A 57,671-nucleotide genomic window follows, 5' to 3' on the forward strand; every position below is an offset into this window, starting at 1 on the left:
AATGGCCGTTGATGGCACAACAACTGTATGTGCTTTTGCTGCTCGCTCGATTTCTATTGAGGCAAACATCCCTGGGACAAAAGCAAATTTTTCTACTTTATTACGGGTATTGGCCGTAGTATCACAAGAGACAATTTGTTTACTCCCATTTGCTTCCTGACGCGTTTTGACCAGTGGTGAGTTTGCCGGATTTTTAATCGCGCTTGCAGGACAGTTCGCTAAAACACCTTGCACTAGAACGTTATGAGTATTGAGATCTACTTTAGAGTTAATCGCTGAAACTTTTGCTTCAAAAAGAAGAGCTGGGAATTGTTCTAGAGAAAAGGTAATGGTTTGATTGGGATGTACCTTTTTATAAAGTTGCTCTGGAAGGTAAAAGTCTATGTATAAAGGATCTAATGATTGCAATGAAACAATTGTCGTTTGTCCGGGATTAACAAATTGGCCCACATTGACTTGACGGATGCCTAAACGACCTGCAAATGGAGCGGTAATGTGTTTTTGATTAATTTGCGCTTGTGTTTGATCAACCTTCGCTTGTGCTTGATCAAGCATTGCCTTGGCTTCATCCACACTAGAAATAGACGTAGCTCCGCGTTTAAACAAATCTGATTGACGTTTGTAGCTGAGTGCTTTCAGTGCTAGATCAGACTGGTTAAACTTTAGAACGGCCTGATCAATTGAATCATCCAAAGTAACTAAGGGTGTGCCTTTCTCGACATACTGGCCTGATTCAAAATTAATTTTAATCACGTTTCCTGATGCTTGAGAGCCAACATCCACGCCATTTAACGCAACGAAATTACCTACGGCATTCAGTGTGGGAATCCAATTGATTTCTTTGGCAACAGCAGAAGCAACGGCAACCGCAGGGGGTTGGTAGCTGGCAAAAAACCGTTTAATCATAAATGCTTTAATGAAATTAAAAGCAATAATTCCACCGAAAACAACCAATAGGGCGATGCCCATGATAATCAAACGTTTTTTCATTAGGTGCCTCTACAAATTTAAAACGGGGCTAAATATACCATGAAAGGGGGACTGAATTCTCGCAATTATATTAATTTTATTTAATGTGTTGACAATAGATTGCCTTGGCCATGATACTTTGTTTTTTCTTTGTGACAAAGAATGTTCTTTGCTTCAGTGGTCAAAGTTTAAGGTATCTTTACTTAAGTTTGCACAATGTTGGTGAGCCTGAACATGGTTACAAAAAAAACCTATTGACTAAATACAATACTTTGCTACTATGCGGCTTTCATAACGAAAAAGGGGAAAACCATGAAGTTGAAGTCCTTGTTGTTTGTAATTTGTTTAGGCTTATTTAGCAATCTTTTTGCAGTGACTGCGCACGTGCATCCTAAGGCAGATGCAGCGGATAAAAAGTCTATCGCTAAAGAAACTATGTTTCCAGGCTATTGCCAAATCGAAATTATAAACGACAGTTTCACTGACGTTTATGTGTATGGTACTTTTGATGATGGCAGCACAATTGATTTTAGTATCTATCGTTACGAAGCGCCTCATTACATTAACTTATTCTACTATTTCTATTGCCATAGCGGTATGTACCTGACAATTCAATCTCCATATGGAGTTGTTTATTCTGGTTGGACTAACGTAGACAGTACTATTCACGTTGTTCCTTTCCTGAAAAAAGGCGTTAAAGCTGAAATATCGCACAGATAATTTTTAATTAAGAATCAAATTGATAGGGAAGTTGCATTTAAATGTAACTTCCTTTTTTTTTGTGTATGTGGAGTCATCTAATGAAACGTTTAATACCTTGTATGTTGTTATTACCTTTGCTGTCTTCCTGTGTTCCTGAAGCAGGATATTACGAGCCAGGTTATTATGCGCCACCACCGCCTCCACCGTATGTTGAAATACATCGTTATGAAGAGCATAGACATTACGATCATGGCCCTCGTCATCATCGCCATGGCTACCGCCCAGCTCCTCAAGCCCGGGTACATCAAGCTCCAGCCAATGTTCATGGTAATGGCAACGCTCATGCCCATGGTTCTACCCGCGGCGGACAAGCTGTGGTCATTAATCCACGTCAGCCACAAGTACGTCCTCAACCTCAGATTAATGCACATACACACCCTCAGGTTCAGGTACGCCCACAACCTCAGGTACGTCCCCAAACTCCGCCTCAGGTGCGTCCACAAGGACAAATAAATAACCCACGTCCTGCAAATCATCCCTCCGGCGCTAAAGTAATGGTTCATCCAAGTACTGAGGAACATCAAAATTAAAAAACGTAGCCCGTATTAGCGCAGCGTAATACGGGCATACTATGCCACAATATCCCGTATTACGACTTAGCCTAATATGGGTTGCGAAAACTACATCGTCTTTTAAGCATAAAGCATTGCATTCGTATCCGATTAAATTTTGTGGTAGTCTTAGCTGCGTTTTTTTATTTGAGGAATTCCAGTGATGCGTAACCTATTTAAAATCCTCCATCTGGGGTTTTTATCTTTAATTTTGGCTGCTTGTGTTGCTTCTCCCGGTAGTGAAAGTACAGGGGAATTTTTAGATAGCTCCACGACAACCACTAAAGTAAAAGCCACCTTAGTGAATGATTTAGGAACGACTGGACTTTCAATACAAGTTAAAACTTTTAAAGATCAGGTACAACTAAGTGGTTTCGTTCCTACCGAGCGCTTAAAACAAAGAGCAGGCGCTATTGCTGCAGGTGTAGATGGTGTAAGCAGCGTTATTAACGATATCGTTGTTAAACCTTGATGTAATTATTTCCAGGCTAAGGAACTTACTTATGTTTGATGGAAGCTATACCATAGAAAATTTTGATAAAGAGATCTTTCAGGCAATTGTCGAGGAAGAACGTCGACAAGAAGATCATATTGAGCTTATTGCCTCTGAAAATTATGTGAGCCCACGTGTGCTAGAGGCTCAGGGTTCAGTGCTGACGAACAAATATGCTGAAGGCTATCCCGGTAAACGTTATTATGGCGGTTGCGAGTATGTCGATGTGGCAGAAGCTCTAGCAATTGAACGTGCGAAAAAGCTGTTCGGAGCTGATTATGCCAATGTACAACCACACTCTGGGTCCCAGGCTAATGCTGAAGTGATGATGGCTTTATTATCTCCGGGGGATGTTATTTTAGGTATGGCATTACCCCATGGTGGTCATTTAACACACGGTTCTAAAGTTAATTTTTCTGGAAAATTGTATCAGGCAGTGCCTTATGGTGTGGATGAAACTACGGGATTAATTGACTACGATGAATTAGAGCGTTTAGCTCTGGAGCATAAGCCTAAGTTAATCATTGCAGGTTTTTCAGCATATTCACGTGTTCTTGATTGGCCCCGTTTTCGAGAGATTGCAGATAAAGTAGGTGCCTACTTGATGGCGGATGTGGCCCACGTTGCTGGCTTGATCGCAGTCGGTCTATATCCTTCACCTGTACCTTACGCTGATGTAGTAACCACAACGACACATAAGACCTTAAGAGGCCCACGTGGTGGTTTGATTTTATGCCGTGCAAATGAGGAAATTGAGAAAAAATTAAATTCGGCCGTATTTCCAGGCATGCAAGGCGGACCGTTAATGCATGTTATTGCAGCGAAGGCAGTTGCCTTTGCGGAAGCCTTATTACCTGAATTTAAAACTTATCAAGAACAAGTTTTGTTGAATGCTAAAACGATGAGCTCTGTTTTAATCAGTCGGGGATATAATATTGTTTCCGGTGGTACTGATAATCATTTACTGTTAGTTGATTTAATTAATAAGGATATTACTGGTAAAGATGCTGATGCCGCTTTAGGCCGCGCCAATATTACAGTAAACAAAAATTCAGTACCTAATGATCCACGCTCCCCATTTGTTACCAGTGGTTTAAGATTGGGGACTCCTGCGGTTACGACCCGAGGATTTAGGGAAAAAGAAATTACTCTTCTATCAAATTGGGTAGCAGATATTCTTGATGATATTAACAATGAAGCGACTATAGCGCGGGTTAAAGAAGATGTATTGCGTTTGTGTCGTGAGTTTCCGGTTTATAGGTAATCATGTATTGTCCATTTTGTCATGCAGAAGAAACCAAGGTTGTCGATTCGCGTTTAGTGGCTGATGGTGCTCAAGTACGTAGAAGGCGCGAATGCCTTGAATGTCATGAACGTTTTACCACGTTTGAAACGGCAGAATTGATTATGCCTTTGATTATTAAACGCGATGGCCGACGTGAGGCGTTTAGTATCGATAATTTGCGTTCGGGAATGTTACGAGCATTGGAAAAAAGACCGGTAAGCGTTGATTCTTTAGAGGAGGCGATCATCGCCATTACTCAAGAAATTCGCCGTAAAGGAGAACGTGAAATTGATTCCCAATTCGTGGGTGAATTAGTTATGAAGGCTTTGTATAGCCTGGATCATGTTGCCTATGTGCGTTTTGCTTCAGTGTATAAGCGCTTTAAAGATGTGAGTGATTTTAGACAAACGATTGATCAGATGAAAAAAGATTAGAGTGCGTATACTGCAAATGTAAACAAACTCAGGTAAAAAAGGATTTTGATGGGGACTAGCCTAAAAGAATTAAACTTTTAAGGTTTTAAGCAAACACAAAGTATGTGTTCACGGGATAGGTAATGTGCCGTCATTGCGCGCCTTGGCAAAGCTTGCAATGACGGCAGTTTTTTTATTTTAACGCCAATCCAGGGTACACGAACAACAAAATTCATGAGGTTATAGTGGAAAAGCAGTCTATAAGTGGAAAACGAAAAGCTCGAAAATTAGCACTTCAGGCACTCTATCAGTGGTTAATGTCGAGTGCTGATTTATATGAAATTGAAGCACAATTTCGAGTGGCAAATAATATGGAAAAGGTGGATGCCGATTATTTTTGCCGCCTATTATATGGTATTCCTGAGAATGTGCAGCAGCTCGAAGAGCACTTTACTCCATTTTTGGATAGAGAAATCAGCGGATTAAATCCAATTGAGTTGACTGTGTTACGCATAGGGGCCTTTGAATTAATTAATTGCCCAGAAATTCCTTATAAAGTAGTTTTAGATGAAGCCATATCATTGACTAAAGAGTTTGGTGCACAAGACGGATATCGTTATGTCAATGGGGTATTGAATAATCTGGCTCAACAAGTTCGTGCAGTTGAAATCAGCCTAGATAACGGTAATGGATGAGTTTTCTCTAATAGATAAATTTTTCAAGCCCTTAGACTTAAAACGAGATGATGTTTTATTGGGTATTGGGGACGATGCTGCTTGTTTGCATGTTCCTGAGGGCATGAACTTGTTAGTTAGTACGGATACTTTGGTTGCCACAGTACATTTCCTCCCGGACTGGGATGCATACGATATCGCCTATCGCTCGGTTATGGTTAGTGTTAGTGATTTGGCTGCCATGGCGGCTGAACCTTGCTGGGCTACTTTAGCATTGACTCTACCTCAAATGGAATCTTCCTGGCTCGAGTCTTTTGCCCGTGGCCTAAGTGATTCGTTAAAGCAATATAATATTGCTTTAATTGGGGGAGACACTACCCGTGGCCCACTATCAATTACGTTAACTGTTTTTGGTCAAGCACCTTTTCGCCAGGAAGTGCGCCGTAATGGTGCAAAACCTGGTGATATTATTCTTGTCTCAGGAAATTTAGGAGCTGCTGCCTTGGCGGTTAAATTTCTTGATGAGCAAAACATCGCTTCATTAGACCAAGCCGCATTAATGCATAAACTATTGCACCCACAGCCCCGCATTGATTTAATCAAACTTTTGCGTCTATATGCCTCTGCGGCTATAGATATTTCTGATGGCCTGAGTGCTGATCTTAATCATATTTGTACGGCCAGTGGGGTAGGAGCTTGCCTTAATCTAGACGCTATTCCTATCGCTCCTTTGGTGAAACATTATTATCGTGATAAATCAGTTGACTTAGCTCTAACAGGCGGTGATGATTATGAGTTATGTTTTACGGTGCCTGAGCTGAAATTTGATTCATTGATGCATGCATTAAAGCAAGCAGAGATGGTTTGTTACCCAATTGGTGTGATTGAAAAAAAGACTGGGTTAAGAATTAAAACGGCTGAGAATCTGGATTATGAAATAGTTCCGCGAGGCTATTCGCATTTTTAGATCGTCAATTTAAAATGTGGCCTGGATAAATCCGCAAACGGAGCTTGAGTTGAGCGTGGATCCCAGATGACGCTTCGCTCCATCTAGGTTACAGGTCTCTCTTAAATTGATGCGTTACGTAACAGTTTGCAACGGTAGTGAGAATAATAATGAAGCAAATCAATTTAGCAAATCGTGTGTGGCAAGACCCTGTTTATTTTATCGCGTTTGGTTTTGGTTCTGGTTTGATGCCTAAGGCTCCAGGAACTTGGGGAACGGTTGCTGCGGTGCCGGTTTATTTATTACTGATGCATTGCAATCCCATTGTTTACCTTATTTTAACCGCATTGGCATTTATTTTGGGTGTTTGGGTCTCTGATAAAGTAAGTAATGAATTAGGCGTACATGATTATAAAGGGATCGTCTGGGATGAGGTGGTTGGTTATTTATTAACGATGTTTATGGCACCTCAAGGATTTAAATGGATGCTATGCGGTTTTATCCTATTTCGCATTTTTGATATTTGGAAGCCCCAACCTATAGGGTATATCGATGAAAAGGTGAAAGGTGGAATGGGGATTATGTTGGATGATGTAATCGCTGCGATACCCGCTTGGATTATAATGCAGTTGTTAGCTTGGAGTTTTGCGTGATGAATGATAATCATAAGGAGCTAATTAGTATTGGGTTAACTGTAGGTATTATTGCCCTTACTTTATTTATTATCCATCGCTTTATCCCATCCATGATTTGGGCGGCTATCATTGTTATTGCTACCTATCCTTTGTATAAAAAATGGCGGCACATGTTTGGTAATAAAGACAACCTTGCAGCCTTTCTTTTTACTACTCTAATTGGTTTACTTTTTCTCCTTCCTTTAAGTTGGTTGGTGCGAATCCTGATTACTGAAGTTCAGTATTTCATTAATTTTTTACAAAATTTAAATCAACAGGGTGGGGCTGCTCCTGACTTTTTGAAAAATTTTCCATTCATTGGTAATGAATTGGTAGCCTATTGGGATAACAATATTGGCCAACCCGGTAAAATTCGCGATTTTCTCTCCAATGTGCATTTATCATTGGCTCCAACCAGTTATTATGTGAAACAGATAGGATCGAATTTAGCTCATCGTAGTATACAGGTTGGTTTTACTTTATTGACCTTATTCTTTTTCTACCGGGATGGAGATCAATTATTGGCCCAGATTTATCAAATAGGGGAATATTGTTTGGGGGATAGGTGGTTTCGTTACGCTGATAGATTACCTAAAGCATTGAGCGCCACTGTTAATGGCACCATCGTTGTCGGGCTTGGAGTAGGGATATTAATGGGTATTTGTTACGGCTTAGTAGGTTTTCCCGCACCTACATTAACCGGATTTATTACTGCTCTAGCCGCCATGATTCCTTTTGTTGTGCCTATTGTTTTTGTAACTGTTGCGATGATTTTATTTTCAGCAGGGAGTATGATTGGCGCGATCATTGTTTTGGTTTGGGGAACCTTAGTGATGTTTGTTGCGGATCACTTCGTTAAGCCCGTGCTTATTGGTGGGGCGATTGAACTACCCTTTTTGGCCGTGCTGTTTGGTATCTTAGGCGGGGTAGAGACTTTAGGTTTACTGGGCTTATTTATCGGGCCTGTGGTTATGGTGCTCTTTGTTACTTTATGGCAGGAGCCTCAAGCAATGCCTCATATTAAAAGTAAAAAACCGATACACTATTAATGTTCTATACAGTTGATTTATGCAGAGAAGATTTATAAAGGAAACCTGGTTGCAAGCAACCAGGTTACAGTTTATTTGTAACTGCAGGAATCAAATCGATAGATTATCCCTACACTACCCATTTGTGCCTGGAATGATCTTCCAAAAGTATTAATGCTGGTGGTCGACATATAGCGATAAGCTGCGTTGAGTGCATAATTTTCTGAGAAATTATAAGTTAAACCGACAGTTCCTTGATAGGTAAACACGTTTTTGTTAGCACTAAACGAAATTGCATCAAATGGGCCTGATGCATCTAAATTAAGAGTTAAGAACGAATAACCAATACCGCCACCAATGAACGGTGATATTGTTTCCAAAAATTCTGGAAAATCAAAGTAGAGATTAGCCATAAGCACATTAGCGGAAGCTCTACCACCAAAAGATGTTAGATCAAAATCAGTAACACGGAAACGATCAGGATTGGCAGAGATATATGTATATTCAAACTCATAACGAACAGGATTATATTGATAGCCTAGGCGGCCCCCCGCATTCCACCCATCGCGGTAGCGTACGTTAGAAAGCTGTACACCTAAGATATTCGTATTTACGTTAGAAGATAAATAGCTATAGCCTCCAAAAGCACTAATATACCAGCCATCAACAGCAGTAGATGCTGATGCTATGCTTGATGCTAATAAAGCAGTAGAAAATAGTACAAATCTCATGACTTCCCTTTATTATTATTTTTGTGAAGTCATGTTATCGTGTTACCTTAAATTTGCAAGTCCTTAAATTCAAAAAAATTTAACAAATATTTAAGAGTCCTCTGCTCTTACCACATACCTTTCATGTTCATAATTTCATCGTAAGAACAAAAAAATAGATTTAAAAAACAAAAAATTTTTATCACTACTATAATGAATTAGCCATATTGATTTCCCTCTATCAAAATGGTTTTTCTTTTGTTCATGTTATTCGCTATTGAGAAATATACTAACTGTGTGAATCGTCTACTTGTTTCAAATTAACATTGGTGCAATGATAAATTTTTTACATATGAAATGGAGTTTCATAATGACTAACAATAAAAAGAAAGATGCGGCAAAACCGCTATTAGAGATACCAACTAAGTTTATCGAACAGCTTGTAGATCTTATTTCTGATACGACACTGGAAGGCCATAAAAAAATAGTCGAACTCGCTGAACAAGCCAAAGTAAAATACAAATATTGGCTTTATTATTTTACCCGTACCCGTGACATCAATAGCTTTATTCATGATTTGACAGAAACCAAAGATCCTTATCTTCGTTGGGAAGCGGTTAAAAAGCTTTTAAGTGAAGGGGAATGGAATAATGGTTCTTATAATTTTTACTTTCTTTTAGAACTTACCTGCGCGATTGAGGGATATGAGTCTTTGGGCGAGCAGGAACAACTTTCTTTTGTGCTTAAACTAAAAGATCCGATCATGAATCGATTAAATTATTTAATTGGTGATCATAAGAAAGCACTAGAAGAGGCAAAACGTCGAAGTGATGAGCTAGAGCAAGCTGGGTTAGCGAAACAACGTCTATTAGGTTCGGCGCTTGTTGAGCAGGATCTTGAGGCTGCAAAACATAAAGCAGCCACAGACGTAGATAAAATTGTTTTTTGCCTTGTAAAGGATACTAATAGCCGTTGGAAACTTTCTTTAGTTGATGCAGTGGGTAAAGTACATCCGTTGGAAATAACTTTAGAGCTTAAATTATTTCTATCTAGCAAGAAAATTACCGATATAACCAAATTAAGCTCTGAGCATTTGGAACATATACTAACTGAGTGTTTACAGGCCAAATCTCAATTGCTTGAGCGTTTACAATTGGTGATAAATCCAGAGCAAAGCAATGCGGATATTGTGAGCGGCATCAATTCTTCCTTCGTTTTACGCACCGATCCTCCTAAAACCAATCTTTGGTGGGTAAGCAGTTTAGGTGCACTCAACTTTATTGAACTCAAAGATTATCCTTTGCTTAATGAATGTTTAACTAAAAATCTTGGGTTGTTGCACGATAATAACCTTAATGAAGCAACTAAAAAAGAAATTGAGAACTCAATAAAACTTCATTTATTAGGAGTAAAAACGGCCAAAGCCTTAAATACGACAACGGTTTCTCAGATGAATCGGCAGTTGGGTAGCATTTTTAAAAGACAACAGGGGGAACCAGATCTTGATGAAGTCAAACATGATGCTCATGAACGGGCGCTTAGTTTGCTTCAATACAAAATCAACCCGGAACAAAGAAATAGAGATTTACAACGTATGCATATTACGTCAACCTTTATTTTACGTCACACAGGCAAGGAGCATTCTCTTTGGTGGGCAAACAGCTTAGGTGCTATCCATCAAATCAGGTTAAAAAATTATCCTGAATTTTTAAATTGGCTTGAGACTCATCCTGCTCCATTTAATGCAGAAGATGAGTTGGCATTTAAAAATCATTTGCTAAATGTTAATCCAATTCATGAGTTAGACAAAAAGAACTTTCAAAATATTAGGGATATGCTTGAGAGACATGTTGCAGAACAAGTAAAACAGACCTCTGAAACGGAACAAGCAACTCCTAAGGTTGATGCCTCATTTAATGTGGGTACCCAGAAGGTCGCTCCGCAGCCCTTAAGCAAAGATAGGTATGTTGCTATTAGTCAATTGCCTAATATTTGGCAGGAAAAGAGGTTAATAAAAGAAGCTGTAGAAAATGCGGAAGAGTTATCGCGTACGCTTAATACGATATAGCAAATTTTAAATTAATAATAAAACAGTCACCATTGCGAATGTCCTGCGTTCGCAATGGTGATATCTACATGGGTACAACGCACACTTATTTAAACCCATTCGTTATCGGATAACGCCAATCCTTACCAAAAGCTACTGCACTCACCTTGATTCCAGGAGCTGCCTGGCGGCGTTTATATTCATTACGTTTAATCATTTGGATTACCTTAGCGACCACGTCAGGTTTAAATCCTTGTTGAATTATTTCTGATGGGCTTAAGTTTTTTTCCATGTATGCAACGATAATTGCATCTAAAATCTCATAGTCAGGCAAGCTGTCTTGATCGGTTTGATTATCTCTTAATTCAGCAGAAGGAGGGCGGGTAATAACTCGTTCAGGGATTACTTGAGACAAAGTATTTCGATAATGAGCTAGCGCATAAACCTGGGTTTTGAGTACATCTTTTAAAACCCCAAAGCCACCACACATGTCTCCGTATAAGGTTGCATATCCCACCGCCGACTCACTTTTATTGGAGGTGGTTAAGACCATTTTTCCAGTTTTATTCGACATAGCCATTAATAATATACCGCGAACTCGAGCTTGGATATTTTCTTCTGTAAGATCAGCGGGGCGCCCATGAAACTCAGGTTTTAATGTAGTCATTAAGGCTTCAAATGCGGGTTCAATAGATAACATTGAATGAGTGACTGTTAGTGTGTTTAATTCGAGCATGGCATCTTCTACACTCATTTCCGCAGTATAGCGTGAAGGCATAAGTACGGCATGCACTCGTTCTGCCCCTAAAGCATCTACCGCGACGGCTAAGGTGAGTGCTGAATCAATGCCTCCCGACAGTCCTAACAAAACCCCTGGAAATTGATTTTTATTCACATAATCACGAGTTCCACAAATCAACGCCTCATAGAGTAATGCTTCTTTCGTTGGCAGGGGAGCTATCGGGCCTGAAAGGTATTTATCTTGCAATTCAATCGTGCATAAATCTTCTTTAAATGCAGAGGCACGCGCACACACGGTACCTTGATGATCCAGAGCAAATGAGTGTCCATCAAATAATAATTCGTCTTGCCCACCAATTTGATTTACATACGCAATAGCAACACCTTGTCTTGCATAGGATTTTAATAAAGCTTCACGTTTTTGATATTTATGTTCATCAAATGGAGAAGCATTAGGGATGAGTATTATCGAAACACCCTGTGCAATTAAGTCTGCGATGGGGCCGGGCTGCCATGCATCTTCACAAATGCAAATACCTACCTGGTAATTCTTTATTTTTAGAATACATGGCTTTCTTGCTCCCGCAGTGAAGTAACGTGCTTCATCAAAAATTTCATAATTAGGTAGTTTTTGTTTGTGGTATTCCGTAATTCTTTGCCCTTGGTACAGAACGCTCACACTGTTGTAGCAGTTTTTTTGATCTATACTTGGATGACCAACAAGTACATAGCAGTCTTTGGTTACCGCTTGTATTTGGTTTAAATGCTCTATCACTGAAAGATGAAATTCATTTCGAAAAAGCAAATCCTCGGGAGGATAGCCTGTTAAGGCTAATTCAGGAAAAACAATGACATCATGGTCATCTTGCTTGTTTTTTATGATTTCGATAATTTTATCCCGATTGAGCGCTAATGCCCCAACATTGGGATTGATTTGAGCCATAAGAATTCGAAGCGTGTTTTGCATGATATTAAGCGTATTTTGAGAATAATGGGCAGTAAATTATTACAAAGTGTACCTAAATGAAAGATATAAGTGTTAATTAGACTGAAAATTGCATAAAATAAATGCTTTTGCCCAGAACACCCCAAATATTATGTTAAATGAAGCACTATCAAAAATGCCAGAAGCGTTTGAGGCCAAAATATTATTGCGAGGGCAAGAATATTTTGAGAATGGCCATGTGCTGAATATTCGTTTCAGTGAGGGGCTATTAAAAGGACGCGTTAAAGGCAGTTCCAGCCAGATTTACGATGTGCACATGGATTTAAAAGCTTGGCCTGGAAAGCGTGCGAGTTGCACCTGTGCCTCACAAATCAACTGCAAACATGCTGCTGCCTGTTTATTCGCTTTACGCGCCCAAACCAACCCTGTGTCACAGCCCGCAAATAAGCTAGATAAGCGCCTAGATAGCTGGTTAAAAAATCTGCGCGCTCAAGAAGCTGCGGTGGTTAAGACCCATGAGTCTACCCATCATTTAACTTATCTACTTGAACTTAGAATTGATGGTTATGAGCATAAGGTAATTGTTAAACTGGCCTTAGCTAAATTATTAAAACGGGGTGGTTATGGAAAGATGATCCCCTTTAACAGTCTTGCTGAGTCTAAGAAGCAACACTTTATTGGCGATGATAATGAATTGGTCGCGCAATTACTTTTTAAATGCGGTGTTACGGGTTGGTTTGATTCATTAAGTATCCGTAACAGTGAATTATTAGCACGTATTCTTGCTACGGGCAGGGCTTTTTTTGCTCATGATCATGAACATGCCATTCATATGGGTGAAATCTATAATGGCACTTGCCAGTGGGTTTTGGCACAAAATGGCAGCCAAAATCTATTGTTGATGCATGATGACGAAGCCGTTAAACCTTTGTTACTAGATGAGAGTTGGTATTTTGATTATGACGAAGGAGTTATGGGGTATCTAAAAACCCCATACCCAATAAAACAGCTTGGGCATTTATTAGAAGCTCCTCCTATTTCTATTGAGCAAGCTCCATTATTGGCGAAAAAAATGGAACAAACTTGCCCTGAATTCCCAGTACCACAGGTGTTTACCATTCAAGAGACACGTCAAGTTACTCCTATGCCGGTACTGATTCTTGATGCGGTAAGCGAAGAGAATGAGGGACCATCTTGGTTTGATGATGAGGAGGAGTTGAAAGTCTTATTTATTGCGCGCGTTTTTTTCAATTATGACCAATCAAGGATTGCGGTTAATGAAGATTGTGAAACGGTGGTAACCCAAGAAGATGGCATTTTAATTCACTACCAGCGTGATAAAAAGTTTGAAGCGGAAAAGCTGATCGAATTACATCAGATCCTTAAATTGAGAGCGCCTAAAGGTTGGGAAAGGGCGCAGTGGGATAAAACCAAGCAAGCTGATTTTATATTAGAAAATATTACCCGAGCTGCAGACTTAGAATTTCTTTACAGCCAAGCAGTACCTTTATTAAGTCATCGGGGCTGGCAAGTAGACATGATAAGCTCATTATATCAGCAAGTAGTTAGCGCTGATGATGTAGAATGGTTTTCTGATTTACATGAAGGAAGTGGCACAGACTTCTTTTCCTATCAATTAGGTATCTTAGTAGAAGGCAAGCCAGTCAGTATTGTTCCGTTGGTTGCTGAGTTAATTCAGCATTACAAAGGGGGGGAGTTGGATGGCCTTCCGGATGAGCAATTAGTTAAATTACCTTTGGATGATGGACGGGCTTTACAGTTAGAAATGGGGCGTATTAAACCTTTGGTACGTTTACTGTTGCAATTTGGTCTACGTCATATAGATGAAAATCAACATCTACAAATTAACAAATACCAGTTGATATTGATGCAGGAAGCTGAATTAGCGCTTGCAGCTACGAAGTCACGTTGGCAAGGTGCTGAAATGTTACGCAATGAGTTAAAGCGCCTTGTTAAGCTAACTGATATTCCTGAAGTTCCGATTCCTCAAGGGCTGCAAGCACAGTTAAGAGATTATCAACGCCAAGGATTAAATTGGATACAGTTCCTGCGTACCAGTAGTTTTAGCGGTATTTTAGCTGATGACATGGGCTTAGGAAAAACCATTCAAACCTTGACGCACTTGCTTTATGAAAAAGAGCAAGGACGTACACGAACTGCCACATTAATTATTGCGCCCACCAGTTTGGTTGGCAATTGGGAGGCAGAGGCACGGCGTTTTACTCCTGCATTAAAAGTTTTAGTTTATCATGGCAGTGAACGCCATCTGGATGATTTTGATGATTATGATTTAGTTATTTCCACGTATGGACTCATTCATCGAGATAAAGAAAAATTTGTGAGTTATCCCTTTTATTATCTTATTTTGGATGAGGCACAATTTATTAAAAATGCACGTACTAAAACAACGCAGATCATTCAGCAATTGCACGCGGCGCATCGTTTATGTCTCACGGGTACACCCCTGGAAAATCATTTAGGGGAGTTATGGTCATTATTCCACTTTTTAATGCCTGGTTTATTGGGTGATACCAAACAATTTAGGCTGTGGTTTAGAAATCCTATAGAGAAACATGCTGATGTGCATCGACGTGAGGTTTTAGTTAACCGAGTAAAACCTTTTATTCTCAGGCGAACAAAAAACCAGGTTGCTCGTGAATTACCGCCGAAAACGGAAATGACTCGTACTATTGAAATTGTTGGGCCACAACGTGATCTTTATGAAGCGATTCGCATGAGCATGGAGAAAAAAGTTCGTGATGCCATTGTGAAACAAGGCTTAGGTAAAAGTCATATTATTATTCTTGATGCCTTATTGAAGCTGCGTCAGATTTGCTGTGATCCACGTTTATTATCATTACCTGAGGCAACAATTGCTCATGGAACTTCGGCTAAACTCGAAACCTTGATGGAACTGCTTGATAATTTAGTGGAAGAGGGGCGGCGGGTACTTGTTTTCTCTCAATTTACGTCCATGCTGCAATTAATTGAAGATGAGTTGCATGCACGTAATTATGATTATTTAAAGCTTACCGGACAAACACAAAATAGACAGGCTTTAGTTGAGAGGTTTCAAGAAGGAAAGACCCCTGTATTTTTAATTAGCTTAAAAGCTGGGGGAACTGGATTGAACTTAACGCGTGCGGATACCGTAATTCATTACGATCCTTGGTGGAATCCGGCGGTAGAGGATCAGGCTACGGATAGGACGCATCGTATTGGTCAGGTAAATCCTGTGTTTGTTTATAAGTTGATTACTTCAGGTACGGTTGAAGAAGCCATTTTAGGTATGCAAGAGCGTAAACGCCTGCTGGTGGATGGAATTTTATCTGCAGATCCTGCTAAGGCGATAAGTTTAAGTGAAGAGGATATAGAGCAGTTTTTTGCGCCATTATAGGTCGGTCCCCTGGTCCAACATGGACCTCATGTTATTCTTGAGCTCTATGTTGAGTAAGGGGCCAAACCTACACCTCAGCCCACTTTCTGCTGTGGGAGTGGATTTGGATTAATTTTAAAACAACCCATCATTGAAAAAAACATAAAAAATAATGCTTTTTTATTGAAAAACTGGCATAGTCGCGAATCATGGCATAAGCTATATATGATTGTAATTATGGAGAAAACTATGAAATTATGGAAAGCGATTTGTGGTTTGGTTTTTGCTGTATCATTTATTCCTAGCGCCATCGCTGCATCAGGTTCGCCTGTTGGCCAATGGACAACAATTGATGATAAAACTGGTGCCAAAAGAGCTGTTGTAGTGATTTCTGAATCTGGCGGCGTTATCAGTGGTGTTATTCAAAAAGTATACCCACAAGCAGGCGATACTGGAATTTGTGAAAAATGCCCAGGCTCGTTCAAAGGTAAAAAGATTGCGGGCATACGTTTCTTATGGGGTTTGAAAAGTGATGGTAACAATGAGTGGAGTGGCGGCTCTATTCTAGACCCTAAGTCAGGTAAAGTTTATAAAGCAAAAATGACTCTTGAAGGAAATAAACTTCATGTTAGAGGATATTTAGGCGTTTCCTTATTAGGTCGCACTCAAACATGGGTTAGATAATTCCCGGAACCTGGTTGCTTGCAACCAGGTTTTTTCTTTTAGAAATCCTAGTGCCGTCAAAATGAGCCGATTTTGGCTGTCAATTAAGCCCCAGCCCTTTTATCAGATGACATCCTAGCAAAAGATCATTACAATAGTCGCTGTTCCAAACTCATATTGCCTACGTAACCATGCTTGATCTAAAAAAATCTCAAAAAACAGTTGATCCATTAAGAAGACCCCCTCATTCAGTCGAAGCAGAGCAATCGATTATTGGTGGATTGATGCTGGATAACCAGGTTTGGGATAAAATTAGTACCAAACTCTGTGAGACAGATTTTTACCGTACAGAACATCGTATTTTATTCCGGGCAATTTCTGGATTATCAAAAAAAGACCAACCCTTTGATGTGGTCACTCTTCTTGATACGTTAAAGTCTCATAATGAGCTGGATGATGCTGGTGGTGAAGCTTATTTATTTGAATTAGCAAATAACACGCCTAGCGTGGCGAACGTTAATGCGTACGCTGATATTGTGCGAGAAAAGTCCGTACAAAGACAACTCATTGGGGTGGCCACGGAAATTGCTGATGCAGCCTATAACCCGGAAGGAAGAGAAGTACCTGAATTATTAGATATGGCTGAAACCAAGGTATTTGCAATTGGGGAGCAAACCGGAGGCGATGGTGGCCCTGAAAATATTAAATCTATTTTAGTGCGTACCGTTGAGAAGATTGATGCCTTGTACCACAATGGTGATGCGCTCACCGGGGTCCCTACAGGACTTAGCGATTTAGATAAAATGACTTCGGGTTTACAACCTTCTGATTTGATTATCGTTGCGGGTCGTCCTTCTATGGGTAAAACCACTTTGGTAATGAATATGGCAGAGCATGTCGCGATTCAGTCTGGAAAACCAGTAATCGTGTACTCAATGGAGATGCCGTCAGATTCATTAGCTATGAGGATGATGTCTTCTTTAGGTCGTATTGATCAGCACAAGATAAGAACCGGAAAGCTTGATGACGATGATTGGCCTCGGGTGACTTCGGCTGTGCACATGCTGTCTGAAGCGTCTTTATTTATTGATGATACCCCAGCGTTAAGTCCTTCGGAAATGCGGGCGCGTTCGCGCCGTGTAGCCAAAGAGCATGGTTCTGTTGGTTTAATTGTAGTGGATTATCTCCAGCTTATGAAAGTACCTGGCTTTAACGCCGAAAACAGAACCGCGGAAATCTCGGAAATTTCGCGCAGTTTGAAGTCCCTTGCTAAAGAATTGCAAACGCCAGTGATTGCTTTATCGCAGTTAAACCGAAGTTTGGAGCAACGTGCCGATAAACGTCCTGTAATGTCTGACTTAAGGGAATCGGGTGCGATCGAGCAGGACGCGGACTTAATCTGCTTTATTTACCGGGATGAGGTGTATAACGAAGATAGCCCAGACAAAGGAACCGCAGAGATTATTGTTGCAAAACAAAGAAATGGTCCTATTGGAAAGGTTCGTGTAGCCTTTATTGGTAAATATACTCGATTTGAAGATTTGGCATTTAATGGGTATCAAGAGGGATTTGAATAGTGTCAAGACCGACCCACTTGGTTGTTGAGCCTAGTGCTTTACTGCATAACTTGGCGCAAATAAGACGATTTGCGCCAGGCAAAAAAATAATTACCATGGTCAAGGCTAATGCTTATGGTTGTGGCATCCATGCGGTGGTGCCTGTGCTAGAAGGGCATGTGGATGCTTTTGGTGTGGCCTGCATTGAAGAGGCCATGGTTATTCGCCGCTTAGGTAGTCGTACTCATTGTATTCTGTTTCAAGGCGTGTTTAGCCCGGATGAATTTAAACTAGTTGCAGAGCATCAATTAGGTTGTGTCATGCATCAGCCGCATCAAATACAGTGGTTGCTAAATACACCACTGGATAAGCCGATTAAATTATGGGTGAAAGTAAATACGGGCATGCATCGTCTGGGATTTAAGCCTCACGAATTGCAAGAGGTGATGAATGCGTTACAAGCTTGCCCTTGGGTAGATAAAGACATTGGTTTAATGACTCATTTAGCTTGTGCTGATGAGCCTGAGCGTGTGGAAAATTATCAGCAGATTTCTCTTTTTGAAAGTATTTCAGTAGCTGGTTTTAGCCAGCGTAGTATGGCCAATTCAGCAGCAATTATTTCTTTCCCACAAACACATGCGGATGTAGTGAGGCCAGGCATCATGCTGTATGGGGTGTCGCCCTTTGCTGATAAGACCGCAACAGACTTGGGCTTAGTTCCGGTAATGCGTTTTATATCCGCGATTAGTGCTGTTTATGATAATCCACCTTTTGCACAAGTGGGATATAGCGGGATTTGGAGCAGCCTAAAAACTTCACGAATTGGTATTGTTGCTGCAGGTTATGGGGATGGTTATCCTCGTCATATTGCTGCGAATACGCCAGTTTGGGTACAGGGTAGGGAAGTTCCAATTGCGGGTCGTATTTCTATGGATATGTTGGCTGTTGATTTAACGGAACATCCTGACATCAAACCCGGAGCTCCAGTGGAGTTGTGGGGGACTCATATTTTAGTGGAGCGTATTGCTCAAGCCGCGGGGACCATTGGCTACGAGTTACTGTGCCAAATTTCAGAACGTGTGCGCCATTCTTAATCATTCCTTGCTTGGGTTTATAGCCCAACAACAAGGTCTCAAGCCACACCGGCGCCCAATGGGGGCTATGAGCTAGAAGCAGGTCCTTGTTTAAAATGATATGGATCATAATCACCCAGGGTGTTAGAATGGTGTCGATTTTTTAACCCTTTAATCTGGTGACAATCATGAAAAAGTTAGCTGTTGCATCCTTATCCTTGTCTTTTTTACTCGTCGGTTGTACCGGGGTGAATAATGAAGGCATAGGCGCCCTTTCTGGTGGTGTCGTTGGTGGATTGCTCGGTAGCCAGTTTGGTAGTGGCGGTGGTAAAGTCGCTGCAGCAGCTGGTGGTGCTCTTATTGGTGCTGTTTTAGGTGGCCAAATTGGGCGAAGCATGGATAAAGTAGACCAAATGCAAATGCAAAGAGCACTGGAAACTGCGCCAACAGGTAGAGCAGTTAATTGGTCAAACCCAGATACTGGATATCGTTATACCGTTCAACCTACTAGAACTTATTATCATGAACAACATCATGAACGCTTGCCTTGTCGTGAATATACTACGAAAGCATGGATTGATGGCCGAACTCAACTTCTCCGTGGTAGCGCTTGTCGTCAACCTGATGGATCTTGGCACGTAGTGAACTAGTAATTTTAAGCCTAAACGTGTCACAGAAACGTGGCCCGTATTACGCTGCGCTAATACGGGCCACAATTTCTACGTTTTGAGGCTATTAAGCTATCGGCTTATCCTTCACTTCTTTTGAACTTTTATCACAACAAGCACAACCGCAATTATTAAATTTATTGTAGAGCCAGGCAATAAGAAAACCCATAATGAAGGCATCAATAAATGCAATAACTGCTCCAAGGATACTTCCTTTAATGGATGGAGTATATCCAGGATATAAATTTCCCATTGATATAACAAAATCATGTCCATAGGCATAATAAGTAGCAATTAAGCCTAGTAATAATATGCTTATGCCCCAAAGCACACCAAAAGCTAGGCCCAAGCTTACAGGATTTATTCTGCAACCACTCATAATTATCTCCATATAAAAAGGCCTCGTGTAGGAAGAGGCTGTGTTGGTTTACGGGTGGTTCACAATTAAACCTGTTGTTGGCCAGCCCAAGAGACATGAAATGCCTCTTGTAGGAGTATAGCTCTACTTTGCATCAAGTAGTAGTTTTTGACAAATTGAAAAATATTGTGCCTCCAATTGATGCAGATCGATTAAAGAAACACATTCATTCACTTGATGGATGGTGGCATTAACAGGGCCTAACTCGATAACTTCTACACCATAAGGAGCAATAAAACGACCATCAGAAGTACCGCCACTGGTTGACAATTCAGGAGTAAAACCTGATTGCTCCAGAATCGCCTGTTGTGTGCTTTCTAATAAAGCACCTTGGGCAGTTAAAAAAGGCTCTCCGCTTAAACGCCAGTTGATACTCGGACTAAGACCAAACTCATGAAAAGTTGCGATAACCTGCTCTTTTAATGTCTCTTGAGTTTGCTCTGTAGAATAGCGGAAATTCAAGTGCATATTCAGCTCACCGGGAATAATATTAGGAGCTTGCCCACCCGAGCTAATAGAGGTTATTTGCATGGAAGTTGGCGGGAAATACGCATTTCCCTCATCCCAATGAATAGCCGTTAATTTAGCCAGAGCTGGGCTTATTTTATGAATAGGATTTTCTGCTAAATGCGGATAGGCTACGTGTCCTTGTTTTCCATGCAGACAGATTTTTGCGCTTAATGAACCGCGTCTACCAATTTTAAGCACGTCCCCAACGTGAGCAGTACTGGAAGGCTCTCCAACAATACAATAATCAATATGAATTCCCTGTTTCTGTAATTGCTCCATTACATAAGGTGTTCCTAAATCATAATCATCACCTTCTTCACCGCTGGTAATGAGAAAGCCTAATCGTCCAGGAAAAGCGGGATAGGCTTCGACGAAGCGCTTTGCCATGAGTAGCATGCAAGCAAGGCTGCCTTTCATATCCGCAACGCCACGGCCATAAAGCATACTGTCTTTGTCTACTAAAACAAAGGGATCAGTATGCCATTTTGACTCATCACCGATAGGTACTACATCAGTATGGCCTGCAAATACCAATAAAGGCCCACTGTCTCCATAAAGGGCAAAAAAATTAGATACAGGGCCATTATTCATCCGTTCGCAACTGAATCCCGCATTCTGCAAGAATTGAATCATAAATTCCTGGCATCCAGCATCATCTGGAGTAATCGATGGGAAATTAATGAGTTCAGCTAATAGTTCCTTTATTTTACTCATAATTTAGTTTGCTCTTAATAATTCATTAATGCTCACTTTCGCCCGGGTTTTTTCATCCACCTGTTTTACAATTACAGCGCAATATAGGCTATGGCTTTTATCTTCACTAGGTAGGCTTCCAGCAACAACTACGGAGCCTTCAGGAATGCGGCCATAGGTAATTTCCCCAGTCAGACGATTATAGATTTTTGTACTTTGTCCTAGATAAACGCCCATGGATAGTACGGAATTGCGTTCTACAATAACCCCTTCAACTACTTCGGAGCGTGCACCGATAAAGCAATTATCTTCAATAATAGTTGGATTTGCCTGTAATGGTTCTAATACACCACCAATCCCAACACCTCCTGAAAGATGTACATTTTTACCAATTTGCGCACATGAGCCAACGGTAGCCCAAGTGTCAACCATTACGCCCTCATCAATATAGGCGCCTACATTAACATAGGAGGGCATTAAGATGCTGTTTTTAGCAATATAAGCTCCTTTGCGCACCATGGCATGCGGTACAACACGGACACCGGTTTGTTGAAATTGCTCTTCGCTATAGCCTTGATACTTTAGTGGAACTTTGTCATAAAACTGACAAAATCCGGCGTCGATAATTTGATTAGGAAATAATTTAAATGATAGCAGGACGGCTTTTTTAATCCATTGATGCACGACCCAGTCATCATTTATTTTTTCTGCAACACGGTATTGGCCACTATCCAGACAAGAAAGTACTTCATTTACTGCTGCAATGAGCTCAGGTGTTGCAGTACTCATGGATAAGGTTTGACGTTGTTCAAAAGCTTGCTCAATAATGGTTTGTAACGTATGCATATGTTTTTCCTAAATAATGTTATAACAAGGCGTTGTGTAAATCAGCTTGTAAGTCTTCCACGTGCTCAATACCCACAGAAAGACGAATGAAGCCATCTTCAATTCCTAAGATTTTGCGTTGCTCCGGTGGAATAGAGGCATGTGTCATAATCGCTGGGTGCTCAATTAAGCTTTCAACTCCACCTAAACTCTCAGCTAGGGTGAATAATTCACAGCGGGATAAAAAGCGTTTCGCTTCTTCGATGCCACCGTCAATTACCATGGAAATCATACCGCCAAAACCTTGCATTTGCTCTTTAGCTAACTGGTGCTGTGGATGACTAGCAAGACCTGGATAGATTACTTTACTGACTTTAGGGTGTGAGCTTAGCCAGTTTGCTAGATGTTCCGCATTTTCACAATGTCTTTGCATGCGTAAGGACAGGGTTTTGAGGCTTCTGAGTACTAAAAAGCTATCAAATGGACCGGCAATTCCTCCACACGAGTTTTGTAAGAATGCCATCCGATCAGCAAGGTCTGCATTGTCGCCCACAACAACGACACCACTAATTACATCGGAATGACCATTTAAGTATTTCGTTGCTGAATGCAGCACGATATCAAACCCCAATTCAATTGGGCGTTGAATCCAGGGAGTAGCAAAGGTATTGTCGGCGACCGTAATGAGGTTATGGCGTTTTGCAATCGCGGCGATTTCACGTAAATTGGCTAGTTTTAGCATGGGATTGGAAGGAGTTTCTACCCAGATTAAGCGCGTTTTAGGAGTGATTGCGGCCTCAATATTGCGGGCGTCGGTCATATCTACAAAAGAAAAAGATAAGTTGGAAGTACGTGTTTTCACCTTATCGAATAAACGAAAAGAACCACCATAAAGGTCGTCGGTAGCAATCACGTGGTCTCCAGCATCGAGCAGATCAATAACTGTATTTATGGCTGCCATTCCTGAGCCAAAAGCAAAACCACGCTGACCTGACTCCAAGCTAGCAATACAGCCTTCATAAGCTGCACGTGTAGGGTTTTGCGTGCGTGAATACTCATATCCTTGATGTACTCCAGGCGCACTTTGTCGGTATGTTGAGGTTGCATAAATAGGGGTCATTACTGCACCAGTACTTGGACATGGCTCTTGGCCTGCATGAATGGCTCGCGTATCGAAGTGATTCTTTTTCATTCAATATATTCCTTATAAGTAATCGTCTGTATTCTAGTGGGGTAATTTCCTCTAGGCAAGGTATCAATTGATGCTAAATTTAGAGTGAATAGAAGCTATAATGACCTTTGGCCGGGATGGGTCATGATTGAATATCAATCAAATTATGCTCTATACACCCCTGGCATACTATGTTTTTAGATATTTCTTATCAAAGCCTAACTTTTAGCTTGGGCTAATACCATCAAATATTGGTTGTTTTGGACATCTGTTCGATTCTCGTGTGAATTGTTTGGCATCAGTGAAACCTGCTATAGATATCAAGCTAAATTAGGTGATGAAAATGCAGCAATCGCGGATTGGTTGCTCTGCGTGACACAGAGTCAGGTAATTGGGGTTTTGGTCTATGTTTTCTCTACCTACGCAATGTCAAAGGATTTATCTGGAATCATAAGCGGGTTTATCGAATTTATCGTGAGCTCGAACTTAACCTGCGGATAAAACCGAAAAAGCGGTTAATTAGGAACAAGCCGGAAGCATTAGCGGTGCCTACTGCAATCAACGAGTGTTGGTCTATGGATTTTATGCACGATCAATTAGACAATGGTCTTCTAGATCTCGATAGCTAATGCCATATTTACAATACCAACGGACGCATTGCATTATCACTTCACCATGAAAATGGCGCCATTTAAAATCCACTGGTTGATATTTCTCCATGCATTACTCCATACTTTTGATTGGCTAAGTATAGACAATCGATTTTTTTGCAACACAGCCATTTTTAATACTATTTTTCTTAAGTAGGTTGGCGTTTCCATTACTCCCCAAAGGCCTAATTTGTGTGCTGAAACTCCTTGTCCTGATTTTTACTCAATACCAATTGACATCTTCTGGAGGAATTAATTTAACTCCAGTAACTTTTGCTTCGTCAAAAGCCGCTTTAATCTCTTCATTAACAAGAAGATTCACAAAATATTCAATATCCCTGGCAATATGAAAGCCATTTAAGGCATTTTCTTTATAAGCAGCATGTTTAAACGAAAGAATATCTTCTTCTCCTGGTATTTTTGTATAAACTGACTTTTCATGGTCAAGGCATTTAATGGCATGCAATACATTGATGTAAAAATATGTATTACTTAAAGTGCCATCCGTACAATGAAGATCTGCATTAATAAACTGCACCTCATTAGGAGCCAGCTCTTCAATAATTGTTCTAACTTTTGTATTAACTAAAGGTATTCTTGCGTTATTAGGTAAACAATCAAAGGCCAATACTTTTTTTTGTGGAATGATAAATTCTACCTGTGGGGCAGGAGCAAAAACGTCTGTTTTTAAAAATATACTATCATAGAGCAAAAATCGATCGGGGGAATGCTCTGTATCATAACATCCAACTTCTTTATTTTTAATCGAATCGGGAGAAGTCCATAAATAAATCATTTCAACTCCATAATTATTTTTTAATCCAAGGGCGATGATGCTTATTTAAAGCAATATTACCACCTTTTAATTCTTGGCGTAACTCCGCCAACATGTTTTTAGTTTGCTCTCTATATTGTGTCGGAGTCCACCCTGAGATCCTTCCTTTTTTTAAAAGGATATCCATTTTTTGTGCTATCTGTTCACTATAGGCATTTGTGTGTCTTCCTAAATGAATAGAGCGACTCGGATGTTGATTAGCCTGAGTAGGCAAATAAATTTTATTTGCTCTGGAGTTAGGATTAATTCCTGATAATTGCCAAAGAGGATGATTTGCTGTTTGCCGGTTTTTATTACTGACAATGTGATGGTCTTGAAAACCTCGCGTTATCGCTGTGCGATTAAATGACACAGGGTTTTGATTTACATTAACCCGAGCCTGTAAGTTTACACCACCATACACAAAAAATGAATAACGAGATAAACCATCCCTTGATACTTTTTCCTCGTGCTTAATACTGGCAGGAACCCAGTAGCAAACCCCTTCATTATCTTCTTCGGGCACTTCTTTTTCTGCAAAGGCCAGGCACTTGTATGAGCGTTGTAAGCGCTCATACCCGAACAGTGTGTCCCTGGTTTGCTCAGCAAATACTCGTCGGGCAATTGTTTTATCCCCTGTGGCCTGATTTTCCGTTAAGGCATGATAAAAATCCTGCCTGCTAGAACCAGGAGTATTTTTGCAGAGTTGCTCTATAACCGACTCCAAGGTAGTTTTCTTTTGTGCCTCACATAATTTTCTCGCTAAAGGTTTGGAATCACCAGCTGCAAACTGTTTTACCAACGGTTCGATTATAGATGATGCCATGTGAAATTCGCTTGCAAGAGAGCGAACCAAATCCTCTTGTTGAGATTTGGTAGTAAAACCGTGCTCTCTTTTTAAGGCATCCAATGTCTGTATTTTTTGGTTTTCAATGTCAGCAAGAGAACTGCGAATCTGTGTGGTCTGAGTGGTAACGGATTGGTGAATGGAATCAAAAGCCTTTTTGTAATAGCGATAGGTTTCTGTATCCTCTGGATTCACTTGAGGATTGACAAGTGCTGTTATCGCATTTATTTTATGGTTATTTCTTACTCGCATACTATCCAGCATGCGTACCATAACCGCCAGGCGGCTCAATTCTCTAAGCCGGCCAAACTCGGGTAAGTACGTGGCAAATTCATTGTAATGAAGGGTCAGGTCATGTGCAAAGATAAATTCAGGTGAATACCGGTGAGACATCTTTGTTTGCTTCGCTACATCACGCGTGAGTTTCACTAATAAACGCGTATTTTGACTAGTGAGCGCGACTAAACCGTTAATTCGAGGCTGATGGTAAAGGCGGGTCATGTTTTCCGGAATGATTTTTGTCTCATGTTCTTTGATAAGTGTATTATTCTCCCAATAAATAACTTTTTTGGATTCCGTATTAAAAATCATGGCATGACCCGGAATTATTTGTTGTTTCCCTAGTACACGGGCGATTTCTGCAGGGGTGAGTACATAAATAGGCCAGCCTTCATCTTCGTTGCTTACATCCTTTAATTCGCCATGAATGTCTCGCTCCATACGGTGTTTTTTGACCACCATACGCATTTCCCCTAGGCGTACGCTGGTGCTGGTATCCGCTTCATCAGTCTGAGTATCCACGTTGATTTCTTCGGCTTCAATCCAAAACCGATGAATGGTTCCATGGTGCTCCGCTTCACGGTAACGTTTTATAATGTCACATAAATAAGCCGGTAAATGTGACAAGGCATTTTCGATTGGCTGGCGGTCAAATGGATAGGTACCTTGCACTTCTTGTCCAGTCGTCATGAATTTTAACATGTAATCGGTCAGTAACATGGTATCCATTAATGCGCTGTCTGCAAGACCTGTGGGCGCAAAACGCATGGTATTAAAGGGATGATAGGGTTTGTCGGGATCGGCTGGATCTAAACTGAAGAAGGCGGCGCCTAAATTTTTAACCATCATTTCCTGTACATCATATCCGGTAAAAAGACGCTCCCAATCTTCATCCTCTGGGGACCAAGGCTCCATAAAAAATGAAATGTTGCCGGTTTGGTTATTGACTTGAAAACCTTCGACACGTTTATAAGACGGAATTTGGGGGTTCAATGGTAATGCATCGGTGGGCTGTAGCCATCCTTGTGCATCACGAGCAACCATAACCCAATCACTGTCTAAATGTTGCTCTACATCCAAGAAGCCCCAACCATTATCCAGCAATAATTCTTCCATCAAGGATAAACGGATATCTTTTTCGAATTGCGGATCATAATGTGCCATAAACCAGTTTTTTAGGCAGGCTTCGTAAATTTGATAAAGAACGGTGGTTTCCTGGTATTCCAGAGCAATCCCATCCGCATGCGTTTGATTGTATTGGTAGCGCTGGTACAGCGTATTTAACATGTGCCGCATCAAGGGAAGCATTTTATTGTCTTGTGTTAATAGCTCTATATTAGAGCGTGTGTGTTCGTAACAAGGGAAAACGTCCGCAAGGAGTGCATGTTTTTTTTGTAGCTCAGGCAGTACTTCTGTAAGCAGAGCATTATCGCAAGTGAATTGCGACAAAAAGGTTACGAGCAAAGCCATCACATATAAGCTGAGATCGGGGGCAGATTTTTCCGTTACAGAAAAAGCGGTAAGGTACATTTTTAAAGCCAGCTGTTCATCTGCTTGTTTTAATGCTAATTCGGATTCTAAAACAGAAGCTTGCTGAAATTTAAGGCCTATCTGAATAAATAAATTGGCGTAAAGCGAGGGGGTTAAGCATTCTTTTATCGCAGGAATCCAGTCTAATAAAGTAAACGCATGAGCTCTATAGTCTGCTGCATTTTGCTCCAGAGAAGACGCTTGAAGAGCGGTCTCCAGTTTGATGAGTAACTTCATGTGTTTCGCTGTGTTCAATACGTTTGTATCTTTGGAATCCATGAATTGGGCTTTCAATGCTTCGAATTTCTTTACCCCATGTTCATAACCATCAAAGTTCGTTACCAAATCAGACGTAAATAAATCGATGTAGTCATCATGCCACTGCTCATGCTGTACATACTCATAAAATGCTCTGTAGTAAGGATTGCAAAACAGGGTAAGAAAGCCTTGTTGATTGATTTGCGGTAATTCTTTTGCATAAGAAACGATACCTCCTAATGCAGCCAAGCAATGGTGAACTGGACGTTCATTTACAATAATATCAATTACAGTAAAAAATGCTTCATAGACTTGGAGCTCAGGCGCATCAACATGAGTCTTTTTCAATGTAGCCGTGTTTTTGTTAAAATAGGTATGCAGTTTTTTTAACTGTTTGCCGTAATAATGACCCGATAGAAATTGCGCAAAAAGGTTTAATGCTGTATCTACATTAAATTCATTAGGGAATAGAGCATTCAGCTCTTCCATATTCTCTTCTTCAAATTCATCTGGAGGGTTCGGGTATTCCGTTTCCGGTGGTATAAAGTATTCAGTGAAATCCTCGGGTATAAAGTATTCAGTGACACTGGAAAAAAAACGTGTAAATAGGTTTGACGTCGTGTTTACATTAGTTTCATTAGGGTTTATGTCGTTAGGTTCAGAGGTGGTTGATTTTTCGATATTTTTATTTAACTCAATAGGAGTCTCATCGCAAATCAGATTGCTTGATTCAGAGCCCTTTGCTTTGAGATACGCGACTAAATCAGAATAAATTAGCTCATCGTATGAGTAGATGTCAGTTTTAAACGGGGTCAATCGTGTTTTAGCTAAGACTTGCGTCACACCTTGTTTTTCCGCAAGTGCAACAAGATTTGCATGCTCTCGTTTAAATGCGAACGAAAAAAACAAGCTGGCATCATTAGATGTTAAATAACCGGACACGGGCTTCAATGCCTCATCATCCAACTGTTGAAATACGCTCCAGTTTAAATCATATTCAGTCTTCGTTTCCGGGTCGCTTAGAGTTTCATAAGCCTTATTTATCTCATTCATTAGCTCGGTAGAACCACCCGGCCTATCTGGATGATATATTAAAGCTAACTTACGATAAGCCCTTTTTATTTCTTTTGGAGTGGCATTGGCTGATATTTCTAATACCTGATACAGATTCTTCATATTACATAAATCCTAATTCTTTGATATTTCCAGTCCTTTCTTCCCAGTAAGTTGCTTTGAGTTCATTATTAAAAATGTCGCGATAAATCCTACTGAGTCTGGTTTGTTGTTTCGTGCTGCCTTCAGGTGCCATGCGTTCCAAGACCGGAAGAGCTTCTTTGATACCTTCTTCGGCTATTAAAGCAAACGCATCAAAGCACAGTTCATTATCTGCATCTTCACGTCGTTGATATTGGTGGCACAGTGCTAAATAATCAGGAATAGCATCTTTGTGTGCGATGTGCAGTTCAGAGAAAAGGTAGGTAACAATACAGGGTACAAGAGTATCTTGATTCTCTGGAGCTGATAGCATGTCAGTCGTCAAAATAGCATCTAAAAGCTGTTTTCTTGCTGTTATAGTTCCCAAATTAGGTAATTCCACGTAAATAGGAAATAAAACGTTTGTTTCCCAAATGGCTTCTAATAGGTAAGTATCTAATGAATGATTGTTAATACTAAAGTAATCTGAAAAATGTTTTTTTAAGGTATTTAGGCAATCGTCAGGAGAAACTAATAGCTGTTGCATGAGTTGTTTAGCACGATTTTCACCAAAAACGGTATAATGCCATAACCATGTAATCGAAGTTACATTATATCCACGCTTATTTGCTCCATTTTTATTATTTCGCCACGAAAGATAACTCTCAATAGCTTCACACAAAACCATTGTTCTTAATCGATTTAGAGAGGGTATCTCATTCGCTTTTTCAAAGAAAAGTAGGGAGGAAACTTTCGTTTGTTTTCCTTTTTCTTGCTGTAATGAGATTTCTTTTATTCCTGACTCAAGAATACCTGTTTGTTCTTGAAGATTGTCATTTTCGTGCTTTAACGCTTCTTTCTTTATTTTGGCTTCCTTTTTCAGCCAAGCTTCTTCTGGATTTTGGGCTTCTTCAATTTTAAACTGTTCTTGTTCTTCAATAGTTTTGTACAAACTAACCGGTACATCCTCAAATGCCTGTGGGTACTCCACGGGTATTAACATGTTCGGTGTTAAATAGTGTTTAAATTCAGTTTTATAAAGAGAGGTAGGTGTAAAATCAGACCACAACAAACCAATTTGATATTCTTGCCCAGGATGAAAAACATGGTCGTTAAGAATTTTGATTTCGTTAAAACTAAATGTCAATGTAGGATGATTTTTTCCCCAAACCATTAGTGCAGTCCATATATATCGCATTTGAACAGCATTGAGACCCCGTATTATTAGGGGTTTCTCGCGAGTAGGAGATGTTGACATTTGATTAAGTAAATTATTAACCACTGCCATACTATACTTTACGCGAGCAGATGGTTCCTCGGGAAAAAACGTTACTTCCATAATCTATTTCCTTTATTCTTTGAGAACAAATAGCCAACAACCTTATTTGTTGAGTAAGGCTAATTTGTGTTTGGACTTGATTGTTTTACTCTAATGTAAGTTCAAGGACTAAATCTTTAATTGAATTAATCAGTCTCATTTCTAACTGCAATTTTACTGCGGTTAATTTTGGAAGTGCGGCTGCCAAGTAGTGGTATGGACATGATATTCCTTTTAAGGTTGATTATTACTTAATACACAAGTTCCTGAAATCAGCCGGCATCATATCCAAGTGGACAAAATAAATCAACTTTGTTTTTTTGTAAGGCGCTCGCTATTGAAGAGGCAAGATTTTAATTTAATTACTTGTCTTTCTTGGGGGAAGCCAGGGGCTTTTCATTACACCAGGCCAAATGGGCGATCAAGCATAGAATGATTAGATCATTATCAAAAAGAATGGGATAACCTATTAAAAAGAGAGGCCGAAATAAGGAAAGAATGGCATGCAACACAAGACAATGAAATTAAGAAACAATTAGAGAATGAGCTCAAAGAACTACCATTTTCAGAAATTCAAAGAAAAATGGCAGAAGCTATGAGGAAATGCTTCTATAGACCATCTTAAGTGAATTATGTTTGGCTAAAACTTGTTTTAAAACCCTCGCATGTACACACCAGGCCTAATTCAATATTTTGATGAGTTAATTAACTATAGAACTTTGCCTCACAGAATTCTGAAACTCTAAGTCTTTTATAGAATTTTTGGGAATTTTAAACAAATTGTAGGGTATGTTGTTTCATTCGGCCTAGGGATTAATATAAAGTTATTTTTTAACCGTGGAATAAGAAGTACAATATGGCTAAACGGCCCAGCATTGCTAGTAGAGATCAATCATAATGTTAAAGTCCTACTTTGAACATACCAATCCTCACCTTCTGGTGTCATTGTACGCAAATCAAAATCCTCATCTATGTAAAGGCCGGTGTTACAAGGGTAACCTAAATAAAAGAGAGTACTTAAGCTTCTAGTTAATAAAGTTACTAATGAGCCAATTGCACTTAAACAATTGAGAAGCATACTTCCTAAACCTAATGCCATACCTTTCAATACTTCAGGAACAGAGGTTTCAGGCTCATTAAATAAGGCGTGAGACAACCATACTATACCCTCTAAAGTATTATAAATATCTCTTAGAGCATGCAGTGTATGGGCAAAAGGATAGAGTATCGAGGCCGTATGATATTCTTTTGCATAATATGGGATATGACTCATACTAAGGTTTGCTAATAATATATCTAAAGCAGACCCTGCGTTATCCATGGTTTTCCAAAAATAGGCCGTTGATCTCTTTTTTGCCATTTCGTACTCCGCTAACATAAGTTGCCATACATTTAATATGGCTTATTTTAAGCATAATTGTCTAATAAATCCACATTGATGTGGATTTGAAATTGAGATGCAATTTTTGGTCTATTTGGGGCCTCGGCCAGCAAATTACCATTTTGACCCCTGGCCGGGATCAATGTACTGCAGAAGCATTTCTTAAGCCTGTTCTAAAAGGTAACGATTATAAATTAAATCGAACTAGTGGTTTTAAAGTTAAAATTTCTAAAAAAGCGGAATGTCTGTTTAGACCTGAATTAAAAGGCACGGAAGGTTAATTGACCAGCACTACGGGGCTTGCTCTCGCCGTTCTAGACACTACAATGAATGATTAGTTTGATAGCGATCCAATACTCTTAACTGTTGTACGTGGTTTTTGTATCACAGCACAAGTTCCGGAACACTAGGCCTTATTGCTTATCTAGATTAGAATTATCAAGGAGAAGACCCTTTGCAGGGCCTAACAGTTTGTGAAAACATGAAATTCATGATTTATTTTTACTGAAAAGTAATCACACATGAATAAATCAGACCTTCGGCCGGGATCTTTGTAAAAAAGGGTCATGATTGAATATCAATCAAATTATGCTCTATACACCCCTGGCATACTATGTTTTTAGATATTTCTTATCAAAACCTAACTTGTAGCTTGGGTTAATACCATCAAATATTGGTTGTTTTGGACAAATAACAGACTATCTAAAATAGAGAATTTCATTTGTTCAGTTAATTACAGTGTCTAAATATGAACATGATCTTTTTTACAAAGATCCAGGCCGAAGGTCTATAATCCTTTAATTGGTGGCTTTAGAGGCATTTTTGCTGCAATAATTTTGATTTCTTTTGATTTTATGCGATTCTTATCCTGAAATCGCGTTTAATCCAAGGCTTAGGAAACTATGAAGGTTGATTTTCATTATTTATGGTCAGGTAAATATGCACAATGGATTGCCATTGCTTTAATTTCCTTTTTTTCTTTGTTGATTATTATGGAATTTTTTTCGCTAAGGTTTTCGCCGATTAAAGTGCAAATAGCCCCTGAAGTGGGTAATAGGGCGCTCCCAATGGCTCAGAAAGATGATTCTTTTAATGCCATTATTAAGGCATCCCTTTTTGGTGTTTATGTTTCTAATGATTTAAGTGATGGTAGCGTCAAAAAATCCATGTTAAATGTTACTTTGGTAGGAATCCTATTTGCTGGTAATATGGATAACTCACAAGTAATCATTCGTGCTGCAAATGGGGAAGAGAAAACCTATAAAATAGGTGACACCATTCCTGGTGACGCAGTAATCAAACGAATTACGGCCAATGGGGTACTGGTTGAGCGTCAGGGGGCTTTAGAAAGTTTGAGCCTACCCAAAAATGAATTAACCTTTGAGCCGGTAGCTAAGCCTTTAAAAGGGGAATAGATTAGATGAGACATGCTTTAAAATTATTAATGGTTGTACTGTTTATTCCAGCATTAGCTGCTTGCCTGACAAGCACCACCAATTTACGCGAGGGTATTACTAATTTTCGTGTTGAGAATTACCGCGCAGCATTTATACGTTTGAAACCAGAAGCTAAAAAAGGCCAGCGTGATGCGCAATATGCAGTTGGTTATATGTATTATTACGGAAAGGGTGTGGTTGAAGATCGTAAAAAAGCATGGTTTTGGATCAGTGCTGCTGCAAATGCAGGCCAGCCTGATGCCATCGTGGCGGCGAAAATACTGGATGGAAATATGAATACTCCGGTAGTTGAGCCGAAGATTTTTTAATTATCGGTTTCGCCCGTTTGCAATTACAGACTGTAGCCTGTATTACGCTGCACTAATACGGGCTGCACTAATACGGGCTGCACTTCTTATAATAAAGCCAAAATCTTACTCGTTGGTTTAGCCAATCCCAAAGAGTTTAAATGCTCTTTTGCAAACCACTGACCTTTGGGTTCAGCCAATTTTGTTCCTAATGCTTTCGTTTTAATCCGCAGCGCATTTATTTCCAAAAGAAAATGACTAAAACGATGTTTAAATGCAATCAAATGCTGAGGTGATTCACCGTTTAAATCATATTCCACCTGGATAAAATCAAGAGGGCATTTGCCTTCATCTAAACTAGGTAAACACCATAAACCACCCCATAGCCCAGTGGGTGGTCTCTTTTCTAAATAGATTTTGTCTTCATGATTACATAAAACCAACAGTTGTTGTTGCTGTATGGGTACTGGTTTTTTTACTTTTTTGGTGGGATATAAATGTTGCTCTCTATATTTTAGTGCGAGGCAATGATCTTGTACCGGGCAATGTTGGCAATCAGGATTTTTAGTGGTGCAACAGGTAGCGCCTAGATCCATAATCGCTTGAGTGTAATCCGCGCATTGTTCTTGAGGCATGCAAGCATCGGCAAGCTGCCATAATTGCTTTTTAATTGCGGCCTGTTCAGGATGCCCTTTAATAGCAAAAAAACGTGTTAAAACTCGTTTAACATTCCCATCTAAAATTGCCGTAGGCTGATTAAACGCTTGTGATAAAATCGCTGCTGCTGTTGAAGCCCCAATTCCTGGTAATGCATGAACCAGTTCAAGTTGATTAGGAAAAATACTTTGATACTCAGAAGCAATAATTTGTGCAGTGCGATGAAGATTACGTGCTCGACTGTAATAACCTAATCCGGACCATAGAGATAGGACCTCATCTTCATGCGCCTGAGCCAAATCGTCAATGCTTGGAAAGCGCGTCATAAATCGTTCGAAATAGGGGATAACCGTTTGTACCTGCGTTTGTTGCAGCATAATTTCAGAAATCCACACTCGATAAGGGCTGCGTGGTAATTGCCAGGGCAGATTTTTACGCCCATGGATGGCAAACCATTCAAGCAAAGGCTTGCTAAATTGTTCGGGTAAATTATTCACTTAAATCATTGCTTAGTTAATCAGCGGAGATAATATCTTAATTTTAATATGATTAATACCTGAACACGATGCGGAAAAAATTTTAAAATTTTATTCGCGAACTCTCTGTCCATGGTCTATCGTTTTATTAAGGCCTATTTACATTTCTACTATTTTGAAGTGCATACGGGCCCTAGGATCAAGCTAAATACCACTAAAAGTCCCCTCATCCGCGGAGAAAATTTCATCGCAGAGAGGGGGTTTTTTTTGTGATTTGTGTAAAAAGATACAAATAAGGAGATAATTATGCGCCAAAAGTCATATGAAATAATAGTCTTAAAGCCTACGGCTGTTTTTTTATCATTTCTGGCGTCACAATTACCAGAGGTTAAATTACCTGATCTGCGTTTATTGCAAATCGACAATACAGCCTACACTATTCTCAAACAAGCATCAGATGATGCGCTCCTTAATGAAATAGAAAAACGTTTTCCTGAAATGTTTCGTCATGAGATTTCTCGATGGTTAGGCGACAGTGTGCGTTCTGAGATTGAAACTAATTTTTTAGATTTTCTTTGCTGTTTCCGATTTGAATTACACAACCATATTATTTTGATGGAACCCTCCATCGAAGAAGGGAAACAATTATTACTCTTCAAACCCCGAGTGGCGTTACTTGATTGGTTAAAATCAACAGCTGAGGGCCACAATGAGCTTGTTGAGGTAGTTGAGCGAGTCCACTTATCTAATTTAGAAGAAAATGCCACGGTGATGGTGAAGAATTTTTCTAATTTAACGGAAATTAAGCCTTTTATTAAAAGTTACTATCAGCCGATCTTTTCCACGGCGATGAGTCGCATTAGTAATCAATCTGAGCAATGGCCTGCGATTGATTCGTTTCATCAATTTAATGAGTATTTTGCAGTTGAAATACATACTCAATTGATTCATTTGTATCAGTAAGGGAGTAGATTATGGATCCGATGGTTATGGGGCTTATTTGTGCTGCAGTATTTGGGACGGTAATGGTTGCATCTGCGTTTATTAGACAATTATTATTGAGTAGAGATAAAAAGTTAAATGATGAAGCACAAAGTAGGGCATTAGCGCAGGAAGCGAGTGAGTTAGAGAAAATCCGAATACAAATGCAAAATGAAAAACGTTTTACTGCACATTATCAAATGCTTGGTGACAACAAGGATGCGATTAAGTATTTAGATAATCAAATCGAAGAGCTTTTAAATAAAAAAACAGAGCTTATAGAGCGGTATGCACAAGCAACAATTAAAGAGTCAGGGGTCATCATTTCTAGTGGAGAGGTGTCGCCAGAACGTAAATTGATTTGTGACAAATTAAGAGATGAAATTGATAAAAAAATCACATTTTATGACAGTGAATTGCAAATATTACAAAAGCGAAGGGCTATATTGTGGGATACACATACCGATTTTGAGCGCTATTTACTAAACCAGGAGAAGGCGAGTAACGTCAATTTGGATAATATTTACAAGCAACATTCTGCTTTATTAGAGAAAGTTTATTTACGTCATATTGATGATACTGAAGTGGTTGCTGTGAAACTTATTGATGCAGGCACCATGTCGTTTAAAGACATGCTGATGGCACCTATACAATTTTTAATGCAATTTTTTGGGGCTGGGAGTGCCTTACCTAGTGTTGCTGTGGTGCAAACCCGAGTTGAGCATAGTGCCAGACAAGAAGTAGAGCGTGCAGAACATGAGATTAACAATCCTGACGAGCGCTCTAATCTGCATCGTCAGGCATTTGATGAACAAAACAGCCAAGGAAATAATGTGAGAAGTACATCGGTCTCTTTTGCCTTATAAGCGAGGGTCAAGATGTGCTTTTACGCCAAGTGGTGACATTTTGCCCAATGTATAATACAATCTCGTTGCATTTAGGGATGCATACAATTTTATAATTGCTGTGGAGTATTACAACAATGAGGCAACATCGCTTAGGATTTATTTTAGGTGCTATTTTGGCTGTTCCTGCGTACAGCGTTAATGTAAATGCACTTCTTCCAGATGAACAAAATACGGTACAAGTATTTCAACAGGCATCACCTAAGGTGGTCTATGTTCATCGCTTGGCAACAGTGACTAATCATTATTCTTTCAAGAAAATGCAGGTTCCTGATGGTTCTGGTTCAGGAATCATTTGGGATGATAAAGGTCATATCGTTACTAATTATCATGTAATTAAAGGTGCTGATAAACTGGCTATTACTTTGGGCAATATGACTGTTCCTGCACGAGTAGTTGGTTCTGAGCCACGTAAAGACATTGCGGTATTGCAAGTTAAATCACCGAATGCTTTATCGACGCTAAAATCATTTAAACCTTTTGAAATTGTGCATCTTATCGATTTGATTGTTGGACAAAAGGCTATTGCAATCGGTAATCCTTATGGTTTAGATCACAGCTTATCTAAAGGAGTTATCTCCGCATTAGGTAGGCAAGTTCCAGGTATTGGTGGTGTGACTATTCGTAATATGATCCAAACGGACACACCGATCAATCCAGGTAATTCGGGGGGCCCATTATTAAATAGCGCTGGACAATTAATCGGTATGAATACCATGATTTTTTCTCGTTCAGGGGCTTCTGCAGGGATTGGATTTGCGGTGCCTGCTGATGATATTCAGCGTGTTGTGTCACAAATTATCAAACATGGACGGGTTGTATTGTCAGGAATTGGTATTCACAGTGTTGCGCCGAATGTTGCACAGCGCTTAGGAGTACGCAAGGGGATATTAGTTGCGGAGGTACTTCCGAGTACACCTGCATCACAAGCGCATTTGCAAGGTACTCATCGTGATCCATGGGGACGCACGGTGGTAGGTGATGTGATTGTTGCCCTTAATGGTCATGCAGTTAATAATTATGATGAACTCTATAATTTGTTGACTGATATTAAGGTTGGTGAAAAAATCACTGTATCAGTACAGCGTGGCAATAAGCAGATGGATGTAGCTATGAAAACTATTGATATTGCGGGAGCATAGCGTAGTTTTTTCCCATCATCCCAAACAGTAAGGGATGATGGGTACTCATTTAAGGAGATAGGGATGTTACTTAATAAAGAAGAGTCATTGTTATTATTAATCGATGTTCAAGAAAAACTTACCCCTGCTGTAATGCACAGCGAGGCCCTCATTTCTCAATGTGAGTGGCTTTTAAAACTAGCCCGTAAACTGTCCGTTCCCATTTTAGTTAGCGAACAATATCCTAAAGGCCTTGGCGCAACGGTTGCACCTTTGCAGGAATATTTCAATTCGCAAGAATGTATTGATAAAGTTCATTTTTCTTGTATGAGTGATGCAAATTATACTCAGCGCCTTAAACAATTTCATAAAAAACAATTAGTTCTAATCGGAATGGAAGCACATGTGTGTGTGCTGCAAACCGCTTTGGAAATGAAAGAACAGGGTTTTGATGTTTTTGTTGTTGTGGATGCAGTGAGTAGCCGAGGAAAAAACAATTTCAAATATGGTTTGAAACGAATGCAGCAAGAAGGCATTCGTTTAATTACTTCAGAAATGGTATTTTTTGAGTGGATAAGAAAGGCAGGAACACCTGAGTTTAAAGAATTAAGTAAAGAGTTTTTATCCTAGTTGTTACTGAGGCGCCCTGGTTCTCGGGGTGCTTAGCATCATTGCAATCCACATTTTATAATTACGGAGAAGTTATAGTGAATTTTACAAATCAACTAGCATTAATTACTGGTGGCGCTTCCGGTATGGGAAAAGCTTGCGCTCAGTATTTGCAGCAACGGGGAATGCGAGTAGCTATTTGGGATAAGCAAGAAGACGCTCAAAGTGAAGCTGAGCTATTTATTAATTGTGATGTAACCAGTGAGGCCTCTGTGGAAGATGCAATGCAGCAAACTATTGCTAAACTTGGTGCGCCACGAGTTTGTATTAACTGTGCGGGAATAGCACCAGCTAAACGTATTGTTGGTAAAGAAGGTGCAATGCCATTGGCAGCATTTAAACAAGTCATTGACGTGAATCTTATTGGAACATTTAATGTAATGCGTGTTGCTGCACATGCGATGTATACACTGGAATTAGATAGTAAATCTCAGGAACGTGGCGTTATCATTAATACTGCATCAATTGCAGCATTTGAAGGTCAGATTGGACAAGCGGCTTATAGCGCTTCAAAAGGAGGTATTGTCTCTATGACTCTGCCTGCTGCACGAGAGTTGGCTCAGTTTGCCATTCGTGTAAATACAATAGCGCCAGGATTGATTGGCACTCCTTTATTACTCAATATGCCTCAAGAGGTTCAGGATAATTTGATTTCAACGATGACATTCCCTAAACGTTTTGGTCAACCTGAAGAGTTTGCTGCGTTAGTAGGGCATATTATTGAAAATGGAATGATGAATGGTGAAGTTATTCGTTTGGATGGCGCACTTCGTATGCGGTAGGTGATAGACTTACTTTCTTCTCTGTAGCAACCGTCTTGAATTTTAATTCAAGACGGTTGCTACAGTTTTCAGGATAGGATTTAAAATTATGCTTCTTCGTGATGTCGATTAGTATCGTTTGAAGAGGATAAATTGCCATGCGCATTATAAACACTCACTGCATCTGGCTTATTCCCTGACAGGGCATTTACAAGTTCCTGACGAACATAAAGATTATTCGCAATCACTTGGCCATTTACGGTATTTAAGTCACGGCAACGAGTTAAAGCATGAGCTAGTTTGTTATTTAATGTTTTTACTAAGTTTATTTCAGTCTCGGGACATTCTCTAAGAAACGCATTTAGCGCGTTTGCTGCATCAATTGCTTGATTTGTAGGATTAATCATCGCTATACGCTGCTTTGCGCTGTTTTCTAGCTTATTGGATAAGTCTTGCTTTTTACTGGCACACTCCTCCATTTGAGCATATTGGCGAGTTTCCAAAAGTCCTTTTTCTTCCGCTAATAAATCATTAAGTGACTCAACCCAAGAAATTTCTTGTTCTAAATGCTTGCATAATGCTTTTACGTTGTCGTTACTCATATAACTACCTTAAATTTACGCCATTTCAGTATTATTTAACATTTTTGCAGCAATCTTGTCACTATTAATTTGGTAATTACCTAGTTCAATTTCAGCTTTGAAATAGAGAACCCGTGCATCATTAACTTCTGGAACTGTCTCTAACGATTTTTTAATCGCTTCAAGCTGTTTGGTGGTATTGCTGAGGCTAACGTTGTCATCAAACGATGAAGAGCCTTCAGCTAAAATTTTATTAATTTCCAGCTGCTTACCTTTCAAACGATTGTCTGACTCTATAGGTTTTACATGAGTCGCATCACTAATTTGATTAAACATAAACTTATCCTCACGTTGTTTTGTGTTTATTCCATACTGATGACCTATAGTTAGCAGTCCTAAAAATTGCATCAGTAAACGCGTTATCGGCAGTTTGAGAAAATACTTTAGTAAATTTTCTTAATTTTATGATTTTTTTATTAAAAAATAAATTCTTAACCTAAAAAACCACAGTTACTCGTTTTTCACCAGAAACTTGAGCCTCAATGATTTTTTTTGAGCTCAAATTACGTACACTAATGGTTTCTCCTAAGGCGCCGTCGATAATTGCGATGCCTTCCATACTAATGGTTAAATTATTATTGCCAGTTACAATAGAAACCTTTTCTCCTTTTTTAACAACTTTGGGTAATTCAATATTGGTGGGATTAAAGGGATGATTAACTGCAATATTTTGTTTACAGACTTGGCCAACTATATCGTCGATGTCATTAAAATAACCATGCCTTAATTTATGAACGTCCATTTCAGTTTGATAAATATCACTACCAGTAATTCTATCGCCTTTCTTTAATGTGCGATTTGCTACAAAGACTGTTTTGAGAATGATAATGCGGATTGGCACATACAAAGACCAGTGATTATCTGGTTCTTGGCATTTGATTCCCATGGTGTTGGTTTCTAAAATAGGGGAGCTATAGGGATTAAATACCACTAATTGATTTTCTGCGCAGGCTTTCAAGCTTAAACGAGAGTCAATTTTATCTGCGGAAACGTGGATCTTTCCTTCTTTATAAGAAGCTAATTGTTTAAGAACATACATTTCAATTTTTTGAGTTAAGAGTTCAGGCGACTGAGTTGCCTCCGCAAATAATCCCGCACTTGCAAAAAATAGTAAAATGCTTAGTATGCTCTTTTTCACAACAATATCCCTAATGTCCCTGTAATAATTCCTCGAATCATACAGCAAAGAGAGTATCAAATTAAGGAGTTTGTAACATGCTAAGGTGTTTTCTTATTATAAGCACTGCTGCTTGGCTTTTTATTTCTTTTCAAGTGCATGCAGATAGTCATCGCCCTCAGGACTTTTTACAATCGGTAAGTGGTTCTAAAAATGAAGGTGAACAGATTTATAATCATTTTTGTGTCAACTGTCATGCAATGAAACCAATCATTCCTGTTGGGGCGCCAAGAGTAGGAGAAGAGGGGGATTGGAAAGTACGCCTAAAACAAGGGATGGATGTTTTGTTTCAACATACCGATGAAGGATTAAATGCAATGCCACCTCGAGGAGGATGTTTTGAGTGCACTGACAAACAACTCATGCTGGCTATCCAATTTATGCTTCCACAGCAAAAAGAAAAATCTAAATAAAATGAACACGATACTCATAAAATGAATAAAAAGTAAAAAAAATTTACAAAAAAACCTAAACATATTTTTTATTCTCCCGATAAATAAGAAAAAAGAGGGAGAAAAAAATGAAAAAAATGTTACTTGTAGTACCTGTTTGTGCACTAGCTGCGTCATGTTCTTCTATGGATGGCGGGGTGCCCGTAGTTGATGACGCTGGTTATACCCATTACACAAAAAGCATGGGCAGTGATCATCGTGGTTCAGCCCATTTCCCTGCAAAACGAGAAGCGACTGGTAAAAAAGTATTTATTTTTGACCCAAAAGCGACTGCGTGGGCTGCATATGATGCTGACGGTAACAGAGTAAATACAGGTAGCGCATCGGGTGGTAAAGATTTTTGTGAGGATGCTGGTAAACCATGCCGTACGGTAACGGGTACTTATCATGTTTACTCGAAAAAAGGTGAGGAGTGTACTTCCAGTATTTATCCACTTGAAACCCATGGTGGAGCAAAAATGCCTTATTGCATGCACTTCCATGGTGGTTATTCAATCCATGCTGCTTATGAAGTGCCTAATTACAATGCTAGCCATGGATGTATTCGAGTATTACCAAGTGCTGCAAAATGGTTGAACCAAGATTTTATGGATGTTGGTACTACCGTAATTGTAAAACCCTACTAAACTAATTAGAAGGTAGGATGTGGTGTAATCGGATGTACATGCCACAACATTCCGGATTACGACTTCGTCTAATACGGGCTACAAAAGGGTTAAGCTGTACGAATAACTATAAACTCCTTAACTAAGGAGTTTGCAAGCAGTTGTAACATGCGGTATCTCCACTCTATGCCCTGCTTAATGCAGGGCTTTTTTTATTGCCTTAAGAATACTAAAATCACATAACTTTTTTAAAGCAGGTATAAATAAATGATTCTTTGTATTGATGTGGGGAATTCTCACATATATGGTGGCGTGTTCGATGGAGATGAGATTAAACTTCGTTTTCGCCATACCTCGCAGGTGAGTACTTCTGATGAATTAGGGATTTTTTTGAAAAGTGTTTTACGAGAAAATGGTTGCTCTCCTGAGGCGATTAGTAAAATTGGGATTTGTTCGGTAGTGCCTCAAATTGATTATTCATTGCGTGCCGCTTGTCTCAAATATTTTTCTATCGATCCTTTTTTATTACAAGCGGGGGTAAAAACTGGATTGAACATTAAGTATCGTAATCCGGTGGAAGTTGGAGCTGACCGAATTGCTAATGCCATTGCCGCAACGCACAGTTACCCTAATCAAAACGTGATTGTGATTGACTTCGGCACAGCAACTACATTCTGCGCTATTAATGCACAAAAGGCGTATTTAGGGGGAGCAATTTTACCAGGGGTACGTTTATCGGTTGATGCTCTATCGAAAAATACGGCGAAATTACCTGCGGTAGAAATTATCAAAATAGATAATGCAGTAGGGCGTTCTACTATAGAGAGTATTCAATCCGGTGTTTATCACGGCGCTCTAGGTGCTTGCCGTGAGTTAATTCAACGTATGAAACAGGAAGCTTTTGGTACGAATAAGGCTTTGGTGTTAGCGACAGGTGGTTTTGCTTCCTTATTTGATAAGCAAGATTTATACGATCATTTAGTACCTGATTTAGTCCTTCAAGGTATTCGTTTAGCTGCATTGATGAATTGTTGAGATGGGTTCTTGCCATGCGGCGCAAATAAACAAAGCTGCCGTCATGGCTAGTACGGTGAGGCAACCAGAACAGAACTCTAGTAAAGTATCATTCCAGGGTGTTTCACTGTATTTCCAAGAACGAAATTTGTTTTCTCCGAACATCCTGTATATATTTCACTCTAAATCCGGCTATAATCACTTAAGATATTACATAAAATAATTTTTATAAGTATATCAATTTCTTATATTTAAGATGAAACTAAAATCATAAAATGTACTTCCTTTTTTGGGGGATACATCATAAAATGTGCTGTTTTTTTAAGCAGTGCTTATTGAGTTGTATGGTGCAATGAGTAATATTTAATGATTGGATGTAAGTACAAATACACTTAGCAAAGTCCAGAGAACAGTTAAAGGAATTATTATGCCTATTGTTAAAACACTTCCTGTGGAGACCCACGATAATCAATTAATACGCATGCATTGTGCATTTGCTCATGCACAGATGAATTTGGCTTCATTTTTTCATGTTCATAAATTAAAGCCTGGTGATGAGATTCCGCAGGACAAAGTAATCAAATTATTTGGAACGGTTGATAGTGCAAGTGATTTGGCTTATGAATGGACTGCCTTAATGATTCTAGGCCAATTGTCAGGTCGTCACGGTTTTTCTGCCAAAAATCTTGTAGTACGTAATTTGAACGATATAATGGGTGAAAAAAATGAAAAAGGATTTTTCGATCCTAAAAGCCAGCTAAAGAAAAAATTCTTTGGTTATGACTACACGTCCTTCAACTCTGGGTCTTTGTACGAAAAAGTATTTAAGCCACTTCTCACTCCTTATGATAAATTGTATTTCGAAGATGAACGTGAAAAACCTTTTGGATATTTTCTGCGTCTAGAGGAAGTTGATAGACTTAGAGAACTTGGAAAAGATCAAGAAGTTGAAAAACTAAATAAGCATCAGATTGCACTTCGGGACGTTGTGAAATTACACATGATACAGTACATCATACAAGTATATTTCAAGCAGGTTGAGGACCAGCCCTGGCTGAAATATCAGGCAGTTAATGATGCTATGTGTCGTAATTTACACAATATGGGGTATGTAAAATTAGCCTTGATGATATCCTGTCTTAATCTAGACAAGATTACGAAACTAAGTTTAAGTCACATGCAATTGGGGGCGTTTGGTGAAGCGGGAGTTTCTCTCATAGTGAGTGCATGTGAGGGAATAAAAGAGATTGTTCTAGATAGTAATGCCCTACATCGTTTAGATCCAACTGGAAAAGCAAATCATTCTCAATTATGTAATGTACTTCGCCAAATACCTGCTAACGTGCTTATTGTGTCTTTATGTAACAATGGACTTTCGAGTTTTAATAAGACAGAGCTAATGGAAATCATGCAGGCTATACCGTCAACGGTTAAAGAAGTCCTTATAAACTTTAATGGTCTTGATCCCGAATTAGAACAAGAGCTTTTAAACAGTAGGGGGCAAAAAACGACACCATTACTCAAGCCTACACAGCCGCTGAAAAACCAGAAGCCTAGTCTGGAGAAATCTAAGGAAGCAAAACCGAAAGAAGAAAAGCCAGTAAAAGTTAGTTCTTACGGACAAACAACATTTGCTCCAAAACCACAGCCTACCTCATCTTCTTCTGCATCAAAAGATGAGGCAACTACATCCTATGCCTCTGCCAAAAGACAGTGATCTTTTGTATTGAATTCCCGTGGCTTGCCCACGGGAATTACGCCACTTTATTCCTCCATAATCAATGCGATGTAAAACACCTTGCTGAGTAGCTTATTGATACATTGTGTTGTTTTTACCCATCTTGTTTGTTCGCTCAAAAAAATTACAAATAATTTGCCATAAAAGTGGGATTTTCGCTTGACGGGTGTAGAAATGTGTTCCTATAGTGTATAAAAGTGGAGTAAAATAATAAAAAAGTGGAGAATTGTGGAGGTGCATGCTTCCACATAAAAAGAGAGAACCATGTTTCGGGGAATAAACGCCATCACCATAGACACTAAAGGACGCCTAGCGATACCTACGCGCTATCGTTCTGCCTTAGGTGCTGAGGAGAAAATTCCTTTGGTAGTGACCATCGATACCGAAGAAACCTGTTTGTTACTCTACACCGCAGCACAGTGGCAAATTATTGAAGATAATTTACAGAAATTACCTAGCTTTAATGCAGCTGCGCGCAGAATCCAACGCTTGCTTATTGGGCATGCTACCGATATTGAAGTAGATGCAAATGGTCGGGTATTACTCCCTACTGTTTTAAGAAATTATGCAAAGTTGGAAAAAGATGTGGTGATGATTGGTCAAGGAAATAAATTTGAGGTTTGGAGTAAGGAACTTTGGGATACCCGACGCGAAGAGTGGTTGGCCGAGGAAAGTTCAGGTGATTCTGGACTACCCGAAGAAATGAAAACGTTTTCTTTGTAATGGAAACAAAAAATGGCAATGCATCAATCAGTGCTACTCAGTGAGTCAATAGATGGTTTGGCTATTAAAAGTAGCGGTATTTATTTTGATGGAACTTTTGGGCGTGGTGGCCACAGTCAGAAAATTTTGAGTCATTTGGATGCCCAAGGTCGTTTGTATGCGATTGATAAAGATTTAGATGCGATTGCTCATGCAAAAGAACGTTTTGGCCAAGATCAACGCTTCCATATTTTTCACGGCTCTTTTGCTCAGATAGAGGAGTTTGCTACTGAGGCAGGAGTGTTAGGTAAAGTAGACGGTATTTTGTTGGATTTAGGAGTATCTTCACCGCAGATCGATAACCCGGAGCGAGGATTTAGTTTCATGCAACAAGGTCCTTTGGACATGCGCATGGATCTATCACAGCCCATGAGTGCTGCTGATTTTGTCAATAATGCTGAAGCAGATGAAATGGCGGCAATTTTTCGGTTGTATGGTGAAGAGCGTTTTGCTGGACGCATTGCGCGGGCAATTGTTGCCGCGAGAAGTAGCGCACCGATTACCACAACATTGCAGTTGGCAGAAATAGTAAAGGAAGCAAATCCCAAGTGGGAAAAGCATAAACATCCAGCAACCCGAGTGTTTCAGGCGATTCGCATTCATGTGAATCAAGAGTTAAATGATTTAAGTAGTTGTCTAGAACAATGTCTTAAGGTATTGGCACCAGGAGGACGATTAGCAGTAATCAGCTTCCATTCTCTTGAAGATCGCATTGTGAAACAATTTATGCGTGATAAAGAGCAAGGGGATAGACCACCGCCAGAAGTACCAATTCGTTATGAAGAGTTAAAGACAAATTTTAAGAGAATAGGTAAAGCAATAATGCCGCAGGAAAATGAAGTAAAAGAAAATGTCAGAGCTAGAAGTGCCGTACTCAGGATAGGGGAGAAATTAGCATGAACGCTGCAGCGAAAGTGATTAATCAAGGTACTTTATTTAATGGTCAACTGGCAGATATGCAGATGTCAAAGTCATCATATGTGTTAATCATATTAGTAGTTGCCGTATTAGTAAGTGCATTGGCCGTGGTTTACAGTACGAACTCATATCGTTCGACGTTTAGCCAAGTAGAACAACAAGAACAACAAACTCATTATTTGCAATTACAATGGGGACAATTGTTGCTTGAGCAAGCAAGTCTTGCGACTCCGGCCCGGGTAGAAGAATTAGCTAGTGATAAGTTAAGTATGGTTCTACCAACAACTAAAAATACTTTTTGGTTGCAAGGGCAGATTTAGAAAAGAATTTACAAAATTTGTAGGTTGGACCATGGCCCAATATGGAATTCTAGTGTGGTTCTATGTCTTGTTGTTGGGCTCTAGCCCAACCTGCATTTTGGTTTAAATAGTAAAAGATTGTCGTCATTACGAACAAAGAAAAACAAGCCAGTAGTGAAAACTTAATGAAGCCTCGTCTTCGGAGGCTATACCCCGGCCCATGAAGAACGATTAGGGTCTGGAAGTTTTCGTATTAAGCGAGTACCATCACGACTTATTTTGTGACCGCTTAATACTAGGAACATAGCGTGGGTTGAAAAACCAGCTAAAAATTTCATTTTAAGCATCAGGATTGTCATGCTGTCTGTTCTGAATAAGGACATTATATGCAAATCATCAGGTCAAGATTAAACAATAATAATAATTTGAGTAGTTGCCTATGAAAAGATCACGCCATCTGAACAGACTGGTTATTGTCTCTGCGTTTTTTATTTTACTAACGCTTATTTTGATTTGGCGAATGATTGATTTGACCGTATTGCATCGACAGTTTTTGCAAGGCCAGGGCAATGCACGCAGCTTACGTACAGTGGATATTCCCGCTTATCGTGGCATGATTACTGACCGTCATGGTGCACCTCTTGCTATAAGTACTCCTGTCGAGTCTGTTTGGGTTAATCCTAAAGAGTTCTCTCCTGATGAAGAACAATTTATGTCTTTAGCCAAGTACTTGCATTTTACTCCCAAGCAATTAAGCAGAAAAATAGTTGATGCACAAAATGATAATCGTGAGTTTCTTTATTTACAAAGACAATTACCACCAGCGTTATCAAAGCAAATTGAAAAATTGAAAATCCCTGGGGTTAATTTTCAGAAGGAATTTAAACGTTATTACCCAGATTCTGACAGTATTTCTCAATTGTTAGGATTCACCAATGTGGATGATCAAGGCTTAGAAGGCATCGAGCTAGCTTATCAGGATTGGTTAAAGGGTGTGGTTGGGAAAAAACGAGTTATCAAAGATCGTCTTGGCCGCATTATTGAAGAGTTAAATGTGACTAAGGAACCTCGTCCTGGTCGTGATATAGTGTTAAGTATTGATAGACGCCTGCAATATTTGGCTTATAGTGAATTGGGTAAAACTGTAGAAGAGTTTGGTGCAAAATCAGGCTCAGTAGTGGTGGTAGATACCGAAAATGGGGAAATTTTAGCGATGGCTAATGTGCCTTCTTATAACCCCAATTCGCGTGGACGTTATGATAAGGATACCTATAGAAATAGAGCGGTAACAGATACGTTTGAGCCGGGTTCTGTTATGAAAACCCTGAGTATTGCAAGTGCTTTGGAAACCGGCTTATATACCCCATCAACAATTATTGATACTAACCCCAGTTGGATGTCGGTGCATGGTCATGTAGTTCGTGACGTACATAACTATGGGGTGCTTGATGTAACGGGAGTTTTGCAGCATTCAAGTAACGTTGGGGTGACTAAAATGGTATTAGCCAGCCCACCCGAACAATTAATTGGCTTATTACAACGTTGTGGTTTTGGACAACGCACAGAAAGTACCTATCCTGGTGAAAGTGATGGAAGTATTGTTAAAGTAAAAGATGCGAACCCCTTTGTTTTGGCAACTCTGGCCTTTGGCTATGGTCTATCGGCAACGGCATTGCAATTAGCTAAAGCCCATATGATTTTTGCTAATGATGGCCGTTTAATTCCGGTTACTTTAATTCATAATGATCCCCCAACTGCTGGTGTGCAAGTAATTAAACCGGAAACTGCAAAGCAAGTTTTGGCTATGATGGAGGCTGTATTAGGAAAAGATGGTACAGGTAAATCGGCTAGAGTGCCTGGATATCGAGTAGCAGGTAAAACAGGAACTGCACGTGTGGCAGGTAAAGAGGGGTATAAAGTTCGCAAATATACGGCAAGCTTTATTGGCATTGCGCCTGTTTCCAAACCCAAATTTGTTGTAGTGGTCATTATTCATGAGCCCTCTAAGAAAGGTTATTATGCTGCTGCAGTTGCTGCTCCATTATTCTCAAAGGTTATGATGGGTGCCTTACGACTGTTTAATATTCCTACAGATGAGGCGATAAGTTAACGTCAAAAATAGTGGAAATACTATGAAACTAAGCCAATTATTAGCACCTTGGACAAAACAAAAAATTGTTGATTGTACAATTACCGGTATTCAAAATGACAGTCGACAGATTCAGCCAGGTGATTTGTTTGTAGCTTATCCTGGTGCGGCTGCGGATGGACGTTTATTTATTCATAAAGCCGTAGCGGCAGGTGCTGTAGCGGTGATTTTTGAACCATTTGATTTTCCCTCAGATGTGATTGCACCTGACGTTCCCTGTATTGCTATTCCTGAGCTGGCTAGCAAATTAGCTTATATTGCTGAAGCGTTTTATGCGAATCCAGGCGAGGCATTAACCTTTACTGGAATTACCGGCACGAATGGAAAAACAACTATTGCGTATCAACTAGCTCAGGCTCATTCTTTGCTTGGACAAGCTGCTGCGTATATTGGAACCATCGGGCAGGGAGAAGTACATCATCTAAAACCTTTAGATAACACCACACCTGACGCACTATTTTTACAAAAACTATTTGCTCAATATAAGAACCAAGGCTTAAAGCAAGTATGCATGGAAGTATCATCTCATGCTTTAGCACAACATCGTGTTGATGCGATTGAGTTTAAGCAAGCGATTTTCACCAATTTAACGTTAGATCATTTGGACTACCACCATACGATGGAAAATTATGCTGCAGCAAAGGCAAATTTATTTGCGCGAGAATCGTTACAGTGGGCGATTATCAATCAGGATGATGAGTATCAACAGTTCATGGCTGCAGCAGTAAAACCGCATGTGAAAAAGTTAAGTTATGGTATGAGCAAGGACTGTGATGTTAAAGTACTTAATTGGCATATGGACATCAATGGAACGTCTATTGATGTGCAGTCTCCTTGGGGACAACATCAACTGCACATTAAAGCTTTAGGCGCATTTAATATCTACAACAGTTTAGCGGTATTTAGTAGTTTATTAGCCTCTGGCTATGCGTCTGAAAAAGTGGTGCAAGTTATGTCTCAATTGAAAGCGGCTCCAGGGCGGCTAGAAATTGTTAGCAGTGCTCCTTATGTACTTGTTGATTATGCTCATACTCCTGACGCCCTAGAGAATGCCTTAGTGACCTTAGGGCAAATAAAAAAGGGTAAGCTATGGGTTGTGTTTGGTTGTGGGGGCGATCGCGATAAAAGTAAGCGTCCAGTGATGGGGAAAATTGCCAGCGACCATGCGGATCAAATTGTTATTACGAGTGATAATCCACGCACTGAAGATCCACAAACAATCATTAATGAAATTGCGGTGGGTGTTTCCCGGTCGGCTTCTGTGAAGCAATTAGAAAATCGTGAAGAGGCGATTGCCTATGCACTTAAGGAAGCGCATGAGGACGATATTATTTTGATTGCGGGTAAAGGGCATGAGGCTTATCAGCAAATTGGTACGGTCAAGCATGCCTTTTCGGATCAGGACGTTGTGCGACGGTTAAGAGGGCGCTGATTGTTTTTTATCAAATGGAGGTTGGGACATGGGCTCAATTCTACGGGTGAAAGGCGCCTAACAAAGCTTTAGTCTCTGTATCTAAACCGGCATTCGCATAAAGCTGAAAGTCATGACGTTTCTGATGTTCTTTTCTTATCTGCAAAAAGGTTTCCTCAAGATTTTTAGCGTGCTTTAAATACAAGGTTTCTTCAATTGGATTATACAAAGACAAAATCTGTTCATGCCATGTTTTATTAGGCTCTAAATGCACTATTTCACGCATTGCAGGGCTAGCAAACTTGGGTAATGGTAATTCAGCAATTTGATGCAGTACTTCGCTAACCATGTTTACTGCTCTATATTTAGCCTCAAGGCTGTGACCAGCAATATGAGGTGTGCATAATGTGGCTTTTTCAATAATGTTTGGATTAACATTCGGCTCATCGAGATAAACATCGGTACAGTAAATGAATTTATCGCCAAGATTAAGCAAGGCACGCTCATCAATTATGCCCCCGCGGGCCGCATTAATAATGACGCAGCCAGGTTTTAAATTGGCAAGGAACTGTTGTTCAATTAAATTCCTACTTGGGTGAGGTTTTGCATCATGTAATTCGGCATGAACGCATAAAAGATCGACCTGATATAAATCTTTAAGCTGAGTAGTTAACCCTTTAAGTGGGTCATAAACAACAGTAGCAAATCCTCCAGCTTCCAATCGTGCTTGAACTCTTGTTCCCACTTCGCCAAAACCAATAATTCCAGCACGTTTACCCTTAATAAGTTGTTGCTGATGCAAATAAGCCAGGGAAGAAACAACATAATCGGCAACAGCGCGAGCATTGCATCCTTTCGCATCAATGACTTGGATATTTTGAGTGACTAGCCATTGTTTATCCAAATGATCACTACCACTGCTGGCTGTTGCGACATAACGTATGGTGTGGTTCTTTAATAGATTGCGATTTACTTTTAAATTAGCTCGGCACAAAAGGACATCTTGTCCCACAAGTAGGGGAGCTATTTCTTCTGGTCGAGTGTAACGTGTTAGGCAAAAGGGCTCAGGAAACGCTTGGTCCAGTCCTGGTAGTGAAGCATCCGCTAAAACCTTCATAATTGAAAAATGGAAGTTAATACAAAGAGTCCCATACTAATGAGCGGGGTCATAATGTAGTTTAGAATTCCTGTGATCATTAAAAGGATAAGAATATAAAATCCATAGGGCTCTATTTGTGCATAGGCCATTGCTTGTCTGGGGGGTAAAAGACTCATTACTACTCGACTACCGTCAAGTGGAGGTAAAGGTAATAAGTTTAATGCAGCTAATACCAGATTGATAATCATTCCCGCGCGAGCGCTCATTAACAGAAAAAGGGCTGGCATGGAGGTTTCTGGATGAAGGATGGTTGCAATTTTAAACGCAGCCGCCCATAAAAAAGCCATAAAAATATTTGAAAATGGCCCTGCAAGAGTGACGAGAATCATATCTCGCCGCGGGTTTTTAAACCGGCTCCAATTAATCGGCACAGGTTTTGCATAGCCAATTACGAATTGGAAACTCGTTAATACACCAACCACGATGGGGATTAATATAGTACCAACTAGATCTATGTGACGAATTGGATTCAAACTTAAACGTCCGAACATTTTTGCGGTAGTATCGCCGCAAAGGTTTGCAACATAGGCATGAGCAGCTTCATGTAGCGTGATAGCGAGCAAAACGGGAAGAGCCCAAATGCATATCTGCTGGATTAACGTAAATTCTGGCATTAAAAACTATGTGCTAGTTAGTGTATGATGATTTTAACGAATTGTGTGTTGTAATAACAAGTAAAATAAAAAAATACGGCTATACCCCGTAGTTTATGGGTGATATTTTCATTTGAAAGGTGATAAGGATGTCATTAATAAATAAAATTTTGGGGCGCCCCTTGGCATCCAGCCTGCCAAGAAACAAGAACTTACACTAATGACCGGTGTACCCGCACTGGGTTTGGATGCGTTATCATCAACAGATGATGTTACTGCACTTTTTATTGAATACAAGTGCTTCCGATGTGACTCATTTGAAATATATTTAGACAGAAAAAATTGAAGCATCTGCAAAAAAGTTAAAAGTTACTGTACCTCAGTTGGAAATTATTAAATCACCTTATCGTCGTATTTATAAACCGGTGCTTAATTATATTAAAAAAGTGAAAAAACAAAGGACAGACAGGATTATTGCGCTTATTATACCTGAGTTAGTGGAACCAAAATGGTATGAGTATCTGTTACATAATATTCATGCACCAGGGTTACGTGCGTTATTATTTTTAGAGCGTGATGAGCGAACAGTAGTGATTACAATACCCTGGTATTTGCGTGAGTCTGTATTGAAGTTGAAGCGCTCACATGTGGATGAGGACAGATAGTTTTAAATAGGTTAAGGAATTTGATTGATGACACAATTTGAAAAAACATTTGAGTTTATGAAAAAACCATGGGTTATTTTGCTTTATGCAATTTTGGTTATATTGTCCTATATTTTTGTTGATAAGAACTTGGCTACTTATTTTCATCAACTTGATTTAAGAACAAATATACATATTTTAAGTATTTTGACCGCATTTGGACAATGGATTGCTTACATTGTTTTATTTCTTGCTGCTGCACTATATTTTCGGTATGTACGCACTAATCCCGTATTTGAAGCAAGAGCATGGTATTTATTGGGTTGTGTTTTTTTTGCCAACTTAGTGTGTTTTGTGTTGAAAGTTGCTTTAAGTCGAGCTCGTCCTGATTTATTGTTTAGCAGCAATGAGTTTGGTTTTTATTGGTTTAAGCTGAACAAATATTATTGGTCCTTTCCTTCAGGACATACTACAACAGTAGTTAGTTTGGCTGTAGGCCTTGGTGTTCTGTTTCCACGTTATTTTTATGCTGTACTTGCAGCGGGGCTCCTAGTCGCGGCGTCTAGGGTATTATTGTATTATCATTATTTAAGTGATGTGATGACCGGCTTTTATTTAACGTTGTTAGTAGTAGGCTTTTATACTCATTATCTTAAACAAAAAAATTGGTTTGAGGAAAAAGGCTGCATTGATTCAAAGCCTTTAATTTTAAGCGGACAAGAATCATAGGGACTGTTAATCATTTAACTCGTTTGAAAAGTATAAACAGGCTCTGATGATTTCACCTAAGAAGCGTAATTGCGCTTCTTAGGTTTCAAGGAGTGATTATGACTATGGAAGCTAATTTGAAATCTTTAGTTGAGGTCTATGCTAAATTTGATCAAGAAAAAGGGATTTATATCAATAAGAATGAGTCGCTTACTCCTTTAAATGAGCTTCCGTCTTTAGATGGACTTGTTATTGAACACAACTCTCAGAATGGAATTCATATTGGTCCTGTTGATGGTGAACAACCTACATATCCTTCCCTTATTGTGGAGCAGGAATCCCTACCCTCGAATAACAATTTAAGCGAAGAGCAACTATTTAATTTAGAGCGCTCCTTTAATTTATTGCTGAATCAATGTTTATTGCATGATGGTGCGGAAACGGAACGAATAGCGGAAAACTATAATAAACTGCTTTTGTTGTTTGAGACCCCGGCTGATTTATTACCGGAAGTAAAGTGGCTGGAACAGCAATTATCTAAAGGCGTAAATGATGGTTTATGTAAACGAACTTTAACTGATTGCTATCAACGGTTAGTTACGCCATCAAATTATAAAGAGCTTACATTTGGTGAAATAACGAACCAGGATGATCTTAAGAAATGGTTAGAAAATTTATCATCAAAGGCTAGAACTTATAATGAACGAAGTTTATATAACAGCCTTTTAGGCTTATTAAACGAATCGGTAAACTATTACGATGAGATTGGAAAGGTTAAACCTACCGCAATCAAAGCCTTATTATCGTTTATTCCTGTACTTTTAGTAAGCATAGGTACTCTTGCTTTTGCAGAAGAGTTACTGGCTATTTATGCATTATATTTTATTGTGCTAAAAGGAGGGGAGTATATTGGCAAAACCAATATTTCTGAACTGCAATCATTTGGTGGTACGGTGCAACAAGTAACCTCTGTTACTGCGGCAACTACTACCGCATTGCTTGTTCGCTTAATGGAATTGATTTTTTGGAGTTCTCGCCAATGTTACATGGCGACATTGCAAGTAGGCTGTACTGTATTGGAACCACTTTTTTCTGGAACAGATTCTGATGCGGTTGAAAATATAGAAGAAGCTTTACTTAAGGCTGGTGAAAATAAGGACGCGGGATTGCTTTTTAGAAACTATCAGTTAAAGCTTATAGTTGCTCCTATCGAAATTCGGTGTTCCTCATTAAAAGAGCAATGGTTTTTACGTCATCGTACTGGGGCTGAAAAAGACCGGGTTCTAACTCGGTTTTTAACTAAAATGCGTGAGCTGGATCAAAATCATGATCCTATCGAAACAAAATTAGAGGCAGCTCAGCGATTAATTGTTAAGTTAAAAGAAAATAAAATGGTATATGAAGAAGGGCGTTATACAGGACCTGCAATTAATAAGGCAGAACGCTTTCTCCAGTTTTTTATCAATAATCCATTGGCGATGATGGATGGTAAGGCGACGGAATGTGTAGGTAGCTCTTCGCTATGATAGGTAATATTGTAGCTTGTATTAGTGCAGTGTACTACAGGATCTAAACCTAATACGGACTACATTTTAAGTGGGGCACTGCCCCACTTTAAGCTTTGTTTTTATGCAATAATCTATAACTTAATCGCAATTTCCCCTTGAATTAGCCCCCAAAACTCTGGCAAGATGCTTTTGTTTTGATTTTCCAGTGAGGAATTATGAAAATTCTCGTTGCAGTGAAGCGTGTAATCGATCCCTATGTAAAAATAAGGGTCAAATCGGATAATACCGGAGTTGAAACACAAAATATCAAAATGGCAATGAATCCATTTGATGAGATTGCTGTCGAAGAAGCACTACGTTTACGTGAAAAAAATTGGGCTACAGAAGTAGTGATTGTGAGTATTGGTACGGACAGCTCACAAGAAATTCTACGTCACGGATTAGCGTTGGGTGCTGACCGGGCTATTCTCGTGCGTACACCCGATTCTTTGGAAAGTTTGAACATTGCTAAAGTATTGAAAAAGATTGTTGACGAGGAAAAACCTTCTTTAGTCTTAATGGGAAAGCAAGCCATTGATGGTGATAATAATCAAACCCCCCAAATGCTCTCCGCTTTATTAAATTGGCCACAAGCCACTTATGCTTCCAAGCTGGAAGCTAGCACTGATCATCTTGAAGTAATCCGAGAAATAGATGGTGGCTTAGAAACAATTAAAGTTCAATTGCCAGCGATAGTAAGTACTGATTTGCGCTTGAACGAGCCACGGTATGCCAGTTTACCTAATATTATGAAAGCAAAACGTAAGCCTTTAGATGTTATTGAATTAGATAATATGGGCTTAGCACTGAAAAAACATATTGAAGTGATTCAAGTTACCGCACCTGCTGCACGTAGTGCAGGAAAAAAGGTAAGCTCAATAGATGAGCTCATTAATGAATTACAAAATCAAGCCAAAGTGCTTTGATAAGGAGAAAGGATGAGCACTTTAATACTTGTTGAACATGACAATCAAACCATGCATCCCGCAACTCGGAATCTTTTGTCTGCTGCACAGCAGTTAGATGAGGAAATACACCTGCTGGTCGCAGGACATCAATGCAAAACAGTAGCAGAGCAAGTGGCAGCACTTTCTGGTGTGCATAAGGTCTTATATGTAGATAAGTCTTGTTACGAGCATCCACTAGCAGAACAAATGAGTAATTTGGTGTTATCACTTGCCAACTCATTTAAAGCCATATTAATTCCATCCAGTACTTTTGGTAAAAATATTGCTCCACGCGTTGCCGCTTTGCTTGACGTTGCGCAAATTTCGGATGTGAGTAAAATTCTTGATGGTTCTACTTTTGAGCATCCTATTTATGCAGGGAACGCCATAGAGACGGTGCGAACTCTTGATGCCATCAAGGTGATAACTATTAGAACGACAGCATTTGATGCGGTAACGGCAACCCAGACAGCCTGTTCTATTGAAGCACTAGACAATGAGTTTATTGCTCAAAGCAGTCAATTTATGAAGCATGAACTGAGTAAATCCGAGCGTCCAGATTTAGGCACAGCTAAAATAGTTGTTTCTGGGGGTAGGGGATTACAAAGCGCTGAAAAATTTAAATTAATAGAGGAATTAGCAGATGCTTTAGGCGCTGCAGTGGGGGCATCACGTGCTGCCGTTGATGCTGGATTCGTTCCCAATGACTATCAGGTTGGACAAACCGGAAAAGTAGTCGCCCCGACGCTTTATATCGCCGTAGGTATTTCAGGAGCAGTACAGCACTTGGCTGGTATGAAAGACTCGAAAGTGATCGTTGCTATTAACAAAGATGAAGACGCTCCAATTTTCCAAATTGCAGATTATGGATTAGTTGGCGATTTATTCGAATTAGTACCACAATTAATCGCGCATTTAAAAAATAAATAAAAGTTAGGCTCTGCGGGCATTTTGTAAGCCAGGAGCATTTGGACCCAGTGGTAATGTAAATAAGGTCTATAAAAACAGTTTATAACACAGTAAAAGGGAGTAATTATGTTAGTAGGTGTTCCAAAAGAGATTAAGCCACAAGAGAATCGTGTAGGTCTTATCCCTTCAAGTGTTAGGGAAATCATAAGAGTTGGTAGCGCTGTTATCGTTGAAAAAGGTGCTGGATTAGGAATTGGTATTTCTGACGACGATTACAGCCATGCTGGTGCTGAGGTTGTAGACAGTGCGGATGAAGTATTCGCTAAAGCGGATTTAATTGTTAAAGTTAAAGAACCTCAACCTATTGAATGCAAACGCCTTCGCGAAGGACAAACTTTATTTACTTATTTACATTTAGCTCCAGATCCACATCAAGCGCGTATGCTGAAAGAATCTGGCGTCACGGCAATTGCTTATGAAACTGTAACTCAGGATGATGGTGGTTTACCTTTATTGACCCCAATGTCGCAAGTTGCTGGTCGCATGTCTATTCAGGCTGGTGCTCATTGTTTAGAAATGGCCCAAGGTGGAAGTGGTGTTTTATTAGGTGGTGTTCCTGGTGTCGCAGCAGCTAATGTTGTCGTTATTGGGGGTGGGGTTGTAGGTACCAATGCGGTACGTATGGCTATGGGTATGGAAGCGCGCGTCACTGTATTAGACCGCTCGTTACAACGCTTAAATGAATTGGATTTCCAATTCGGTTCCAAGATTAATACAGTTTATTCTACTTCGGATGCAATTGAACAGTATGTATCTCGAGCTGATTTAGTGATTGGTGCGGTATTAGTTCCTGGTGCTGCGGCTCCAAAGTTAGTAACCCGTGCGATGTTAAAATCCATGCGCCCTGGTTCTGTATTAGTGGACGTGGCAATTGACCAAGGCGGTTGTTTTGAAACAAGTCGTCCTACGACACACCAAGAACCAACTTATGTTGTGGATCAAGTTGTTCATTATTGCGTTGCCAACATGCCTGGCGCAGTACCAAGAACCTCGACTTTTGCTTTGAACAATGCAACCTTACCTTTTGTGTTAAGCATTATTACCAAAGGTACGAAGCTGGCTTTATTAAATGATCATCATTTATTAAACGGCTTAAACGTGCATCAAGGTAAAATTACGTTTGAAGCGGTTGCTCGTGAT

Annotated in this window: 55 protein-coding genes and 2 pseudogenes (2 of these 57 only partly in view); 39 read left to right on the forward strand and 18 right to left on the reverse strand. The window is 39.6% G+C overall.

Annotated features, from left to right (window positions below):
* Positions 1-990, reverse strand: the 5' portion of a protein-coding gene (locus J2N86_RS05295; protein ID WP_252581392.1) for an efflux RND transporter periplasmic adaptor subunit. It extends 273 nt beyond the left edge of the window; 990 of the gene's 1,263 nt are visible here — the first part of the coding sequence; the start codon lies at positions 988-990; the stop codon falls past the left edge of the window.
* A 291-nt stretch (positions 991-1,281) separates the two neighbouring features.
* Here J2N86_RS05295 and J2N86_RS05300 point away from each other — a divergent pair, with 291 nt between their 5' ends.
* The 9 genes from J2N86_RS05300 to J2N86_RS05340 all read left to right on the forward strand — a co-directional run bounded on the left by J2N86_RS05300 (position 1,282) and on the right by J2N86_RS05340 (position 7,816).
* Positions 1,282-1,689, forward strand: a complete 408-nt coding sequence (locus J2N86_RS05300) for a hypothetical protein (protein WP_252581394.1) — start codon at positions 1,282-1,284, stop codon at positions 1,687-1,689.
* A gap of 80 nt (positions 1,690-1,769) precedes the next feature.
* On the forward strand, positions 1,770-2,261 hold the full coding sequence (locus J2N86_RS05305; RefSeq protein ID WP_252581397.1) for a hypothetical protein: 492 nt from the start codon (positions 1,770-1,772) through the stop codon (positions 2,259-2,261).
* A 184-nt stretch (positions 2,262-2,445) separates the two neighbouring features.
* The gene (locus J2N86_RS05310) at positions 2,446-2,754 is read left to right on the forward strand and encodes a BON domain-containing protein (protein WP_252581400.1); all 309 of its coding nucleotides are present in this window, start codon (positions 2,446-2,448) and stop codon (positions 2,752-2,754) included.
* Between the two features lie 31 nt (positions 2,755-2,785).
* A complete protein-coding gene (glyA, locus tag J2N86_RS05315) occupies positions 2,786-4,039 on the forward strand; it encodes a serine hydroxymethyltransferase (RefSeq protein ID WP_252581402.1) in 1,254 nt (417 codons plus the stop codon).
* 2 nt (positions 4,040-4,041) lie between these two features.
* Positions 4,042-4,494 (forward strand): transcriptional regulator NrdR, encoded by a 453-nt coding sequence (gene nrdR, locus J2N86_RS05320; protein WP_252581405.1) that lies wholly within the window; start codon positions 4,042-4,044, stop codon positions 4,492-4,494.
* A 224-nt stretch (positions 4,495-4,718) separates the two neighbouring features.
* On the forward strand, positions 4,719-5,168 hold the full coding sequence (gene nusB, locus J2N86_RS05325) for a transcription antitermination factor NusB (protein ID WP_252581408.1): 450 nt from the start codon (positions 4,719-4,721) through the stop codon (positions 5,166-5,168).
* Entirely contained in the window at positions 5,161-6,114 is a 954-nt protein-coding gene (gene thiL, locus J2N86_RS05330; protein WP_252581410.1) for a thiamine-phosphate kinase, read from the forward strand. The genes nusB and thiL overlap by 8 nt, the downstream gene beginning before the upstream one ends.
* A gap of 149 nt (positions 6,115-6,263) precedes the next feature.
* Positions 6,264-6,746, forward strand: coding sequence for a phosphatidylglycerophosphatase A family protein (locus J2N86_RS05335; protein ID WP_252581413.1), 483 nt, complete (start codon positions 6,264-6,266; stop codon positions 6,744-6,746).
* Positions 6,746-7,816 (forward strand): AI-2E family transporter, encoded by a 1,071-nt coding sequence (locus tag J2N86_RS05340; RefSeq protein ID WP_252582381.1) that lies wholly within the window; start codon positions 6,746-6,748, stop codon positions 7,814-7,816. The genes J2N86_RS05335 and J2N86_RS05340 overlap by 1 nt, the downstream gene beginning before the upstream one ends.
* A gap of 71 nt (positions 7,817-7,887) precedes the next feature.
* On the opposite strand, the gene J2N86_RS05345 is transcribed toward J2N86_RS05340, so the two are convergent.
* The gene (locus tag J2N86_RS05345) at positions 7,888-8,526 is read right to left on the reverse strand and encodes an outer membrane protein (protein ID WP_252581416.1); all 639 of its coding nucleotides are present in this window, start codon (positions 8,524-8,526) and stop codon (positions 7,888-7,890) included.
* A 349-nt stretch (positions 8,527-8,875) separates the two neighbouring features.
* On the opposite strand from J2N86_RS05345, the gene J2N86_RS05350 reads away from it, so the two are divergent.
* Positions 8,876-10,573: a hypothetical protein gene (locus J2N86_RS05350; protein ID WP_252581419.1), complete on the forward strand. Its 1,698-nt coding sequence runs from the start codon at positions 8,876-8,878 to the stop codon at positions 10,571-10,573.
* An 85-nt stretch (positions 10,574-10,658) separates the two neighbouring features.
* Here the strand turns inward: J2N86_RS05350 and J2N86_RS05355 are convergent, their stop codons facing one another.
* Positions 10,659-12,260, reverse strand: coding sequence for an NAD+ synthase (locus J2N86_RS05355; protein WP_252581422.1), 1,602 nt, complete (start codon positions 12,258-12,260; stop codon positions 10,659-10,661).
* Positions 12,261-12,390: 130 nt separating this feature from the next.
* Between J2N86_RS05355 and J2N86_RS05360 the strand changes: the two genes are divergently transcribed.
* From J2N86_RS05360 to J2N86_RS05380, 5 genes are all read left to right on the forward strand, one after another.
* On the forward strand, positions 12,391-15,657 hold the full coding sequence (locus tag J2N86_RS05360; RefSeq protein ID WP_252581425.1) for a DEAD/DEAH box helicase: 3,267 nt from the start codon (positions 12,391-12,393) through the stop codon (positions 15,655-15,657).
* Positions 15,658-15,885: 228 nt separating this feature from the next.
* Entirely contained in the window at positions 15,886-16,320 is a 435-nt protein-coding gene (locus J2N86_RS05365; protein WP_252581428.1) for a DUF2147 domain-containing protein, read from the forward strand.
* A gap of 170 nt (positions 16,321-16,490) precedes the next feature.
* Positions 16,491-17,876, forward strand: coding sequence for a replicative DNA helicase (dnaB, locus tag J2N86_RS05370; RefSeq protein WP_252581431.1), 1,386 nt, complete (start codon positions 16,491-16,493; stop codon positions 17,874-17,876).
* Positions 17,876-18,949: an alanine racemase gene (gene alr / locus J2N86_RS05375; protein WP_252581433.1), complete on the forward strand. Its 1,074-nt coding sequence runs from the start codon at positions 17,876-17,878 to the stop codon at positions 18,947-18,949. The genes dnaB and alr overlap by 1 nt, the downstream gene beginning before the upstream one ends.
* Before the next feature lie 167 nt (positions 18,950-19,116).
* Positions 19,117-19,578, forward strand: coding sequence for an RT0821/Lpp0805 family surface protein (locus J2N86_RS05380; protein ID WP_252581436.1), 462 nt, complete (start codon positions 19,117-19,119; stop codon positions 19,576-19,578).
* An 85-nt stretch (positions 19,579-19,663) separates the two neighbouring features.
* Here the strand turns inward: J2N86_RS05380 and J2N86_RS05385 are convergent, their stop codons facing one another.
* The 4 genes from J2N86_RS05385 to J2N86_RS05400 all read right to left on the reverse strand — a co-directional run bounded on the left by J2N86_RS05385 (position 19,664) and on the right by J2N86_RS05400 (position 23,234).
* The gene (locus J2N86_RS05385) at positions 19,664-19,975 is read right to left on the reverse strand and encodes a bacteriophage holin (protein ID WP_252582382.1); all 312 of its coding nucleotides are present in this window, start codon (positions 19,973-19,975) and stop codon (positions 19,664-19,666) included.
* 123 nt (positions 19,976-20,098) lie between these two features.
* Positions 20,099-21,238, reverse strand: a complete 1,140-nt coding sequence (dapE, locus tag J2N86_RS05390) for a succinyl-diaminopimelate desuccinylase (protein ID WP_252581439.1) — start codon at positions 21,236-21,238, stop codon at positions 20,099-20,101.
* A 3-nt stretch (positions 21,239-21,241) separates the two neighbouring features.
* Positions 21,242-22,006: a 2,3,4,5-tetrahydropyridine-2,6-dicarboxylate N-succinyltransferase gene (gene dapD / locus J2N86_RS05395; RefSeq protein WP_407658983.1), complete on the reverse strand. Its 765-nt coding sequence runs from the start codon at positions 22,004-22,006 to the stop codon at positions 21,242-21,244.
* A 76-nt stretch (positions 22,007-22,082) separates the two neighbouring features.
* Positions 22,083-23,234 (reverse strand): trans-sulfuration enzyme family protein, encoded by a 1,152-nt coding sequence (locus tag J2N86_RS05400; RefSeq protein ID WP_252581445.1) that lies wholly within the window; start codon positions 23,232-23,234, stop codon positions 22,083-22,085.
* A gap of 246 nt (positions 23,235-23,480) precedes the next feature.
* Between J2N86_RS05400 and J2N86_RS05405 the strand changes: the two are divergent.
* Positions 23,481-23,821, forward strand: a pseudogene (locus tag J2N86_RS05405) (IS3 family transposase); the annotation flags it as partial.
* On the opposite strand, the pseudogene J2N86_RS05410 reads toward J2N86_RS05405, so the two are convergent.
* The 5 genes and pseudogenes from J2N86_RS05410 to J2N86_RS05430 all read right to left on the reverse strand — a co-directional run.
* Positions 23,820-23,933 (reverse strand): annotated as a pseudogene (locus J2N86_RS05410) (IS6 family transposase); the annotation flags it as partial. The pseudogenes J2N86_RS05405 and J2N86_RS05410 sit on opposite strands and share 2 nt — an antisense overlap.
* A gap of 153 nt (positions 23,934-24,086) precedes the next feature.
* Positions 24,087-24,659 (reverse strand): Imm43 family immunity protein, encoded by a 573-nt coding sequence (locus J2N86_RS05415; RefSeq protein WP_252581447.1) that lies wholly within the window; start codon positions 24,657-24,659, stop codon positions 24,087-24,089.
* A gap of 13 nt (positions 24,660-24,672) precedes the next feature.
* Complete coding sequence (locus J2N86_RS05420) at positions 24,673-28,767, reverse strand: DnaJ domain-containing protein (protein WP_252581448.1); 4,095 nt, start codon at positions 28,765-28,767, stop codon at positions 24,673-24,675.
* Between the two features lies 1 nt (position 28,768).
* Positions 28,769-30,124 carry a hypothetical protein gene (locus tag J2N86_RS05425; RefSeq protein ID WP_252581451.1) on the reverse strand — a complete coding sequence of 452 codons (1,356 nt, stop codon included), beginning with the start codon at positions 30,122-30,124 and terminating at the stop codon, positions 28,769-28,771.
* 871 nt (positions 30,125-30,995) lie between these two features.
* Complete coding sequence (locus J2N86_RS05430) at positions 30,996-31,463, reverse strand: hypothetical protein (RefSeq protein WP_252581453.1); 468 nt, start codon at positions 31,461-31,463, stop codon at positions 30,996-30,998.
* Positions 31,464-31,555: 92 nt separating this feature from the next.
* Between J2N86_RS05430 and J2N86_RS05435 the strand changes: the two genes are divergently transcribed.
* The 3 genes from J2N86_RS05435 (at position 31,556) to J2N86_RS05445 (ending at position 33,249) form a co-directional block, all read left to right on the forward strand.
* Positions 31,556-31,765: a hypothetical protein gene (locus tag J2N86_RS05435; RefSeq protein ID WP_252581456.1), complete on the forward strand. Its 210-nt coding sequence runs from the start codon at positions 31,556-31,558 to the stop codon at positions 31,763-31,765.
* A 621-nt stretch (positions 31,766-32,386) separates the two neighbouring features.
* A complete protein-coding gene (locus J2N86_RS05440) occupies positions 32,387-32,899 on the forward strand; it encodes a type II secretion system protein N (RefSeq protein WP_252581459.1) in 513 nt (170 codons plus the stop codon).
* Between the two features lie 5 nt (positions 32,900-32,904).
* Positions 32,905-33,249: an SEL1-like repeat protein gene (locus J2N86_RS05445; protein ID WP_252581462.1), complete on the forward strand. Its 345-nt coding sequence runs from the start codon at positions 32,905-32,907 to the stop codon at positions 33,247-33,249.
* A gap of 86 nt (positions 33,250-33,335) precedes the next feature.
* On the opposite strand, the gene mutY is transcribed toward J2N86_RS05445, so the two are convergent.
* Positions 33,336-34,382 carry an A/G-specific adenine glycosylase gene (mutY, locus tag J2N86_RS05450; RefSeq protein ID WP_252581464.1) on the reverse strand — a complete coding sequence of 349 codons (1,047 nt, stop codon included), beginning with the start codon at positions 34,380-34,382 and terminating at the stop codon, positions 33,336-33,338.
* Between the two features lie 285 nt (positions 34,383-34,667).
* Between mutY and J2N86_RS05455 the strand changes: the two genes are divergently transcribed.
* The 5 genes from J2N86_RS05455 (at position 34,668) to J2N86_RS05475 (ending at position 38,819) form a co-directional block, all read left to right on the forward strand.
* Positions 34,668-35,324 carry a hypothetical protein gene (locus tag J2N86_RS05455; RefSeq protein WP_252581467.1) on the forward strand — a complete coding sequence of 219 codons (657 nt, stop codon included), beginning with the start codon at positions 34,668-34,670 and terminating at the stop codon, positions 35,322-35,324.
* Positions 35,325-35,335: 11 nt separating this feature from the next.
* Positions 35,336-36,208, forward strand: coding sequence for a hypothetical protein (locus J2N86_RS05460; RefSeq protein WP_252581470.1), 873 nt, complete (start codon positions 35,336-35,338; stop codon positions 36,206-36,208).
* 116 nt (positions 36,209-36,324) lie between these two features.
* Entirely contained in the window at positions 36,325-37,389 is a 1,065-nt protein-coding gene (locus J2N86_RS05465) for a S1C family serine protease (protein WP_252581472.1), read from the forward strand.
* A 63-nt stretch (positions 37,390-37,452) separates the two neighbouring features.
* Entirely contained in the window at positions 37,453-37,998 is a 546-nt protein-coding gene (locus tag J2N86_RS05470; RefSeq protein WP_252581475.1) for an isochorismatase family protein, read from the forward strand.
* A 77-nt stretch (positions 37,999-38,075) separates the two neighbouring features.
* Entirely contained in the window at positions 38,076-38,819 is a 744-nt protein-coding gene (locus J2N86_RS05475) for an SDR family NAD(P)-dependent oxidoreductase (protein WP_252581478.1), read from the forward strand.
* A gap of 86 nt (positions 38,820-38,905) precedes the next feature.
* On the opposite strand, the gene J2N86_RS05480 is transcribed toward J2N86_RS05475, so the two are convergent.
* The 3 genes from J2N86_RS05480 to flgA form a co-directional block, all read right to left on the reverse strand.
* Entirely contained in the window at positions 38,906-39,400 is a 495-nt protein-coding gene (locus J2N86_RS05480; RefSeq protein WP_252581481.1) for a flagella synthesis protein FlgN, read from the reverse strand.
* A gap of 15 nt (positions 39,401-39,415) precedes the next feature.
* Positions 39,416-39,715, reverse strand: coding sequence for a flagellar biosynthesis anti-sigma factor FlgM (gene flgM, locus J2N86_RS05485; RefSeq protein ID WP_252581484.1), 300 nt, complete (start codon positions 39,713-39,715; stop codon positions 39,416-39,418).
* Positions 39,716-39,875: 160 nt separating this feature from the next.
* Entirely contained in the window at positions 39,876-40,577 is a 702-nt protein-coding gene (gene flgA / locus J2N86_RS05490) for a flagellar basal body P-ring formation chaperone FlgA (RefSeq protein WP_252581487.1), read from the reverse strand.
* A gap of 77 nt (positions 40,578-40,654) precedes the next feature.
* Here flgA and J2N86_RS05495 point away from each other — a divergent pair, with 77 nt between their 5' ends.
* From J2N86_RS05495 to J2N86_RS05535, 9 genes are all read left to right on the forward strand, one after another.
* Positions 40,655-41,029: a c-type cytochrome gene (locus J2N86_RS05495; RefSeq protein WP_252581490.1), complete on the forward strand. Its 375-nt coding sequence runs from the start codon at positions 40,655-40,657 to the stop codon at positions 41,027-41,029.
* 107 nt (positions 41,030-41,136) lie between these two features.
* Positions 41,137-41,694, forward strand: coding sequence for a L,D-transpeptidase (locus tag J2N86_RS05500; RefSeq protein ID WP_252581493.1), 558 nt, complete (start codon positions 41,137-41,139; stop codon positions 41,692-41,694).
* A 246-nt stretch (positions 41,695-41,940) separates the two neighbouring features.
* Positions 41,941-42,708 (forward strand): type III pantothenate kinase, encoded by a 768-nt coding sequence (locus J2N86_RS05505; RefSeq protein WP_252581496.1) that lies wholly within the window; start codon positions 41,941-41,943, stop codon positions 42,706-42,708.
* Positions 42,709-43,114: 406 nt separating this feature from the next.
* A complete protein-coding gene (locus tag J2N86_RS05510; RefSeq protein ID WP_252581499.1) occupies positions 43,115-44,404 on the forward strand; it encodes a hypothetical protein in 1,290 nt (429 codons plus the stop codon).
* Between the two features lie 285 nt (positions 44,405-44,689).
* On the forward strand, positions 44,690-45,148 hold the full coding sequence (mraZ, locus tag J2N86_RS05515; protein ID WP_252581501.1) for a division/cell wall cluster transcriptional repressor MraZ: 459 nt from the start codon (positions 44,690-44,692) through the stop codon (positions 45,146-45,148).
* A gap of 12 nt (positions 45,149-45,160) precedes the next feature.
* A complete protein-coding gene (gene rsmH, locus J2N86_RS05520; RefSeq protein WP_252581504.1) occupies positions 45,161-46,087 on the forward strand; it encodes a 16S rRNA (cytosine(1402)-N(4))-methyltransferase RsmH in 927 nt (308 codons plus the stop codon).
* Complete coding sequence (gene ftsL / locus J2N86_RS05525) at positions 46,084-46,425, forward strand: cell division protein FtsL (protein ID WP_252581507.1); 342 nt, start codon at positions 46,084-46,086, stop codon at positions 46,423-46,425. Before rsmH ends, ftsL begins: the two co-directional genes overlap by 4 nt.
* 418 nt (positions 46,426-46,843) lie before the next feature.
* On the forward strand, positions 46,844-48,514 hold the full coding sequence (locus J2N86_RS05530; RefSeq protein ID WP_252581510.1) for a peptidoglycan D,D-transpeptidase FtsI family protein: 1,671 nt from the start codon (positions 46,844-46,846) through the stop codon (positions 48,512-48,514).
* Positions 48,515-48,536: 22 nt separating this feature from the next.
* Positions 48,537-49,985: a UDP-N-acetylmuramoyl-L-alanyl-D-glutamate--2,6-diaminopimelate ligase gene (locus tag J2N86_RS05535; RefSeq protein ID WP_252581513.1), complete on the forward strand. Its 1,449-nt coding sequence runs from the start codon at positions 48,537-48,539 to the stop codon at positions 49,983-49,985.
* Positions 49,986-50,025: 40 nt separating this feature from the next.
* On the opposite strand, the gene J2N86_RS05540 is transcribed toward J2N86_RS05535, so the two are convergent.
* Both J2N86_RS05540 and J2N86_RS05545 read right to left on the reverse strand, forming a co-directional pair.
* Positions 50,026-51,081 carry an NAD(P)-dependent oxidoreductase gene (locus tag J2N86_RS05540; RefSeq protein ID WP_252581516.1) on the reverse strand — a complete coding sequence of 352 codons (1,056 nt, stop codon included), beginning with the start codon at positions 51,079-51,081 and terminating at the stop codon, positions 50,026-50,028.
* On the reverse strand, positions 51,078-51,737 hold the full coding sequence (locus J2N86_RS05545) for a site-2 protease family protein (protein ID WP_252581519.1): 660 nt from the start codon (positions 51,735-51,737) through the stop codon (positions 51,078-51,080). The genes J2N86_RS05540 and J2N86_RS05545 overlap by 4 nt, the downstream gene beginning before the upstream one ends.
* A 362-nt stretch (positions 51,738-52,099) precedes the next feature.
* Here J2N86_RS05545 and J2N86_RS05550 point away from each other — a divergent pair, with 362 nt between their 5' ends.
* The 6 genes from J2N86_RS05550 to ald form a co-directional block, all read left to right on the forward strand.
* A complete protein-coding gene (locus tag J2N86_RS05550) occupies positions 52,100-52,381 on the forward strand; it encodes a hypothetical protein (protein ID WP_252581522.1) in 282 nt (93 codons plus the stop codon).
* Between the two features lie 27 nt (positions 52,382-52,408).
* Positions 52,409-53,089 carry a phosphatase PAP2 family protein gene (locus J2N86_RS05555; protein WP_252581525.1) on the forward strand — a complete coding sequence of 227 codons (681 nt, stop codon included), beginning with the start codon at positions 52,409-52,411 and terminating at the stop codon, positions 53,087-53,089.
* 98 nt (positions 53,090-53,187) lie between these two features.
* Positions 53,188-54,594 (forward strand): J domain-containing protein, encoded by a 1,407-nt coding sequence (locus J2N86_RS05560; protein ID WP_252581528.1) that lies wholly within the window; start codon positions 53,188-53,190, stop codon positions 54,592-54,594.
* Between the two features lie 197 nt (positions 54,595-54,791).
* Entirely contained in the window at positions 54,792-55,541 is a 750-nt protein-coding gene (locus tag J2N86_RS05565; RefSeq protein WP_252581531.1) for an electron transfer flavoprotein subunit beta/FixA family protein, read from the forward strand.
* A gap of 12 nt (positions 55,542-55,553) precedes the next feature.
* Positions 55,554-56,492, forward strand: a complete 939-nt coding sequence (locus tag J2N86_RS05570) for an electron transfer flavoprotein subunit alpha/FixB family protein (RefSeq protein ID WP_252581534.1) — start codon at positions 55,554-55,556, stop codon at positions 56,490-56,492.
* Between the two features lie 105 nt (positions 56,493-56,597).
* Positions 56,598-57,671 carry the 5' portion of an alanine dehydrogenase gene (gene ald, locus J2N86_RS05575; RefSeq protein WP_252581537.1) on the forward strand. The gene runs 48 nt beyond the window's last position, so the window shows 1,074 of its 1,122 coding nt (coding positions 1-1,074); it begins with the start codon at positions 56,598-56,600; the stop codon falls past the right edge of the window.

The organism is Legionella lytica, assembly GCF_023921225.1.
Lineage (GTDB): Bacteria > Pseudomonadota > Gammaproteobacteria > Legionellales > Legionellaceae > Legionella > Legionella lytica.

Bases quoted from the DNA above. Each gene is read 5' to 3' on its own strand.
- J2N86_RS05540 (WP_252581516.1), bottom strand. From the start codon at position 51,081: ATGAAGGTTTTAGCGGATGCTTCACTACCAGGACTGGACCAAGCGTTT.
- J2N86_RS05455 (WP_252581467.1), top strand. From the start codon at position 34,668: ATGCGCCAAAAGTCATATGAAATAATAGTCTTAAAGCCTACGGCTGTT.
- J2N86_RS05430 (WP_252581453.1), bottom strand. From the start codon at position 31,463: ATGGCAAAAAAGAGATCAACGGCCTATTTTTGGAAAACCATGGATAAC.
- J2N86_RS05555 (WP_252581525.1), top strand. From the start codon at position 52,409: ATGACACAATTTGAAAAAACATTTGAGTTTATGAAAAAACCATGGGTT.
- J2N86_RS05460 (WP_252581470.1), top strand. From the start codon at position 35,336: ATGGATCCGATGGTTATGGGGCTTATTTGTGCTGCAGTATTTGGGACG.
- nrdR (WP_252581405.1), top strand. From the start codon at position 4,042: ATGTATTGTCCATTTTGTCATGCAGAAGAAACCAAGGTTGTCGATTCG.
- J2N86_RS05340 (WP_252582381.1), top strand. From the start codon at position 6,746: ATGAATGATAATCATAAGGAGCTAATTAGTATTGGGTTAACTGTAGGT.
- J2N86_RS05445 (WP_252581462.1), top strand. From the start codon at position 32,905: ATGAGACATGCTTTAAAATTATTAATGGTTGTACTGTTTATTCCAGCA.
- J2N86_RS05470 (WP_252581475.1), top strand. From the start codon at position 37,453: ATGTTACTTAATAAAGAAGAGTCATTGTTATTATTAATCGATGTTCAA.
- J2N86_RS05300 (WP_252581394.1), top strand. From the start codon at position 1,282: ATGAAGTTGAAGTCCTTGTTGTTTGTAATTTGTTTAGGCTTATTTAGC.
- J2N86_RS05560 (WP_252581528.1), top strand. From the start codon at position 53,188: ATGACTATGGAAGCTAATTTGAAATCTTTAGTTGAGGTCTATGCTAAA.
- J2N86_RS05570 (WP_252581534.1), top strand. From the start codon at position 55,554: ATGAGCACTTTAATACTTGTTGAACATGACAATCAAACCATGCATCCC.
- J2N86_RS05305 (WP_252581397.1), top strand. From the start codon at position 1,770: ATGAAACGTTTAATACCTTGTATGTTGTTATTACCTTTGCTGTCTTCC.
- J2N86_RS05365 (WP_252581428.1), top strand. From the start codon at position 15,886: ATGAAATTATGGAAAGCGATTTGTGGTTTGGTTTTTGCTGTATCATTT.
- J2N86_RS05345 (WP_252581416.1), bottom strand. From the start codon at position 8,526: ATGAGATTTGTACTATTTTCTACTGCTTTATTAGCATCAAGCATAGCA.
- J2N86_RS05360 (WP_252581425.1), top strand. From the start codon at position 12,391: ATGTTAAATGAAGCACTATCAAAAATGCCAGAAGCGTTTGAGGCCAAA.
- J2N86_RS05415 (WP_252581447.1), bottom strand. From the start codon at position 24,659: ATGATTTATTTATGGACTTCTCCCGATTCGATTAAAAATAAAGAAGTT.
- J2N86_RS05535 (WP_252581513.1), top strand. From the start codon at position 48,537: ATGAAACTAAGCCAATTATTAGCACCTTGGACAAAACAAAAAATTGTT.
- J2N86_RS05500 (WP_252581493.1), top strand. From the start codon at position 41,137: ATGAAAAAAATGTTACTTGTAGTACCTGTTTGTGCACTAGCTGCGTCA.
- rsmH (WP_252581504.1), top strand. From the start codon at position 45,161: ATGGCAATGCATCAATCAGTGCTACTCAGTGAGTCAATAGATGGTTTG.
- J2N86_RS05420 (WP_252581448.1), bottom strand. From the start codon at position 28,767: ATGAAGAATCTGTATCAGGTATTAGAAATATCAGCCAATGCCACTCCA.
- J2N86_RS05355 (WP_252581422.1), bottom strand. From the start codon at position 12,260: ATGCAAAACACGCTTCGAATTCTTATGGCTCAAATCAATCCCAATGTT.
- J2N86_RS05310 (WP_252581400.1), top strand. From the start codon at position 2,446: ATGCGTAACCTATTTAAAATCCTCCATCTGGGGTTTTTATCTTTAATT.
- mraZ (WP_252581501.1), top strand. From the start codon at position 44,690: ATGTTTCGGGGAATAAACGCCATCACCATAGACACTAAAGGACGCCTA.
- J2N86_RS05465 (WP_252581472.1), top strand. From the start codon at position 36,325: ATGAGGCAACATCGCTTAGGATTTATTTTAGGTGCTATTTTGGCTGTT.
- J2N86_RS05335 (WP_252581413.1), top strand. From the start codon at position 6,264: ATGAAGCAAATCAATTTAGCAAATCGTGTGTGGCAAGACCCTGTTTAT.
- J2N86_RS05350 (WP_252581419.1), top strand. From the start codon at position 8,876: ATGACTAACAATAAAAAGAAAGATGCGGCAAAACCGCTATTAGAGATA.
- J2N86_RS05505 (WP_252581496.1), top strand. From the start codon at position 41,941: ATGATTCTTTGTATTGATGTGGGGAATTCTCACATATATGGTGGCGTG.
- J2N86_RS05440 (WP_252581459.1), top strand. From the start codon at position 32,387: ATGAAGGTTGATTTTCATTATTTATGGTCAGGTAAATATGCACAATGG.
- J2N86_RS05400 (WP_252581445.1), bottom strand. From the start codon at position 23,234: ATGAAAAAGAATCACTTCGATACGCGAGCCATTCATGCAGGCCAAGAG.
- J2N86_RS05545 (WP_252581519.1), bottom strand. From the start codon at position 51,737: ATGCCAGAATTTACGTTAATCCAGCAGATATGCATTTGGGCTCTTCCC.
- glyA (WP_252581402.1), top strand. From the start codon at position 2,786: ATGTTTGATGGAAGCTATACCATAGAAAATTTTGATAAAGAGATCTTT.
- thiL (WP_252581410.1), top strand. From the start codon at position 5,161: ATGGATGAGTTTTCTCTAATAGATAAATTTTTCAAGCCCTTAGACTTA.
- flgM (WP_252581484.1), bottom strand. From the start codon at position 39,715: ATGTTTAATCAAATTAGTGATGCGACTCATGTAAAACCTATAGAGTCA.
- dapD (WP_407658983.1), bottom strand. From the start codon at position 22,006: ATGAGTACTGCAACACCTGAGCTCATTGCAGCAGTAAATGAAGTACTT.
- dnaB (WP_252581431.1), top strand. From the start codon at position 16,491: ATGCTTGATCTAAAAAAATCTCAAAAAACAGTTGATCCATTAAGAAGA.
- J2N86_RS05480 (WP_252581481.1), bottom strand. From the start codon at position 39,400: ATGAGTAACGACAACGTAAAAGCATTATGCAAGCATTTAGAACAAGAA.
- J2N86_RS05495 (WP_252581490.1), top strand. From the start codon at position 40,655: ATGCTAAGGTGTTTTCTTATTATAAGCACTGCTGCTTGGCTTTTTATT.
- J2N86_RS05380 (WP_252581436.1), top strand. From the start codon at position 19,117: ATGAAAAAGTTAGCTGTTGCATCCTTATCCTTGTCTTTTTTACTCGTC.
- J2N86_RS05530 (WP_252581510.1), top strand. From the start codon at position 46,844: ATGAAAAGATCACGCCATCTGAACAGACTGGTTATTGTCTCTGCGTTT.
- J2N86_RS05385 (WP_252582382.1), bottom strand. From the start codon at position 19,975: ATGAGTGGTTGCAGAATAAATCCTGTAAGCTTGGGCCTAGCTTTTGGT.
- J2N86_RS05565 (WP_252581531.1), top strand. From the start codon at position 54,792: ATGAAAATTCTCGTTGCAGTGAAGCGTGTAATCGATCCCTATGTAAAA.
- ftsL (WP_252581507.1), top strand. From the start codon at position 46,084: ATGAACGCTGCAGCGAAAGTGATTAATCAAGGTACTTTATTTAATGGT.
- dapE (WP_252581439.1), bottom strand. From the start codon at position 21,238: ATGAGTAAAATAAAGGAACTATTAGCTGAACTCATTAATTTCCCATCG.
- J2N86_RS05510 (WP_252581499.1), top strand. From the start codon at position 43,115: ATGCCTATTGTTAAAACACTTCCTGTGGAGACCCACGATAATCAATTA.
- J2N86_RS05425 (WP_252581451.1), bottom strand. From the start codon at position 30,124: ATGGAAGTAACGTTTTTTCCCGAGGAACCATCTGCTCGCGTAAAGTAT.